The organism is Salinicola halophilus, from assembly GCF_003206155.1.
Lineage (GTDB): Bacteria > Pseudomonadota > Gammaproteobacteria > Pseudomonadales > Halomonadaceae > Salinicola > Salinicola halophilus.
In genome coordinates, this window is sequence record NZ_PZJV01000005.1 from 1 (window position 1) to 57,671 (window position 57,671).

Here is a 57,671-nt window from a genome sequence, read left to right on the forward strand (position 1 = left end):
TTTTAAGGATCCTGGCGAAGATGTCAACGTCTTTCTTGTCGAATCTTGCCGGAGCGACTGAAGCGATAAGCCCGAATGCATCAGTGCCGATCCCTGTGAAGCTGGCGAGCATTGTGTCTGCTTCGCCGCCAAACGTCAACCGATTTCTTCAATCTAATCAACCGCTTGGCTTACTTCACGCTAACCGCGAAAACCTGTCTCGGCGTCAGCGGATGCGTACTTTACGGACCCACCGCCGACTTGGCAAGCCTTGATTCATAAAAAAGTGACGCGACGATGGCAGCCCCTTTCTACCACCCGCTTTTTACAAGGCCCAGATACGACAACGCCCGCGCAGTGGCGGGCGTCGTGGCGCATCAGCGAGTTTCAGGGTCAGTCCTGCCGAGAATCTGCTTCTCGATGCGTCGTTTCCTGATTTGATGCGTTCTGAGCGTGCGCGTGCTGACTCGTCGACTCCGATGTCGTCGACCGCTCGCGCTTGAGCTTTTGCGCTTTACGCAGACGCCCGAGGGCCAGAACGGGGCCGGAGACGACATAGCTTCCGAAGAGCATCAGCAGCATTACCGAAGGCTCGATCGAGATCAGCACAAAGAGCAGTACGATCGCCAGCAGGAAAACGAAGGGTACCGGCCCTTTGAAGTCGATCTCCTTGAAACTGTGGTAGCGCACGTTGCTTACCATCAGCACGCCGGCGGCGGCGACCAGAATGGTCATCAGGATCTTGAAGCCAATCGATTCGGCATCGAAGGTATGGAACACCCAGACCGCGCCCGCGACCACTGCCGCGGCCGAGGGGCTCGGCAGGCCCACGAACCACTTCTTATCGGTACTGCCGATCTGGACGTTGAAGCGAGCCAGACGCAGCGCAGCACCCGCGACGAAAATGAACGCCGCGATCCACCCGATCTTGCCGATGTCCTGAAGAATCCAGGTAAACGAGACCAACGCCGGCGCCATGCCAAAGGAGATCATGTCGGCGAGGCTATCGAACTCCTCTCCGAAGGCGCTCTGGGTATTGGTCAACCGTGCGACGCGACCGTCGAGGCCGTCCAGCACCATGGCAATGAAGATCGCGATGGCCGCCTTGGCGTAGTCGCCGTTGACGGCGGCAACGATGGAGTAGAAGCCAGCGAAGAGCGCCGACAGCGTGAACAGGTTGGGCAGCAGATAGATACCGCGACGGCGGATTCGTTTGCCATTCTCGACCGTTTCCTCGATGACTTCGTCCTCGTCATCGTAGAGCGGAGACGTCGCACCGATGGTAATGGTCTCGGGTTCCTGCTCGTGATGGCGATCTTCCTGAGTCATGGCATGAGTCCTTTGATAGCGGTTGCGCTCGAGCGTGTCGGTCGGGCCGCGTCCGGTCGAGTCGCATTCGGTGAAACCATTCTACAGCCTAGCGGCAATGACGATAGATGCCCTCACCCCGTCATTGCCTCCAACGACAACGGGGCGCGACTCGCGTCGCGCCCCGTCGGTTATCGGCCGAATGTCGCGCTCAGTTCTTGCTCTTGTCGACCAGCTGGTTGGCCGCGATCCAGGGCATCATACCGCGCAGCTTGGCACCCACCTGTTCGATGTCGTGCTCGGCGTTCAGGCGACGGCGTGCGGTCATCGACGGGTAGTTGGAGTTCCCTTCGCTGATGAACATCTTGGCGTATTCACCGGTCTGGATACGCTTGAGCGCATTGCGCATGGCGGCTCGCGACTGCTCGTTGATGACTTCGGTGCCGGTCACGTACTCGCCGTACTCCGCATTATTGGAGATCGAGTAGTTCATGTTGGCGATGCCGCCTTCGTACATCAGATCGACGATCAGCTTGAGCTCGTGCAGGCACTCGAAGTAGGCCATTTCCGGCGCGTAGCCCGCTTCGGTCAGCGTTTCGAAACCCGCTTTGACGAGTTCGACCGCGCCACCACAGAGGACCGCCTGCTCGCCGAAGAGGTCGGTCTCGGTCTCGTCCTGGAAGGTGGTCTCGATGATGCCGCTGCGTCCGCCGCCGATGGCCGCGGCATAGGAGAGGGCGATCTCCTTGGCCTGCCCCGAGGCGTTCTGATGCATCGCGATCAGGTCCGGGATGCCGCCGCCTTTGACGAACTCGGAGCGAACGGTGTGACCCGGCGCTTTCGGCGCGATCATGATGACGTCGAGATCCTGGCGCGGCTCGATCTGGTTGTAGTGGATGTTGAACCCGTGGGCGAAGGCCAGCGTCGCGCCCTCTTTGAGATTCGGCTCGATGTCACGCTCGTAGATCGCTTTCTGGTTCTCGTCCGGCGCCAGCACCATCACCACGTCAGCGGTTTTGCACGCGTCCGGCACGCTGGCAACGGCAAGGCCCGCCGCTTCGGCCTTGGCAGCAGACGAGGACCCGGCGCGCAGCGCCACGGTGACATCGACGCCGGACTCTTTCAGGTTGTTCGCATGGGCGTGGCCCTGGGAGCCGTAACCCACGATGGTGACTTTCTTGGCCTGGATGAGAGAGAGGTCGCAATCTTTGTCGTAATAGACGTGCATGAGGGGCTCCGAATTCGATACTGAGGGTGTCGTGTCGCGAGCCGTCGAATTGCGTCAGCGCTCGACGGCTGGCCATAGCGCCAAGGTATGCCAGGCGCATCGTTGCGTAAAACGCTATATTTGCAACGCAACATTTCACATAAAGCAATGACGACACCTCATGGATTACCGCCCGCTCACGTACTTTCTGGCACTGGCCGAGAACCTGCATTTCGGTCGCGCCAGCGACGCCTGCCACATCAGCCCTTCGACACTTTCCCGGTCAATCCGCCAGCTGGAGGAGAGTCTCGGCGTCACGCTGTTCGAGCGGGACAACCGCCACGTCGCCCTCACCCGCCAGGGGCAGCGCTTCCACACCTACGCCCGCGAGACCCTCGAGCAGTGGCAGTCGATGCAGCGCACACTGATGGAAGAGACTCGTGAACTCGTCGGCGAGATCAGCATCTACTGCTCGGTGACCGCCAGCTACAGCTTCCTCTACCAGCTGCTCAGCGAATTCCGCCAGCGCCACCCGCGGATCGAGATCAAGCTGCACACCGGCGACCCGGCCGATGCCATCGCTCGGGTGCAGAGCGAGAACGAGGACATCGCCATCACCGCGCGTCCGCGAAATCTGCCCGATACGCTCGCCTTCAAGCCGCTGACGACGTCGCCGCTGGTCTTCATCGCGCCACGGGACGGCGGCGACTGGCTACCCAGCACGCCGCAGACGCCGACACCCGAACAGTGGCGCGGCGTACCGATGATCCTCTCCGAAGCCGGGCTGTCACGGGATCACGCCGACACCTGGTTCCGGGCACTGGGTATCAGCCCGACGATCTACGCCCAGGTCGCCGGGAACGAAGCGATCGTCAGCATGGTGGCGCTCGGCTTCGGCGTCGGTATCGTGCCGCGCATCGTGCTCGACAACAGCCCACTCAACGACCGCGTCAGCGTGCTGCCGGTGAAGCCGGAACTCCCCCACTACGACGTCGGTCTCTGCGTGCTCAAGCGACGCGTCAAGAGTGCGCTGATCGAGGCGCTCTGGACCCAGCTGCCGAGCTGAGCCGCCGATCCACGACGTTATCTCGACGGTGCGAGGGCGGGCCAGGAACGACGACGCCCGGCGCAATCGCTTGCGCCGGGCGTCGGCCGGGACAGGGCCGAAGCCCTGACGTTGTCGAAAAGCCCTGATATTTACAGAGAGAGCAGCTTGTCGCCGCGGGCGATGCCCGAGACACCGGTACGCGCCACTTCGAGAATACCGATCGGCGCCATCGCCTGGATGAAGGCGTCGAGCTTGCCGCCGTCACCGGTGATCTGCACCGTATAGACGCTCGGCGTGACGTCGACGACCTGCGCACGGAAGATGTCCGCGGTGCGCTTGACCTCGTCGCGCGCCGCCCCCAGCGCCTTGACCTTGACCAGCATCAGCTCGCGCTCGATGTGGTTGCCCTCGGTCAGATCGACGAGTTTGACCACGTCGATCAGCTTGTTGAGGTGTTTGGTGATCTGCTCGATCACCCGATCGTCCCCCACCGTGGTCACGGTCAGTCGCGAGAGCGACGGGTCTTCCGTCGGCGCGACGTTGAGCGTTTCGATGTTGAAGTTGCGCTGGGAAAAAAGCCCCACCACGCGGGAGAGCGCACCGGGTTCGTTCTCCAGCAGGATCGAGATGATATGACGCATCAGGTCCGCTCCGTCTTCGAAAGCAGCATGTCACGCATGGAGCCGAGCGGCACCTGCATCGGATAGACGTGTTCGAAGGGGTCGACATAGATGTCGAGGAACACGAGCTCGTTGGTGTCGGCGAAGGCGCGCTCGAGCGCCGGCGCCAGCTCTTCGTGAGTGCGTACCGTGATCGCCGTGAAGCCGTAGGCCTCGATCAGCTTGGCGAAATCCGGCAGCGACTCCATGTAGGAGTGGGCGTGGCGGGACTTGTAGTTCAGATCCTGCCACTGACGCACCATACCGAGCGACTGGTTGTTGAGGTTGACGATCTTCACGCCGACCTCGAACTGCTTACACGTCGAGAGCTCCTGCATCATCATCTGGAAGCTGCCCTCGCCGGTGAAGCAGACCACGTCGTCCTGCGGATAGCCCAGCTTCACGCCCATCGCCGCCGGAAAGCCGAAGCCCATGGTGCCAAGCCCCCCGGAGGTAATGAAGCGGTTGGGCTTGGCGAACTTGTAGTACTGCGCCGCAAACATCTGGTGCTGGCCCACGTCCGTGGTCACGAACGCTTCGCCGCGGGTGACGCGATGCACCGCCTCGACCACCTCCTGTGGCTTGAGCGCCTCGCCGGGCTTGGAAGGCTCGTAGAGCTTGCCCTCGCGCTCGGCGCGCCAGCCGGCGATGCTCTTCCACCAGTCGGCCAACGACTCGGCGCCCGCCGGTTCGCGCCCCTGCACCAGACTGATCATCTCATTGATGACGCTGCCCGCCGCGCCGACGATCGGCACGTCCGCCCGCACGGTCTTGGAGATCGAGCTGGGGTCGATGTCGACGTGGACGATCTTCGCCGTCGGGCAGAACTTCGAGGTGTTGTTGGTGACGCGGTCATCGAAGCGTGCGCCGATGGCGACGATCAGATCGGCGTGGTGCATCGCCATGTTGGCCTCGTAGCTGCCGTGCATGCCGAGCCAGCCGAGCGACTGCGCGTCGTTCTGGGGGTAGGCGCCGATCCCCATCAGCGTGGTGGTGATGGGAAAGCCGAGCCGCTGGACCAGATCGGTCAGCGCCTCGGACGCGCCGCCGGTGACGACACCACCGCCGGTGTAGAAGACCGGCCGACGCGCCTTGAGCATCAGGTCGACCGCTTTCTTGATCTGGCCGGTATGCCCGCGCGTGACCGGGTTGTAGGAGCGAATCTTGACCTTCTTCGGGTAGACGTACTCGTAGCGCTCGGTGGGCGCGGTCATGTCCTTGGGAATGTCGACCACCACCGGGCCCGGGCGGCCGGTCGCGGCGAGATAGAACGCCTTCTTCAGCACCTCGGGGATCTCGCTGGGGTGGCGGATCGAGAAGCTGTGCTTCACCACCGGACGGGTGACGCCGACGATGTCGGTCTCCTGAAAGGCGTCCTCACCGATCAGGTGGCTGGCCACCTGGCCGCAGAGCACCACCATGGGGATCGAATCCATGTAGGCGGTGGCGATGCCGGTGACCGCGTTGGTCGCCCCGGGGCCGGAGGTGACAAGCACCACGCCGGGCTTGCCGGAAGCGCGGGCGTAGCCGTCGGCGGCGTGGGTCGCGGCCTGTTCGTGACGAACGAGAATGTGCTGGACGCTGTCCTGGCGAAAGAGGGCGTCGTAGATGTGCAGGGCCGCCCCGCCGGGATAGCCGTAGATGCGCTCGACGCCTTCGTCTTTCAGAAAGCGGGCGATCATGTCGGCGCCGGAAAGTAGTTCCACTGGTGAGTCTCCCCTGGAGGTTCGAGTGCCGCTTCGGCCTGCGTCGGCGCGAAGCTTGAACGCGGCGGTATGCCGCTGCCGACGTGGCGTCGACACCTGATGCCATGATCCTGGCCTGGGCCCGGGGTGGGGACCCGCACTCATAGGCCTCGGCGAACACGACGTTCGCACGATGCCTGACACGGCAGATCGCCGTATCGGGGTTGGCGGGAACAGGCGGTCGGCCCGTACCCCTCTTTCCTGAGAAAGATCTCCTTCGACAGGCGGGTAGAGGCCACTGGGGACCTACCCTTCACGCGGCGGCCGGGGATCGCCCAAAGTGCCGCGCCCGCAATCAGGAACCGCCTAGATTCTCCCAGCCTCGCGGGGCTGTCAACCGCCTCGACCCGCCGCGCCCGCGCCCCTGTCGTGCCTACCACCAAAGTCGACCACCGCATTTCGGCAGGCGCCCGCGACTGCTGCTGTACTGACGTTGACGAGCCGAGCGAGCCCCGAGGCGCTCGAGCCGTTCGCGGCAACCGACAATGACAATCAGGAGTGCCCGATGTCCCCCATTCTCAAATGGTCCGTCTTCGTCGCCCTGGCGGGGTTCCTCTTCGGCTTCGATACCGCGGTGATCTCCGGCGCCGACCGGCCGGTACAGGAACTCTGGGGGCTGAGCGATCTCCAGCACGGCCTTTTCATCATGTCGATGGCGCTCTGGGGCACCGTGCTGGGGGCGATCTTCGGCAGCTACCCCGCCGACCGCCTCGGCCGACGCGCCACGCTGCTGGTGATCGGCGTGCTCTATCTGGTGTCGGCGCTGGGTTCGGCGCTCGCCACCGACCCGTTCTGGTTCTCGTTCTTTCGTCTGATCGGCGGCTTCGGCGTCGGCATGTCGTCGGTGGCGGCCCCGGCCTACATTTCGGAGATCGCCCCCGCCGAGCGCCGCGGCAACCTGGTCGCGCTCTACCAGTTCAACGTGGTGTTCGGGATCTTCATGGCCTACGTATCGAATGCGATCTTCGGGAGTCTGCTGAGTGCCGACGCCTGGCGCTGGATGCTGGGCATCGAAGTCGTGCCTGCCCTCATCTATACCCTGGCCCTGGTCAAGGTCCCGGAGAGCCCCCGCTGGCTGATCCTCGCCCGAGGCGACACCCGTACCGCCTCACAGACGCTGCGCCAGATCGACCCGACCGGCGACATCGACGGCAAGATCGAAGAGATTCAGGCCGCCGACCGCGAAGATGCCAAGACCCAGTCGCGTTTCTTCGCACGTCGACTGCGGCTGCCGATCACGCTGGCGTTTCTGATCGCCTTCTTCAATCAGTTCACCGGCATCAACTTCGTGCTCTACTACGCCCCGCGGATTCTCGAATCCGCCGAGCTCGGCGCCAGCGCCGCGCTGCTCTCCACCGCCGGTATCGGGCTGATCATGGTGCTGTTCACCCTGCTCGGCATGGCGCTGATCGATCGGCTGGGCCGCCGCACGCTGCTGCTGATCGGCTCGGTCGGCTATATCGTCTCGCTGGCGATCATCTCCCACGCCTTCTTCACCGGGAACCTCGGCGGCACGCTAATCCCCTTGCAGTTGTGTCTGTTCGTCGCCGCCCACGGCATCAGTCAGGGCACGGTGATCTGGGTCTACATCTCGGAGATCTTCCCCAACCGCGAGCGGGCCCGCGGTCAGTCGCTCGGCAGTTTCACGCACTGGCTGTTCGCCGCGATCATCACGCTGGTCACGCCCTGGGTGCTCGGCGTCTTCAACGGCGGGCCGGTATTCGCCTTCTTCGCCTTCATGATGGTGCTTCAAGTGGTCTTCGTGCTGTTCTTCATGCCGGAGACGAAGGGCGTGTCGCTCGAGGCCATGCAGCGCAAGCTGAGTCCCGACTCTCAGCGCGAGTGACGGTGTCGAATCGGCGGCATAAAAAAACCCGCGGCGCCGGGCGCCGCGGGGAAGACGGTCAGGACGCGACCGTGGATGAGACCGCAAGGCCGCGCCCTGAGGGCGACCTTACTTGCTGAAGACCAGATGATCGTCCTCGGCGCGCACGTGGATGGTGTCGCCGGGCACGAACTCGCCGGCGAGCAGATCCTGCGCCAGCGGATTCTCGATCCGGCTCTGGATCGCCCGCTTGAGCGGTCGCGCCCCAAACACCGGGTCGAAGCCGACCACGGCGAGCTGCGCCATGGCGTCATCGCTGACCTCGAGCTTGAGATCGCGCTCCGCCAGTCGGGCCCGCAGCCGCTCGAGCTGGATACCGGCGATCGCCTGAATCTGCTCCTGCCCGAGGGCGTGGAAGACCACCACCTCGTCGATCCGGTTGATCAGTTCGGGCCGGAAATGATCGCCCACCACCGTCATCACCGCGTCACGCATTGCGACATAGTCGGTCTCGTCTCCGCCCATGCGCTGAATGACGTCGGAGCCGAGGTTGGACGTCATCACGATCACGGTGTTGCGAAAGTCCACCGTGCGCCCCTGACCGTCGGTCAGTCGGCCGTCTTCCAGCACCTGCAGCAGGATGTTGAAGACGTCCGGATGGGCCTTTTCGACCTCGTCGAGCAGCAGCACGGAATAGGGTTTGCGGCGTACCGCCTCGGTCAGATAGCCGCCTTCCTCGTAGCCGACGTAGCCCGGAGGCGCCCCGATCAGCCGCGCCACGGAGTGCTTCTCCATGAACTCGGACATGTCGATGCGCACCATCGCTTCTTCGGTGTCGAACAAAAAGTTCGCCAGCGACTTGCACAGTTCGGTCTTGCCGACGCCGGTCGGGCCGAGGAACAGGAACGAACCGTTGGGCCGATGGGGGTCGGAGAGCCCGGCGCGGGAGCGACGCACCGCGTTGGCCACGGCGTTGACCGCCTCGTGCTGGCCGATCACTCGCTCGTGCAGGGCGTCCTCCATCCGCAGGAGCTTGTCGCGCTCGCCCTCGAGCATCTTGGCCACCGGAATGCCGGTCCAGCGGGAGACCACCTCGGCGATCTCCTCCTCGGTGACGTTGGAGCGCAGCAGCTGGTGCGGCATTGCCGTCTCGTCCCCTTCACCGGCCTCGCTGCTCTCGGCGATCTGGCGCTCGAGCTTGGGGATCACGCCGTACTGCAGCTCCGACATCCGTCCGAGATCGCCCTGGCGCCGAGCCGCGTCGAGATCGATCCGCGCCTGCTCGAGCTCGGCCTTGTACTGCGCCGCGCCCTGAATGCTCGCCTTCTCCGCTTTCCACACCTCCTCGAGGTCGGCGTACTCGCGGCCGAGCTCGTCGATCAGCGCCTCGAGGTTGTCGAGGCGCTTGCGCGAGGCGTCGTCGGTCTCCTTCTTCAGCGCCTCCCGCTCCATCTTGAGCTGGATCAGGCGGCGGTCGAGGCGGTCCATCTCCTCGGGCTTGGAGTCGAGCTCCATGCGAATGCGCGACGCCGCTTCGTCGATCAGATCGATCGCCTTGTCCGGCAGCTGGCGGTCAGTGATGTAGCGGGTCGAGAGCTTGGCCGCGGCGATGATCGCCGAGTCGGTGATGTCGACGCCGTGATGCACCTCGTAGCGCTCCTTGAGGCCACGCAGGATGGCGATGGTGTCCTCCTCGGAGGGCTCGTCGACCAGCACCTTCTGGAAGCGGCGCTCGAGCGCCGCGTCTTTCTCGATGTACTGACGGTACTCGTTGAGCGTGGTCGCGCCGACGCAGTGCAGCTCGCCGCGGGCCAGCGCCGGCTTGAGCATGTTGCCCGCGTCCATCGCGCCATCCGCCTTGCCGGCGCCGACCATGGTGTGGAGCTCGTCGATGAAGAGAATGACCCGCCCCTCTTCCTTGGACAGCTCGTTGAGCACGGCCTTGAGCCGCTCCTCGAAGTCGCCGCGGAACTTTGCCCCGGCCAGCAGCGCGCCCATGTCCAGCGACAGCACGCGCTTGTCCTTGAGCCCTTCCGGCACCTCGCCATTGACGATGCGCTGCGCCAGCCCCTCGACGATGGCGGTCTTGCCCACCCCGGGTTCGCCGATCAGCACCGGATTGTTCTTGGTGCGCCGCTGCAGTACCTGGATGGTGCGACGAATCTCGTCGTCGCGGCCGATCACCGGGTCGAGCTTGCCGTCGGTCGCCCGCGCAGTGAGATCGAGGGTGTACTTCTCCAGCGCCTCGCGCTTCTCTTCGGCGTTGGCGTCGTCGACGTTGGCGCCGCCGCGCAGCTCACCGATCGCGCCGGCCAGCCGCTTGCGCTCCAGCCCCGCCTGCGTAAGCACCTTGGCGACACCGCCTTTCAGGTCGAGGGCGGCGAGCAGAATCAGCTCGATGGCGATGTACTGATCCCCGCGGCTCTGCGCCTCGCGGTCGGCGAGATTGAACAGCCGCCCGAGCTCCTGGCTCATGCCGACGTTGCCGTCGAACTGCCCGACTTCGGGCAGATTGTCGAGCTGGCTAGTCAGCCCCTCGCGCAGCCGGTGAACGTCACCGCCGGCCTTCTGCACCAGCCCCTTGAGGCCGCTGTCGCGCATCTCGAGCAGCGCCATCAGCAGGTGCGCGGGGGCGAGCTGGTTGTGCCCGCGCCCCACCGCCAGCGACTGCGCCTCGGCCAGGGCGTTCTGAAGCTTCGTGGTCATGCGATCCATACGCATACGTCTACCTCCCGGTGCCGCCGCAAGCGGCGGACAGCAATTTCATTAGTTGACACTGAAATGGTGGTATGTTGCGGCTTTTCAAGCTCGGACAATGAAAAAAACAGAACTAATCGAGGCTCGTCGCGAATTCCATTCATAGAGGTGCGTCGACGACTCCCCGTCGCTGAGAACGGCCCACCGCCGCGGCGCTCAGCGACGCCTGACGCGACGAGCGTCAAGCCGCCATGGGGACGAGACGAGGCGGCCTAGCGGACGGGGCGCCTGGAGGTCGAAACAGGAGATTCATCACAGCGCCAGCGGACCTGGCGCTGTGATGCCAAGGACGAGCCGCGCGCTCAGCGCAGCCAGATCACGCTGGCCATGTGGCCGGTGCGACCGTTGTCACGGCGGTAGGAGTAGAAGCGTTTGTCATCGCAGGCGGTGCAGAAGTGTCCGCCGCCGATCGAACTGATGCCGAGGCGCTCCAGGCGAAGCCGCGCCAGCTTGTAGATGTCGCCCATGTAGTGGCCCAGCCGATAGGGGCTAGGCTCGAAGGCGCTCTTGGCCTCGGGCTGGAAGGCGGCGAACGCCTCGAGCACCTCCGGGCCGACTTCGAACTGGGCGTTGGAGATCGCCGGGCCGAACCAGGCGAGAATGTCGTCGGGCTCGACGCCGAGGGCCGCCACGGTCGCTTCCAGCACGCCACCGGCGAGACCCCGCCAGCCGGCGTGGGCGACGCCGACCCGCGTGCCGGCGCGGTCGCAGAAGAATACTGGCAGACAGTCGGCGGTGAGCACCACGCAGGCGTGGCCGCGATCGAAAGCCACCGCCGCGTCCGCTTCCGGCGGTGTCTCGAGCTCTTGCTTGCCGTAGTGTCGGATCACTCGCGCGCCGTGAACCTGCTTGAGCCACGCCAGCGGGCGATCATCGCCCACCGCCTCGCCGATCAGCTCGCGACAGCGGGCCACGCTGGCCGGATCGTCGCCCTTGAAGCCCTTGGGGTTGAACGCGGCGAAGTCGCCGCGACTCGGCCCCGTCTCCCGGGTGGTGACGAAGGCGCCCACCGTGCTCGGCGCCACCCAGTCGGGCACGATCAGCGTCGGCGCGTCGGCGGCGAGCGGCGTTGGCGCAGGCGTGGCGTCGGGATGGGTGTCGGCCGGCATATCGGAACTCATGAGGCCGCCTTGTCGTCGTCGCGCAGCGCATCCAGCAGCAGGTAGAGGTCGTCCGGCAGCGGCGCCTCGCACTCCACGGGCTTACCGGTCACCGGATGATCGAAGCGCAGCTTGTGGGCATGCAGAGCCTGACGCGGAAACTCGCGCAGCGCCGTCTTGAGCGTTTCGCCGGCGCCTGCCGGCAGTTTCAGCCGCCCGCCGTAGACGGGATCGCCGATCAGCGGATAGCGCGCGTGCGCCATGTGCACGCGAATCTGGTGCGTCCGTCCGGTCTCTAGCCGGCAGCGAACGTGAGTGTGGGCGCGAAAGCGCTCCTTCACCCGGTAGTGAGTCACCGCCGGCTTGCCGGAGGCGTTCACTGCCTGACGCTGACGGTCCTTGGGATGGCGCCCGATCGGTGCATCCACCGTGCCGCCGGCGGTCATCGCGCCGACGACCACCGCATCGTACTCCCGGGAGACGGTACGCGCCTGGAGCTGGTCGACCAGCGCCGTCTGCGCCTCCAGCGTGCGCGCGATCATCATCAGCCCGGTGGTCTCCTTGTCGAGACGGTGGACGATGCCCGCCCGGGGGATGCCGGCAAGCGCCGGATAGTGATACAGCAGCGCATTGAGCAGCGTGCCGTCGGGGTTGCCCGCCGCCGGATGCACCACCAGGCCGGCGGGCTTGTCGATCACCAGTACGTCATCGTCCTCGAAGACGACGGAGAGTGGAATCGCCTGTGGCGCCCAGCGCGTCTCTTCGGCGAGCTGGGTGTCGAGCGCGAGCCGCTCGCCGCCGTTGATCCTGTCCTTCGGGCGTGCCGGCTGACCGTCGAGGGTGAGTTCGCCCTGCTGAATCCAGCTTTTCAGACGCTCTCGCGAAAATTCGGGGAACATTTCGGCGGCGGCCTGGTCGAGACGTCGTCCAGCCAGATGATCGGGTATGCGCTCGTCACGCTGTAGGATGTCGGCCATACGTGGAGATGGATTCCGTGTCGCCGGTGCAGAAAGAGACGGGAAGACTGAACGCGCCTGCGCGCCACTCGGGCCCGCGTAGGCATACGCGCAGTGTTTCCTTTATAGTGGATCGGATTCGGCGGATTCTAGCACGCCCGCCCAAGATTGGTTGATACGAGGATGACGATGCGATTTTCAGCGCGATTCCCCGCACTGGGCGCCCTGCTGCTCACGGGTGCCCTGCTTGCCGGTTGCGCCAGCAACGAACCCGCGCCCGATTTGCAGGAGCAAGAGCTCTACCAGCAGGCGCAGAGCTCACTCGACGCGGGGCGGTACACGACAGCGGTTTCGCAGCTGGAAACGCTCGATACCCGTTTCCCGTTCGGCCGCTACGCCGAGCAGGCGCAGCTCGAGCTGATCTACGCCTACTATCGTACGGAGAACTGGGAGCAGACTCGCGCCGCGGCGAGCCGCTTCATCCGCCTGCACCCGGATCACCCGCAGGTCGACTACGCCTACTATCTGCGCGGTCTCGGGGCTTACCAGGCCGGTCGTTTCAGTCTTGAGAGCCTGGAGCTAATCGACATCTCCAAGCGGGATCTCGGCGCCTCGCGGGACGCCTACGTCGACTTCGGCGAGCTGGTACGTCGCTACCCCGATAGCGCCTATGCCCCCGATGCGCGTCAGCGGATCATCTACCTGCGCAACGTCATCGCGCGTCACGAGCTGCAGGTCGCCGACTTCTACCTGCGCAAGGGGGCCTACGTCGCCGCCGTGCAGCGTGGCCGCTGGGTGATCGAGCACTATCCCAAGTCCACCGCGACGCGGGACGCGCTGGCCACCATGGTCGAGGGCTATCTGGGCCTGAACATGCGCGACCGCGCTCAGGACGTACTCGAGACGCTGATCGACAACGACCCGGAGAACGACCGGCTCGACGGCGACACCTTCGTGCCCAAGCACGTCAGGGTGGACCCGCCGCTCACCGCGCAGGGCTGAGCGGCGACGAGCGACGAGCTTAAAATCGAAAGCGCCGCTTGCTGACAAGGCAAGCGGCGCTTTTCGTTGGCGCCAAAGCAGAAGAAACGCTAGCTCCCCGGCTGCCAGCCGTTGACGATGGGGTAGCGCCGGTCGCGGCCGAACCCTCTGAGCGTCACCCGCACGCCTACCGGGGCCTGGCGTCGCTTGTACTCGTTGCGATCCACCAGTTTGACCACGCGGTAGACGTCCTCGGCCTCGAAGCCGGCGGCCACGATCGCTTCGGCGCTCATGTCACCTTCGATGTAGCGCTCGAGGATGCCGTCGAGCACGTCGTAGCCCGGCAGCGAGTCGCTGTCCTGCTGGTCCGGGGCAAGCTCCGCCGACGGGGGCCGCGTGATGACGCGCTCGGGAATCGCCGGCGCCTGCGTGTTGCGCCACCGCGCCAGTCGATAGACCCACGTCTTGTAGACGTCCTTGAGCGCGTTGTAGCCACCGACCATGTCGCCATAGAGCGTGGCGTAGCCCACCGCCATTTCGCTCTTGTTGCCGGTGGTCTGAACCATCAGCCCCTTCTTGTTGGAGATCGCCATCAGCAGCACGCCGCGCACGCGAGACTGCAGGTTCTCCTCGGTGGTATCGGCGTCCAGGCCGTCGAAGCTTTCGGCGAGCGTCGCGCTGAAGGCCTCGACCATCGGCGCGATCGGCATCACTTCATAGCCCACGCCGAGCATGCGCGCCTGCTCGGCGGCATCGTCTCGAGAGATCTCGGCGGTGTAGTGATAGGGCATCATCACGGCGTGGACGCGGTCCGGGCCCAGCGCATCGACGGCGATCGCCAGCGACAGTGCCGAGTCGATCCCCCCGGAAAGCCCCATCACCACGCCCTGGAAACCGCTCTTGTTGACGTAGGCCCGAAGCCCGGTCACCAGCGCACAGTAGAGATTCTCTTCGCTGTCGAGCAGCGGCTCGCGCTCGCCGGGCTCGGGCTGCCAGCGATCGCCGTGGCGGGTGAAGCTTACCGGCATCAATCCGACTTCCCAGAACGGCGCTCGTACCGCGACCTCGCCGTCGGCCTGCAGGACCAACGAGCCGCCGTCGAAGACCAGCTCGTCCTGACCGCCGATGGCGTTGACGTAGACGAGCGGGCGGCCCGCTTCACGGGCACGCTCGGCGAAGAGCCGCTCGCGCTCGGCGGGCTTGTCGAGATGAAACGGCGAGGCGTTGAGCGTGACCAGAATCTCCGCGCCCGCCGCCGTGGTCTGGCGGACCGGCTCGCCGTGCCATAGGTCCTCGCAGACCAGGATGCCGAGACGCGCCCCGCGATGCTCGATCACCAGCGGCGCGTCGCCCGGCTCGAAGTAACGATCCTCATCGAATACCTGATAGTTGGGCAGGGCCTGCTTGGCGTACTCGCCCAGCCACGCCCCGCCGAGCAGTGCGCCGGCGAGATTGCGCCGCTTACCATCGCGCATGCCGGGATAGCCGATGAGCACCAGCGTCTCGGGGGCGAACTTGGCGATCTTCTCGGCCATCTGCGTCAGCGCTTGCTGGAGTCGCGACTCCATCGCGCTTCGCAGCAGCAGATCCTCCGGCGGGTAGCCGGTCAGGAAGAGCTCGCTGAAGACGACCACGTCGGCACCGTGCTCGAGCCGCGCCTCGCGTACCGCCTCGGTGGCCGCCGCGGCATTGCCGGCGATATCGCCGACCAGCGGGTCGAGCTGCGCCATTACCAGAGTCAGGTCTTGCATGGGACGATTCGTCTCCCGGCTGAAGATCGTTGTGGGTCTCGAAAGCGCCCATTTTCGCGCAAGGGCCCGGGTGTGGCAAAACGGCGAGCGCCTAGTTCGGCGCCAGCCCCGCCAGCGCCCGCTGATAGGGCGCGGGATCGACGATGGGCTTGCAGCCGATGAGCTGATCGACGAGTAGCCGGGTCGCGGCCGGCGCCAGCACGAGACCGTTACGGTAGTGCCCGGCGTTGACGTGCAGCCCCTCGAGACCCGGCACCGCACCGATCATCGGCACGCCGTCGGGCGACCCCGGGCGCAGGCCGGCCCAATGGTGCTCCACCTCGCACTCGGCGAGCCGAGGGACGATCGACACGGCGCTTGCGTGCAGCGAGTCGCGCGCCTCGTAGGTCGTGCGCTTGTCGAAACCGACCTCCTCGAGGGTCGAGCCCGCCAGCACCCGACCGTCACCCCGCGGGATCACGTAGCGACCGTCCTTGAGAATCACCCGCTCGACGAGCCCCGGCGGCGCCTTGAACAAAATCATCTGGCCGCGCACCGGACGTACCGCCAGCGTCACGCCGACGCTTGCCAGCAGCGTCTGGGACCACGCCCCGGCGCAGACTACCGTCTGCCCCGCCTTGACGGCCCCGCCGGCAGTCGCGACACCGACGACGCGCTCGCCCTCGCGCAGAAGCCCGTTTACCTCCTGGCCCTCGAGACACTCGACGCCAGGCATCGTCGCGAGGCGCGCCCGAAGGGCTTTGGCCAGCCGCGGGTTGCGGATACTGCCGAGCGTCGGCATCCACAGCGCACTGTCGAAGCCCGGGGCGGCGTTCGGCGCCTTGGCGTAGAGCGTGACCGCATCGATCCGCGACAGCGGCTTGGCCACCTCCCGCGCCCAGGCGAGCGCGGCGTCGACGTCGTCCACCCGCAGGTAGAGCAGCCCCTTCTGACGATACTCGGGGTCGATACCGGTCTCTTCGAGCAGGCGGCCGGCGAGCTCGGGGTAGCGGCCTTCCGACCATCTGGATAGCGCCGAGACTGCTCGACCGTAGCGCCAGGGATAGAGCGGCGAGACAATGCCGCCCCCGGCCCAGGAGGCTTCGCGACCGCACTCGCCGCGTTCGATGAGTGTCACCGAATGGCCGGCGTCGCCGAGCTGCAGCGCCGTCATCATCCCGATCACGCCGCCACCCACGATCAAGAAATCCCGCATACCGTCGATATCCGTGCAAAAGGACGAGTCTATCACTCGTCCGTGAGCCGGACTTCGACATGCCTCGTGCCAGTGGCGCCTTCTCTACGTCTCCCCTGCCGCCCTCGCCTTCACGGGTCAGCCGCACGCGCGAACGCGGCTTTACGCTGATGGAGCTGATGGTAGTGGTCGTCATCCTCGGCATCCTCGCCAGCTGGGCCGCGCCGGGACTGGCCAATCTCTCCGCCAGGATGGAGCTGGATGGCGAAGTGCAACGGATATGGCAGCAGCTGCGACGCGCGCGCCTGGAAGCCGCGCAGCAGGGACGACCGACCTGGCTCTGCCCCAGCGTCGACGGTACGACGTGCGATGCCAGCGAGGGCTGGAGCGGAACGCTATTGCTCTTCATCGATGACGACGCCAGCACCACCCTGGACGCCGACGAGCGACTCATCGGCGTCAGTCAGCCAACCAGCCGGCGCGTGGCGATCGACCCCGGCAGTCTCGCTGACGGTATCGGCTACACCCCGCTGGGGTTCACCCAGGGTCGACGTGCCGGGAGCATCGTCATCGCCAATCCGGCGCTCGGCACGCATGCCAAGAAGATCGTGGTGCACCACGCCCGCCTGCGCATCGCCGATGTCGCTAGCGACAGTACCGACGGTCCATCGCAGGACGAGTAGTCGCCGCCCCCGCCGCGGGTAACGCCGAAGAGCCGCCCGCGAGCGTCGCTACGACGACCGGCCTCAATCACAGGCGCCGGGTGCGGGGGTACGTCTGCCTTCGCTGTCGAGGCTGAGAACATGACACGCTGGCGCGCCGCGGCCGGCTTTCACGCGTTCGGCTTCCAGCCGATAGCGCTGTCCGTCGTCGGTGATGGTCAGGGCGATTTCATAGATGGGCGTGCCGCTGGGGGGAGACTGATCCGGCGACAAGCCGCGCTCGGAGGGAGACACGCTTTCCCCTGTGTCGTCACCGTAGCGGTAGGTCTGCGAGTAGCGACGTTCGAGCGCCAGCGCCATCGACTGCAGCGTCGCCTGGGCATCCCGCGTCTGAGCGCGCTCGACATAGCCGATATAGCTGGGTATGGCGATCGCGGCCAGGATGCCGATGATCGCCACGGCAATCATCAGTTCGATCAGGGTGAAACCTCGATGGCGGCGGAAAACCATATCTACTCCAGAACGCGCCAGGACACGCGGCCCAGACGAATGCGATTGAGCGGCATCTCGACGATCGTCACGAAGTCGCCTTGGGTGTTGACGCTGACCTTGCGCTCCTGCTGACCGTCGTCGCTGACGATAACCTCCGGCGTGAACAGCGCGCCTTCGGTCGCGACGCCGATCGGCACGTAGCGCTGATCGAATCCGTCCGGGGTATAACGATCTTCACCGTCGACACGACCATCGTCGTTGACGTCGAGCACCGGCGACTCGAACGCCGCGCCGTACCAGGCGTTGAGTTCGAAGAGAAAGCCCGAGTCCTCGGCGCCACACATGCCGTGCCCGGGGATCAGCGAAGAGAACAGAATGCGATTGCCGCGAACCGAGGGGCTGTCCACGACGCGCTCGGCGCCTTCGAAATCGAGAAACCAGCCGTCGACGGGGTAGCGTTGCGTATCCACGCTTTCCAGATAGCGAATCGTCACGCTGTCCGTTTCGCGGGCGAGCGGACCGCTCGACAGAATTCGCGCATCGAGGTCGGTGCGGGTCAGAGGATCGCGTCGCGCCACGCCAGCGCGATAGTCGCGAATCGCGTAGAAGCTGTCGGCCGTGCGACGGCTCTGCGACGTCGGAAGCCCGGCCCCCTCCTGCGCGCCGGAGCCGAAAAAGAGCATGAACCCGCCGTCGGGATGTCGACCCACCTCCAGCGTCGAGGTGAGCACCTGACGCTGGCCGTTGCGCTCGGCGGTGAACAACCGCTGCATGCCCGCCGCCCAGCTGGCGCTGTCACTCGCCGAGAGATCGAAGCGCCAGACATTGCCCTGCAGGTCGGCGCCATAGGCCAGATCGATGCGGCCGTTGTTGTCGCGATCGATGAGCGACACCGTACTCATGCCGTTGTCACCCGCGTTCATCGCCCCGCTCGGCGTCAGGCGCTCGACATCGCTGATCCGCCAGGCGCCGTTCGCCCCTTGCCCGGCGTCCACGTAGAGCACGTAGAGACTCGCCTTGCCGGCAGCGTTGAAAGGCCCGTTGCCGAACACCACGGCGTAGCGGTCGTTCTCGAGCCGGACGACGCTCGGTCGGTTGTAGACGTGGCCGAGCTGAGAGTCGCCGCCGAAACGGGCGACGTCGTCGGCGACGCCATACTCCCACAGCGCGATAGCGTCGGCGTTGCGCTGGGAAAAATCGGCGGGCTCGGTGACATCGAGCGCGAAGACACCGGGGGCGCCCGAGCCCAACCCGCTGACCAACAGTGACAACCACTCGCCGGTCCCGTTGTCTCCACGACGGGCGTCGAGCACGGTCGGACTGCCGTCGACGTAGTAGCGATGCCTCTCATCGTCGTCGCCGAGCTCGGCGAGCGCAGGCAGGATGAGCCCGGGGACGTAGGCGAGTTTCTCGACGCCGGTCTCGGCATCGAAGCCATGAAGCATGCCGTCGTTACCGCCGACGTAGAGCATGGCGCGCCGATCTCTTCGATTCACGCGGTAGTCGGCGTAGCTGGTGTCACCGGCATCGGGCACGTGATAGGTGTTCGGCACGCTCACCAGATAGGGCCGAGACCCGATGAAATCGCCCAGCTTCGCGGCATCCGTACCGTTGACCCAGAGCCGGTCGCGTCGATTGCCGCCGTTGCGACGCTCCTGGCGAGTGTCGCCGCGCAGATAGTCCGCCCGGGCGGGGAGATCACCGAACGCCTCCCCGTAGGCGGCCTGCAGCGCATCGGACGTGAACGCCATGCCCGATCTTTCGGTACTCTGCGTGATGATGGTCCGCGCCGAAGGGGCAGGCAGCCGATCCCGGGCGCTCCAGATCGACTCGCGCCCGCCGCTGTCATCGAGGCGCGAGGCGCGGACGTCGCCGGACCAGCTGTACTGATTGTTGTAGACGGTCTGAAAGACGAAATCCTCGACTTCGCCTTCGTAGCCCACTTCGATGCCGGCGCCGCTGCGGTTGGTATTATTGAGTACCTGCGTGAGCAGCTCGCGCAGCGATTCGGCGAGTTCGCCGATACGATCGACCTCGAAATAGGCGCTTGGCGACCCGCTCGTGGTGCGGCCGTCGTTGCCGTACTTGGCGGCGTAGTAGAGCGGCGTCTCGAGTTCGCGACCGGTGCTGCCCGAGACACGATAGGTGGCGGTACTGCTGCGGGCGCTATAGCACCCGCTATCGTTGCCGCAAATGGAGTTCGGGTAGGTAAAGCCATTGATACCGGAGTGCGCGTTGAAGCCGTCGCTCTGCTCGACCACGATATCGTTGGACTTGGCTCCTGCGCCGAAGCGGCCGCTGGTTCCGCTCAGAATGTAGCCAAGCCCCAGTTGCAGCGATGCCGAGGCGCGGGTTACGTCGGTAGTAACGGCGAGGCGCTGATCCTTGAGCTCATAAGAGAGCGCGACCTCGACGTCGAGATCGTGATCGCCGCCGAATTCCGAATCCTCCCAGTCGATCATGAACGCGCCGCTCGATCCGTCCGGCGCCTGATCGATGACCTCGAAATCGACGATGGCGCACTTGCCTTCGGCCCCTTTTGACGTATTCGCGCAGGCAGGAATCAGCGAGACATGACGGTCGCCGCCGATCGGGATCTCGATGATGGGTATATTGGAAGCCAGCTGGACCGCGTAGGTATCGATCGGGCGCCCCTGCTCCCCTTTGGGGCCGCGAATCAGCGACTGATTCTGCGCCAGCCGAGAGAGGCCGGCGACGTGGTAGGTTCCCTCGAGCCCGGGCGCCATCGGACAGAGCCCTTGGGCGTCCGCCAGGCTTGAGAGAGACTTGGCGGTGCAGAACTTGTCCTCCGCGCTGAACCTGCTTGTCGACGTCTGCCCAATGAAATAGTCGCCAGGCACGCCTTCGGCGCTACCAATCGCCGTGGTCGCCGCACTGATCGCCGAGGCAGTGAGCGCGGTAGACGAAGACGCTCCCAGATCGTCGCCATCGAAAGAGATCTCGCTGGCGTTGACCACCAGCAGCGAGTGCGGCGCGCACCACTTGTCACCGATGTCGTTACGCCACTCAGGCGAGGTCAGCCCCGGAATGAACTCCTGCTCGACGCGGCCGGTGCCCACGGAGAAGCGTGAGGTGGGCGATGTCTCGCCAGTGATGTAGCGCAATGTCTCGAGCGCGATCTCGGCGAGCGGATTGCCCCAGTTGGAACAGCTGCCATTGTTGAACGAGGACTTCCCCCAAGGGCAGTTATCGCCACTGGTCGCGTTGTAGTTACCGTCCAGGTAGCTGTAACGCGCGATCTTGAGCGCATCGAGGTTGCTGACGATACCGGCGTAGTCGGACGCGAAGACGCCGCTGGCGGCATCGAACTCGTTGCCGAAATTCTCGAAATTCGCGCGTAGCACGCCGCCACGCTTGTTGTTCTGATAAGAACCGCTGAAGAGCCCGAACTCGACGTCGTCGGCGTAGTCGTGCAGCAGCCCCACGGGCTTTGGGTGATTCGACCCCGGATAGGCCTGACAGCCCTGGCGATTCTCGGCACAGACCTCGACCCGCGCCTTGTACTCGGCGGTACTACTGCCTCCATCTCGTTCCGGATAGTCACCCCAGCCGACGTTGCGACCCTCATAGCGCCAGGGGCACTGCCATCGCTCGGTACTCGCCCAAAGGGGCCAGCCTTCTGCCTTGTTACGGCTCGCGACTCGGATCAACGGCGGATCCGTGACGTCGCCGGAGTAGTCAGACACCACCGGGTGGTAAGTGGTGTTGCAGAAGGTAATGGACTGCTTGCCGTTGAATGGGGTGTTTCGGTTGATGACGTTCGAGTCGGAGAGAATCTTGCTGAAGCTGTGCGAGTCCATCGGCAGGAAAGCACGTTCGAGCAGCGTGGTGTCGCTTGGCGTATCGCGATAGCGCTTGCCGCCATAGAGCGCCTTTCGGATGACGTCGATGCGCGTCATCGTTGCCCAGTTGAGCAGGTTGCCGCTCCAGGACTTGTTGCCCTTACAGCTGTGATCCTTGGCATCCGCATCGCCCACGCGTTTGAAGGCGCCGCCGGCCAACCCCGGGTCGTACTGATAGCAGCCGAAGCCGTCGAAATAGCCGTAGTACTCGATACTGTCTTTGTAGGTGGCGTCGATGAGGCCGTCGCCATCGAGATCCGACCAGTCGGTGTACGCCTTGTAGAACCACTGATGATCGTTGGAGAGCGCCAGCATGCTGCGAGGCGACGCCTCGGCCTGGGCGCTCTGGGGCGCGTAGTAGGCCACGTCGTCAGCGGCCTGGGCGGCCACCGCCCATAGCAGCCCGACTGCTGCACAATGACTCACTACCCGCCGGATCGATCTAGAAGACATAGCGCGCCTCGAGCCGCTGTCTGGCCTGGCCGGCCGGGCCGTAGCCGATGGCGAAGACGCGAAAGAAGTAGCGCGGGTTGGCGCTCTCGCTCGCCTGGCCCTTGACGACCGGCTCGGTATCGAAGTAGCCGTCGATCAGCGCCGGGGCGATGCAGCCCACCAGATACCGCGGCGGGGGAGCGAGTTCGCTGCCCTCGACGCTATAGAGCGATAGATCGACAGCTCGACCCTGCTGTTCCAGTCGACGCCAGCGGTCGTCGTCTTCGAGCCCCGCTTGCGTGGTGATGGGGTAGACGGCGTCGCCACCGCTGCAGAAAAGCGTCAGATCGGCCGTCTCCGAAATTCGACGCTCGGCGTCCTTGAGCGCCGCCTCGGCGGCCTGGAAAGCCATCTGGTGGGCCAGCTCGTTGCTGGCGAGACGCTGCTGAAGACGCGCGGTTTCACTGGCGCCGAGCGTGAGCAGCGAAATGAGCGCCACGAGCACCAGCGTCACCAGAAGCGCCGCGCCCCTCTGCTGGGAAGGCCCAATCATCGTGACCGCTCCGGCAGATTGCGCAGCGTCGTGGTGATTTCCGCCAGCGCCCGCGCCCTGCCATCGTCGAACCCGAGCGTCTTCTCACCCCAGTCGAACTGCTGTTCGAACCGCTCTCCGCTGCCCTCGTGGGAGGCAAGGATGGCGGTAAGCCGAATCGCCCTGACCGAGCGCCAGTCGACATCGGCGGGGGCTTTCCACCTGTCGTCCTGATCGAAAAACGACCACCGCACGGCGTCGACATCGTTGAGCAGAGGCAGCGAATTATTGGGGTCGCGTCCGGCGAAATAGACCTTGCATCGCAGCGTATCGCCGTCGAGATAGAGTCGCGTCATGGCGATGGCGTTCGCGCCACCCTCCTCACCGGAGAACACTGTCCCATCGCAGTGATTCGACGGCTGGTCCGCCAGCGCCGGGGCCCGATAGCGAACCCAGACATCGTCACCGGTCGAGGCCACGAGCTGCGCTTTTTCGAAGCTCGGCACTCGAGCGTCTTCACTCTCGAAGGTGGGAAAGGCGACGTCGAAATCCGACCAGTCATCGCTGTAGCCGGCCAGCCAGAGCTGATGCTGGACGAGATTGAGCGCGAACCGCCGAGCGTCCTGCGCCTCGCCGTTGGCCATCGACGACTGGTAGCTCTGACGGCTCGCGATCAGGTATTGCGTGACCATGAGCACCAGCATCAGACCGATCACCATGGAGACCATGAGCTCGACGAGGCTCATGCCGGCTTGACGACTGGCGGGCGCGTAGTCAGAGCCCAAGCCGCTAAACGTCATAGCACCGTCTCGAGATGGATACAGCCGTTCGGGGTCTCGTCCACACGTCGGATCTGACGGCAGTCCGGTGACGCCATGGAGGCCGCCCGCCGCCAGCCGATCGATAGCGAGACTTGCGTCAGACGACCGCCGATCGAGTCGGACGCGAAATCGACGGCCGCGTTGGGCAATCGCGTGGCGAGCGTGGACTGCCATGCCCGAATGCGCTCGCAGAGGGCCTGGGTGGTCGCGCTACAGCCGCCGAGCGTATCGCCGCCGATCGTCAGATCGTCGATGCCCTCGGGGGCGAGGCGCAGCTGCTCGAAAAGATCGCCCCCCAGGGTGACGGCCATCGAGCGCGCGCGCGCGTCGATCTCGTCGCGCTGGGCGAGAAGCTGAAGGCTGGCAACGCCAAGCAGCGCGATCGCGAGCACCAGCAGCGCGATCAGCGACTCGACGAGCGTTACGCCGCGCTGAGACGTGCCGCCCCTGGGATTGAGCGGAACGTCGAGAATCCTGCTGGGGGCTATCGACTGTTGAACGATCACCGGTCCCTCGACGCTCGAGAGAACCGCCTGCCGGGAAGCGAGGCGGCCGAAAGGGTAACAACCACCGAACCCCGGGTGGTTACATTTAATTACCCTGTATCGGCCGGGAAGGAAGGGAGTTTAGCGCTGGATCACGCTTCGCTGACGATGACCTGCTCGCGCAGTTCCCGCGGCATGGAGAAAGTGATGGTCTCGGGGCGGCCGTCGAGCTCCTCGGGGGCGGCGGCGCCGAGCGACTCAAGCTTGGCGATGACGCCCTTGACCAGCACCTCCGGGGCGCTGGCGCCGGCGGTGATGCCGATGCGCTGGATACCTTCGAGCCAGCCGGCTTCGATCTGCTCGGCGTCGTCGATGAGGTAGGCCGGCGTGCCCATGCGCTCGGAGAGCTCGCGCAGCCGATTGGAGTTGGAGCTGTTGACGCTACCCACGACCAGCACCATGTCCGAGGTGTCGGCGAGCTCCCGCACTGCGTCCTGGCGGTTCTGGGTGGCGTAGCAGATATCGTCCTTGCGCGGCCCCTGGATCTCGGGGAAGTGCTCGCGCAACGCATCGATCACCTTGGCGGTGTCGTCCATGGAGAGCGTGGTCTGGGTGACGAAGGCGAGTTTGGACGGATCGCGCACCTCGAGATTGGCGGCGTCTTCCTCGTCCTCGACGAGATAGATGGCACCGCCGTGGCGCGTGTCGTAGCGCCCCATGGTGCCCTCGACCTCGGGGTGTCCGGCGTGGCCGATCAGGATGCACTCCTGGCCGCGCTTGGCGTAGCGCAGGACTTCCATGTGGACCTTGGTCACCAGCGGGCAGGTGGCATCGAAGATCTTCAGCCCGCGCCGCTCGGCCTCCTCTTCCACCGCCTGGGAGACGCCGTGCGCGGAGAAGATCACCAGGACATCGTCCGGCACTTCGTCGAGCTCTTCGACGAAGATGGCGCCACGCTCGCGCAGGCTGTCGACGACGAAACGGTTGTGGACAACTTCATGGCGCACGTAGACCGGCGGCCCGAAGACATCGAGCGCGCGGTTGACGATGTCGATGGCACGATCGACGCCGGCGCAGAAACCGCGCGGGTTGGCCAGCTTGATTTGCAGAGGGGCGGACATAGGAACCTCGCGCTTGGCGCTGCTCAGTGTGTGGTTGCCGGGCGCACGTCGATGACCTCGACTTCGAAGGTCAGGGTACGCCCCGCCAGCGGATGATTGAAGTCCACATCGACGTAGCGCTCGTCGACGCTTGCGATCACGCCGGGCAGCTCGCCGCCGGCGGGGTCGGCGAACGACATCATCGTGCCGGGCTCGACCGTCTCTTCGAAGCTGTCCCGCGGCAGGCGCTGCACGTTCTGCGGATTGTGCTGACCGAAGGCGTGCTCCGGCGAAATCGCATAGCTGCCCTGCTCGCCGGCGGTGAGCCCCTTCATTGGCGCCTCGAAGCCCGGCGGCAGGTTGCCGTCGCCGACCTGGAACGTCGCCGGCGCCTTGCCCCGAGTGGAGTCGACGATCTCGCCGTCCTCCAGCTTGACGGTGAAGTGGAGCGTCACCTCCATGCCGTCGCCGACGCGATACGTCTCGTTCGTCTCGTCAGTGTTCATGACTGCTCCTCCTGCGCCGCGTGTCGCTTGTCGCGTCGCGACTCGAATAGTGACTGCAGAATCAGGCCGATGGCGCCCAGCGTGATGGCGGTGTCGGCCAGATTGAAGGCGGGGAAATAGTAGCCGCCCCAGTGAAACGATAGATAGTCGACCACGTAGCCGTGCGCGAGGCGATCGTAGAGATTGCCGATCGCCCCGCCGATCACCAGCGCCAGCGACACGGCGGTGAGCGTCTCGCCGCGCTTGAGCCGGGTTAGCCACACCGTCAGGCCGATGCTGGCACCGATGGCGACGATGGCGAAGAACCAGCGCTGCCAGCCGGCGTGCTCGGCGAGAAAGCTGAACGCCGCGCCGGTGTTGTGCAAGAGCGTCAGGTTGAAGACCGGCAGCACTTCCAGCGGTCGACCGTACTCCAGGTTGGCGCTCGCCAGCGCCTTCACGCCGAGATCGAGCACGATCACCGCCAGCGAGAGCAGCAGCCAGCGCAGCGGCCGGTGCATCGGTGCCGCGCCGCGAGCGGCGGTATCGACGTTGGCGTCAGGCAAAGCGGCGTACCTCGCCCGGGCCGTCCGGCAGGTTGGCGATGGAGCGCGCGGAGAGCGTCGGATGCTCGGCATCGGCCCCCACGTCCGGCCGCCGCTCCCAGCTGCGCTCGTCCTTCTCGTACGGGCTCAGCCGCACGGCGACCTTGAGGCCATCGAGCTCGGTCTGCTTGGCGTCGGTGCCTTCGACGAGCGGCGCGAGACGGGCCTCGGAGGTGATCAGCACGAAACGCAGCTCGTCCTCGAAGCGCGACAGCAGCGCGTGGAACTCGTCGTTGACGTAGAGGGTCACTTCGCTGTCCAGCGCGCCCTTGATGACGCCCTCGTTGCGCGCGGCCTCGAGCGCTGAGTTGACCGCGTGTTTCACGTCGATCACCGCGTCCCAGAACTCGCGGTTCATCTCGGCATCCGCCGGTAGGGTCGAAAGCCCCTCGTAGTAGGTCTCGAGCAGCACGCTCTCGCCGCGTTCGCCGGGGACGTTCTCGAAGATCTCCTCGGCGGTGAACGAGAGGATCGGCGCGATCCAGCGGGAGAGCGCCTCGACGATGTGGTAGAGCGCCGTCTGGCAGCTGCGCCGCGCCAGCGAGTCCGCCTGCGTGGTGTACTGACGATCCTTGATGATATCGAGATAGAACCCGCCCATGTCGCGGGCGCAGAAGTCGTGCACCTGCTGGTAGACATCGCGGAAGCGGTAGTCGGCGTAGGCCTGCTCGATGCGCGACTGCAGCACCGCGGCGCGATCCACCGCCCAGCGGTCCAGCGCCAGCATGTCGTCGAAGGCGACGCTGTGGCTCGCCGGGTCGAAGCCGGTAAGGTTGCCGAGCAAGAAGCGCGAGGTGTTGCGGATACGCCGGTAGACGTCGGCGGTGCGCTTGAGGATCTCGTCCGACACCGCCATCTCGCCGGAGTAGTCGGTGGAAGCGACCCAGAGGCGCAGGATGTCGGCACCGAGCTTGTCCATCACCTGCTGCGGCGCGACCACGTTGCCGAGCGACTTGGACATCTTGCGGCCCTTCTCGTCGACGGTGAAACCGTGCGTCAGCAGCGCCTTGTAGGGCGGATGGCCGTCGATGGCGCTGCCGGTGAGCAGCGACGAGTGGAACCAGCCGCGGTGCTGATCCGAGCCCTCGAGGTAGAGATCCGCGCGGGGGCCGATGTCGTGGCCGAGCGAGTGCGAGCCGCGCAGCACGTGCCAGTGGGTGGTGCCGGAGTCGAACCAGACGTCGAGCGTGTCGGACACCTTCTCGTAGTCGGCGGCCTCGTCGCCCAGCAGCTCGCTCGCCTCGAGATCGAACCAGGCGTCGATGCCGCGCTGCTCGACGCGCTCGGCGACGGCTTCCATCAGCTCGGTGGTACGCGGATGCAGCTCGCCGCTCGCCCGATGCAGGAAGAACGGAATCGGTACGCCCCAGTTGCGCTGACGCGAGATGCACCAGTCCGGGCGGTTGGCGATCATCGAGTGCAGCCGCGCCTTGCCCCAGGCGGGGATGAAGTCGGTCGCCTCGATACCGGCAAGCGCCGTTTCACGCAGCGTGCGCCCGTCCTCACCCTCACGATCCATGCCCACGAACCACTGCGCGGTGGCGCGATAGATGACCGGCGACTTGTGCCGCCAGCAGTGCATGTAGCTGTGGTGGATCCGCTCATGGCCGAGCAGCGCATTCGCCTCACCGAGGGCGGTGACGATCTGCGGGTTGGCCTTCCAGATCATCTGCCCGCCGAAGAGCGCCAGATCATCGGCGTAGACGCCGTTGCTCTGCACCGGGTTGAGGATCTCGTCGAAGCTCATGCCGTAGGCGCGGCAGGTGACGAAGTCGTCCTCGCCGTAGGCCGGCGCCGAGTGGACGATGCCGGTGCCCGCGCCGAGCTCGACGTAGTCGGCGAGATAGACCGGCGAGCGCCGATCGAAACCGGCGTCGCTCGCGGCGAGCGGATGACGAAACGCCAGCCGCTCGAGAGCGGTGCCCGGGGCGGTGGCGACGACGGTCCCGCTCAGCTCGAAGCGCTCGAGGCAGCTCTCGACCAGCTCTTCGGCGAGCAGCAGCAGGCGCTCGCCGGTATCGACCAGCGCGTAGGTGAACTCCGGGTGGACGTTGAGCGCCTGGTTGGCGGGAATCGTCCAGGGTGTGGTGGTCCAGATCACCGCGGCGGCGGGTTTGGCCAGCGTCTCGAGACCGAAGGCTGCGGCGAGTCCGGCATCGTCCGCACTGGGAAAGGCGACGTCGATGGCATCGGACTGCTTGTCCTGATACTCGACCTCGGCTTCCGCCAGCGCCGAACCGCAGTCGAAACACCAGTTGACCGGCTTCAACCCCTTGAAGACGAAGCCGCCCTTGACCATTGCCGCCAGCGCACGGATTTCGCCGGCTTCGTTGGCGAAGTTCATGGTCAGATAGGGGTGGTCCCAGTCGCCCTGGACGCCGAGCCGCACGAAGCCTCCCTTCTGCACCTCGACCTGGGCGCCGGCGTACTCGCGGCAGAGCGCCCGCGCTTCGCCCGCCGGCAGGTGCTTGCCGTGGGTCGTCTCGACCTTGTGCTCGATCGGCAGGCCGTGACAGTCCCAGCCCGGTACGTAGGGCGCATCGAAGCCGGCGAGATTCTTGGACTTGACGATGAAGTCCTTGAGCAACTTGTTGACCGCATGGCCGATGTGAATGCTGCCGTTGGCATAGGGCGGGCCATCGTGGAGCACGAACCGCTCGCGCCCAGCGCGGGTCTCGCGCAGCTTGGCGTAGAGGTTCATGTCGTTCCACTGCGCGATTCGCCCCGGCTCCCGCGCGGGCAGATTGCCGCGCATGGGAAAGTCGGTCGAAGGCAGATTCAGCGTGTGCTTGTAGTCGCTCATGATGTTGTCGATTCGCTCAAGGCTATTTTGATCGGTCCGCTCAGGGCTGTGTTCGTCGGTTCGCTCGAGACCGCGGTCATTCGCTCGGCGCCGAACCCGGATAAGCAATGTCATGGGGGAGCGGCGCCGAGGCGAGCGGGAAGCGCGCCATCGGGAAGCTCGCTAGCCGCGGCTTCTGCGCGGCGGCTTCGTTCGGCTCTGCCGTCGGATCGCTCGCCGAGGCATCGGCCGCCGCGAAGTAGCGCCGGGCGTCGTCGAGGTCGCGATGAATCTGCTCGACGAGGGCGTCGAAGGCGTCGAACTTCACCTCGCCGCGCAGCCGCGCGCAGGGCACCACCGTCAGCGACTCGCCGTAGAGCTCGGCGCGGCGGTCGAGCAGATGCACCTCCAGCAGCGCCCGCTCGGCACCCACGGTGGGGCGCCAGCCGATGTTGGCCACGCTCGCCACCCATTCGCCATTGGGCAGGCGGGTGGCGCAGGCGAAGACGCCGCGCATCGCCAGCGGCCAGCGCGGCAGCGGCACGTTCGCCGTCGGCACGCCAATGGTGCGGCCGAGCTGCTGGTCGCGCACCACCCGGCCGCGATAGGCGTAGGGTCGGCCCAGCATGCGGGCCGCCTGATGGAAGTTGCCGCTCGCCAGCAGCGTGCGCACCCGCGTACTGGAGACGCGTTCGTCGTCCAGCAAGAACGTGCGGGTATGCTCCACGGCAAAGCCACGCTCGCGCCCCACCGCCTGCAGCAGTGCGAAGTCGCCGGCGCGGTCGCAGCCAAAGCGGAAGTCGTCGCCGACGACCAGATGACGCACTCGCAGCCCGTCGATCAGCACGCGCTGGACGAACTCATTGGCGGTGAGACTGCGCAGGGCATCGTTGAACGGCAGGCAGAGCACGCGATCGGCGCCGAAGGCATCGAGCAGCTCGACCTTGTCACGCAGCCGGGTCAGCCGGGGCGGTGCCTGCTCGCCGGCGAAGAACTCTCGCGGCTGCGGCTCGAAGATGACCACCGTCAGCGGCAGGTCGGCCGCGCGAGAAAGCGCCTTGAGCTGCTCGAGAATCGCCTGATGCCCGAGGTGGACGCCGTCGAAATTGCCGATGGTCGCCACGCAGCCGCCGTGTTCCGGCGTCGTACCGTTCAGGTTGTGCAGGCCTCGGATCAGTTCCATACCGACTCGCCGTTTGTCAGGGTCCACAGTATAACCAAGGCACTCTTCCCTATCAGCCGCCGAAGTCAGTCGATCCCCGCGGCATCAGCCGCGCAGCCTGAAGTGTCGCAGACGCACGCCGCTCACCGCGAGCCAGACGAAGTAGAGCGCCGCGCCGCCGACGACCAGCGCCAGCAGCACACCGACGCGCATCAAGGCCCCCCACGCGAGCCACTGATGCCACTCGGGGCAGAGCCACCAGAGCCCGGCCCCCATCAGCGCACAGCCGCCGAGCACCTGGATCGCGTAGCGCCCCCAGCCCGGCTGGAACTGCAGCACGCCCTCACGACGCAGCCCGGCCGCCAGCAGGCCGGCGTTGAGAAACGCCGACAGCGCCGTCGCCAGCGCCAGCCCGGCGTGCGCCAGCGGCACGATCAGTGCCAGGTTCATCACCATGTTGGCAACCATGGCGATGATGCCGATCTTCACCGGGGTCTTGGTGTCCTGACGGGCGAAAAAGCCCGGTGCCAGCACCTTGATCAGCATGAACGCCAGCAGGCCGAGCGCGTAGGCGCGCAGACTGCGTGCCGCCATCACCACGTCGTGGTCGGTCATCGCACCGTAGTGGAACAGGCTCACCAGCAGCGGCTCGGCGAGCAGCATCAGCGCCAGCGCCGCCGGTAGCCCGATCAGCAGCACCATGCGCAGCGCCCAGTCGAGCATTTTCCCGAAGTGCTCGCGGGACTGCTCGGCGTGGCGCTTGGAGAGCGCCGGCAGAATCACGGTGGCAATGGCGATGCCGAAGACCCCGAGCGGCAGCTCCACCAGCCGATCCGAGTAGTAGAGCCAGGAGACGCTGCCCGAGACCAGAAAGGAGGCGAGCACAGTATCCAGCAGCAGATTGATCTGCGACACCGACACCCCGAAGAGCGCCGGCGTCATCAAGCGCAGGATTCGCCGCACGCCCGGGTGCCTGAAGTTGGGCCAGGGGCGCGGGGCGAGCCCGAGCCGCACCAGAAACGGCAGCTGAAATACCAGCTGCGCCGCGCCGGCGATCAGCACGCCCCAGGCGAGCCCCAGCGCCGGGTCGCTCATCTGTGGCGTGAGCCAGAGCGCCGCGCCGATCAGGCTGATGTTGAGCAGCACTGGCGTGAACGCTGGAATCGCGAAGCGCTCCCAGGTGTTAAGAACGCTGCCGGCGAAGGCGGTCAGCGAGATCAGCAATAGATAGGGAAAGGTGAGCCGGAGCATCTCGGCGGTCAGTGCAAGCTTTCCGGGGTCAGACTGAAACCCCGGCGCGAAGAGCCACACCAGCCACGGCGCGGCGGCAATCGCGGCGGCAGTGATCAGCGCCAGCACCACCGCAAGACTGCCGGAGACGGCGTCGAGCAGCTCACGCACCTCGGCGCGGGTGCGGTTCGTGGCGTATTCCGAGAGCACCGGCACGAAGGCCTGATTGAACGCGCCCTCGGCGAAGAGCCGACGCATGAAGTTGGGAATCTTGAAGGCCACGAAGAACGCATCCGCGCCGCTGCCCGCGCCGAGCAGCGCGGCGATCACCACGTCCCGCGCCAGCCCCAGCACCCGGGAAAACAGCGTCATCGTGCTGACCACCATGCCGGAGCGCAGCAGGCCACCGCGGCTCACCGGTGTGGCGGAGCCACCGGTGGCCGCTTCGGCCACCGCCTCGGACTCTTTCTGAGGGACATCGTTGCTCATGATCTCTCTTCGCTCGCCTGCCTCGCCCGTCTCTCTACGCCTCTCGTGCCATCAGCATTTCGCGCTTTCCGCCACGTTTCGCAACGCGGACGGCATCGGTGCCAATCGCGGCCACTCGTCCCGCGGAAGCGACCGGCCGGGCGCCTCGCGCTTCGTTGCACGGGGCGATTCGAGAAAGACGGATACAAAAAAACCGGCCGAAGCCGGTTTTCTCATCGAACGCGTCCGGCTCAGGCAGCCAGCGCCTTGATGCGCTTGTTCAGACGGCTCTTGATGCGGGCCGCTTTGCGCTTGGAGAGCGCGTCCTTGTCGGCGATGCGGTCGATGACCGGCTGCGCGGCCTTGAACTCGCTATTGGCCTGAGCCTGATCGCCGGACTGGATCGCCTTGATCACGCGCTTGATGTAAGTGCGGACCATGGAACGCTGACTTGCGTTGTGAACGCGACGCTCTTCCGCCTGACGTGCGCGCTTACGCGCCTGCTTGGTATTCGCCACCGTCGACTCCTTGGAGATGTTGACAGTCAATTCTGTAAGTTAAACCACCCGACCGCTCATGATGGCTGCCGGGCGCTCTGAATGATGAGGCCGAATCTTCCGATCGCACCCGAAAACGCAACGAATTCAGGTCACGACGACCGTTGCCTGCGGGACAGATCACCCCGGGCAGAACAGTCTTTCACGGGCCGTGTCTGAGAGGATGCGGGATTCTATCACAGCCGTTCGCGCCAAAACCAGTAGCGCCGGCCCCAACGGCCTGGCTCAGAGCACCACCAGGTTGTCGCGATGGATCAGCTCCGGGGCTTCGACGTAACCGAGAATGTCGGTGATGCGATGGCTCGGCTGGCCGACGAGGCGTTCGGCGTCGCGGCTGTCGTAATTGACCAGCCCCTTGGCGACACGCGTGCCCTGCTCGTCGACGCAGAGCACCATGTCGCCGCGCTTGAATTCGCCCTGAACGCCGCGCACGCCGACCGGCAGCAGACTCGACCCCTGCGAGCGCAGCACTTCGACGGCGCCGGCATCGAGCGTGAGCGTGCCGCGCACCTGAAGCTGCCCGGCGAGCCAGCGCTTGCGCGCCGCCATCGGCGCGTGGTCGGGGTGCAGCAGCGTGCCTAACGTTTCGCCATCGATCAGCCGCGTCAGCACGTCCGCCTGGCGCCCGCTGGCGATGGTCGTGGACGCCCCGGAGCGGGCCGCCAGCCGCGCCGCCCGCAGCTTGGTCGCCATGCCGCCGCGGCCGAGCGAACCGCCGCCGCCCGCCACGGCATCGAGCGTCGGGTCATCGGCGCGAGCCTGCGCGATCAAGCGAGCCTCGGGGTTGGTTCGCGGGTCGGCGTCGAAGAGTCCTTCCTGATCGGTGAGGATCAGCAGCGCATCCGCTTCGAGCAGGTTGGCGACCAGCGCGCCGAGGGTGTCGTTGTCGCCGAAGCGGATCTCGTCGGTGACGACGGTGTCATTTTCATTGATCACCGGCACCACGCCCAGCGAGACCAGCGTGCGTAGCGCCGAACGCGCGTTGAGATAGCGCTTGCGGTTGGAGAGATCGTCGTGGGTCAGCAGCACCTGGGCGCTACGCAGTTCATGACGGGCAAAGTGAGTCTCGTAGCACTGGGAGAGCCCGCTCTGCCCCACGGCGGCGGCGGCCTGAAGCTCGTGCACCGCGCTCGGCCGCGTCTGCCAACCTAGCCTGACCATGCCTTCGGCGATCGAGCCCGATGACACGAGCACGACTTCGATACCGCGCTGACGCAGTACCGCCATCTGATCCACCCAAGACCCGATCGCCGCCTCGTCGAGCCCGCGTCCGTCGTTGGTCAGCAGCGCACTGCCGATCTTGACCACGACGCGCTTCGCCCGCGTCAGCCCCTCTCTCTCCCACGCCGCTTCCACCGTCATGACGCCCTCTTCGCTCGACCGCCCGCTTCGTTCAACCGCCCGCTTCGCTCAACCGCTCGCTTCGCTCGATCGACTCGCACCACCGCTCATGCCGTTCACGGCTAGCGGGTGTACTCGACCTCCACGTCGTGATCGTCGTCGTCATCGTCGACATCGTCCTCGGTCGCTTCGCCGCGTTTGATCCGCAGCCGCGCCTGATGGGCCTCGACGCGAGCGACGGACTCCGCCTCCATCCGTTCGCGCATCTCGCGCTCGTACTCGGCGACCGCCTCGTCGTCGTGCTCGAGCTGGCGCCGCTCGGTCAGCCAGCGATGGGCCGACTGGCTCAGCGTATCGGTACCGTCACCGGAAATTGCCGAAATGCGGAAGACCGGGCCCTGCCAGTCGAGTCGCTCGAGAATGTCGGCCACCCGCGCTTCCCGCTCGGCTTCGGGGATCAGGTCGAGCTTGTTGATCACCAGCCAGCGCGGCAGCTCGGCGAGCGTCTCCGAGAACCCTTCGAGCTCGCCGGCGATGGATTCGACCGCCGCGACCGGGTCGGAGTCGTCGAAGGGCGCGGCGTCGACCACGTGAAGCAGCAGCCGTGTACGCGTCAGGTGCTTGAGAAAACGAAGCCCCAGGCCGGCGCCGTCGGAGGCACCTTCGATCAGCCCCGGCACGTCGGCCATCACGAAGTGCTCATGGGTGCCCAGCTTCACCACTCCAAGGTTCGGCACCAGCGTGGTGAAGGGGTAGTTGGCGACCTTGGGCTTGGCCGCGGAGACGGCGCGAATCAGCGTCGATTTACCGGCATTGGGCATCCCCAGCAGGCCGACGTCGGCCATCACCTTCATCTCCAGTCGCAGTCGGCGACGCTCGCCGTCGGTACCGGTCGTGGTACGACGCGGCGCGCGGTTGGTGGAGGACTTGAAGTGAATGTTGCCGAGCCCGCGACGGCCGCCCTGAGCCACCAGCACGACCTGCCCTTCCGCGGTGACGTCGGCGATCACCTCGAGAGTGTCCTCGTCGATGACGGTGGTGCCTACCGGCACCTTGACGTGAAGATCCTCGCCCATCCGGCCGCTCATCTGGCGGCCCTGACCGGGCTGGCCGTTCGGCGCCTTGTAGAAGCGCTGGAACTTGAAGTCGATCAGCGTGTTCAGCGACTCGTCGCCGATCAGATAGACGCTGCCCCCGTGGCCGCCGTCGCCGCCATCCGGGCCACCCCGTGGCACGAACTTCTCGCGCCGGAAGCTCAGGCAGCCATTGCCGCCCCGGCCGGCTTCGACGGTAATCGATGTTTCATCGACGAACTGCATGTCACTCTCCCGGCGGCGGCTGGCCGCTCGTGTCAGACCTGGCGATAAGTCGCGCTGGCGCGAGTCTCGAGGCGACCGCTGCACTCGGCTCGGCCACGGGGCGATCGCCACGCGTTACGATCGACCTTCTGGATACGAAAAAGCCCCGCCTGAGCGGGGCTTTTTCAAGCACTGTTCGTAAGGTCTCAGGCGGAGACTACGCTCACGAACTTGCGGTTCTTCGGACCTTTCTGCTCGAACTTGATGACGCCGTCATTCAGTGCGAACAGGGTGTGGTCCTTGCCGATGCCAACGCCAGCGCCGGCGTGGAACTTGGTGCCACGCTGACGCACGATGATGTTGCCAGCGATCGCCTTCTGTCCACCGAACAGCTTGACACCTAGGCGTTTGGACTCGGAATCGCGACCATTACGAGTACTACCGGCGGCCTTCTTGTGAGCCATGGTGAAACCCTCTCTGTCTGGGGAATGTTCCGCTTACGCGGAGATTCCGGTGATCTTGACTTCAGTGAACCACTGACGGTGGCCCTGACGCTTCATGGAGTGCTTGCGGCGACGGAACTTGATGATGTGAACCTTTTCGCCACGGCCGTGAGATACGATCTCAGCGGACACTTTCGCACCGTCCAGCAGCGGCGCGCCGAGCTTGACGTCGTCGCCGTCGGCAACCATCAGAACCTGGTCGAATTCCAGGGTCTCGCCGGTTGCGATCTCGAGCTTCTCGAGCTTGAGAGTCTGGCCTTCCTGAACGCGGTACTGCTTACCGCCACTCTTGATTACAGCGTACATAACCGTCTCCGGGAGCTCATCGGGGTTGGTGCTCTTCGTCGACCTGCGGCGAGTGGTGCCCCTTTTGGCAACCATCTGACAGGGAGCGTGACGAGCTGGGTCGCGGATTATAGCGATAGATACAGGACAAGACAAGCCGTGCCCGGGCGCGGCTTGACGCACTTTCGGGCGCCACCTAGCATAGCTTTTTCGGACCGCCCCGCGCGCTTTCGGATCGATTCGCGCCTTTGATGTCCTTGATATCGGGTGCCCTTGGTATCGGGTGCCCTTGATATCCTCAGTGCTCCTAGCGGCCCCGGCCGGTGTCGAGCCGCCCACCCGATTCTGTGACAAGCCGACCATGCAATCCAACGCTGCATCTCTTCATGCATCGGTGGCTGAAGACTTCGCCGCCGTCAATCGCACGATCCTCGATCAACTGGCGTCGCGAATCCCTCTGGTCGAAACCATCGGACAGTACATCATCGAGAGCGGCGGCAAGCGTCTGCGACCGCTGCTGGTGCTGCTGGCGGCCCGGGCGCTCGGCTATCCCGACGAGACGAACCCGTCAGGCGACAAGCATATTCGGCTCGCCACGCTGATCGAGTTCATGCATACCTCGACGCTTTTGCACGACGATGTCGTCGACGAGTCGAGTCGGCGTCGCGGCAAGGCCACCGCCAACGACACCTGGGGCAATGCGCCCTCGGTACTGGTGGGAGACTTCCTCTATTCCCGCTCGTTCCAGATGATGGTCGAGGTCGGCTCGATGCGGATCATGGAGGTGCTCTCCGGCGCCACTTGCCTCATCGCCGAGGGCGAAGTCCAGCAGCTGACCAACATCGGCAACGCGGACATCGAGGAGTCGGACTACTTCGACACCATCCAGGGCAAGACGGCGATGCTGTTCGAGGCGGCCTCGCACAGCGGCGCCATTCTGGCCGGCGCGAGCGCCGAGCAGGAGGAAGCGCTCAAGCTCTACGGTCGCTACCTCGGCATGGCGTTCCAGCTCATCGACGATCTGCTCGACTACCAGGGCGACGCCACCGCGATGGGCAAGAACGTCGGTGACGACCTCGCCGAGGGCAAGCCGACGCTGCCGCTGATCCATGCGATGCGCCACGGCACGGCGGCGCAGGCCACGCTGATTCGCCAGGCGATCGCCGCCGGCGGTCTCGACAATCTCGACGAGGTGCTGGCCGTGGTGCGCGAAACCGGTGCACTCGAGTACACCCAGCGACGCGCCGAAGAGATGGCCGAGCTCGCCCGCGCCCAGCTCGAGACCCTCGCACCGAGCGCCTACCGCGACAGCATGGAGAGCCTGACGCGGGCCGCCGTCGATCGCCGCGTCTGATGACGAAACGGTCGTGGAAATCGCACTTGCGCGTACCGATTTCATCCGTATAATGCACCCCCGTCGAGTCACTGAGACCGACGAATCGGAATATAGCTCAGCTTGGTAGAGCGCTGCCTTCGGGAGGCAGAGGTCGTAGGTTCGAATCCTGCTATTCCGACCACCGAATCGATGAAAACGCTCGTCTGGATCCGTCCAGGCGGGCGTTTTTTTTGGCCGATACCTCGTCGATCGATCCACGCATTGTCGAGCATGCCACCTCTGGCCCCCCGAAAGACCAATGGGCCGATCGTCGCTCGCACACTAAAGTTCAAGAAATAACGGGCTCGAGAGGTTGCCACCGCAACGATTGCCCCCGGTGGCACTGGATTTGGCACGCCTTGCTAACGACGGGCATCCGACGAGGCGATGGCACTATACCGAGGTCGCATTGCCCCAGGCTCGAGGCCACCCCCGACTGTAGGCCACCGCCGAGCCCGAGCCGGATACAGGGAGAAAACGCATGTCGACTTCGTCTCGTTTCACGCCCGGGGATCGTTCGTACCGCGCCAATCGGTGCCGGTTATTGCGCCCGGCGCCGCTGCTAGGGTCGCGGTCTTCCGCGCTCTGGCTTCTGAGGCTCTCGCTCTGGGGTCTCTCACTTGTGGGCCTCTCACTCTTGGGGCTGGGGCTTTCGATCGCCGCCGTGGCACAGCCGACGAGCGATACGACGTCTCCCGAGCAGCCGGCACCCTGGCCGACCGCGGACGTCGAGCAGGCTCAGCGGCAGTGTCGTGCCAACCTCACCGCCACCGGCATCGAGGGCCCTAAGGTCGACCGCTACTGTGGCTGCGTGTCGGAATCGCTCCAGGCACGTTTCACCCCCGAAGAGGTGGATCGCATGCAGCGCGAACACGATCCGAGCGATGACGACGCGCCTCGCCCACCCAAGCTCGCCACCGCGCTCAATCAGTGCTCCGCGGTGCTCGAATCCCAGTAGAAACGACGCCTGCATCCAGGGCTCTACGCCTTGCGTAGATTCTGCTCGAGTCCCGGATGCCGCGTTGCCGCCCCCGTTGCCGTTCCCGTTGCCGCACCGGCGTTCGCAGCTGACTGCCCGCCGGTCTACGCTGAGCCGGATACGCCCGACGCGCGATTGGCCGAGAAGCGCCCCCTGCCAGCAACGTCGACTCGACGACAGAAAGCGAGAGAGTCGCGGCTCGTACGGGCGCATCCGCCGGCTGCTTATGTTGGATGGTCGGGCATATCGGGGGGCAAGCGCGGGCACTTTTCCGCCGGAGCCTAGGCTAGGTACCAGACGCTTGGTACGCTTCGTGTCAGCCTCGCCAAAGCGACGGCGCGAACGAGACCCGCAAAACGCGAAGAAACCGACAAGCCAAGGATGGATCGCTCGACGCCACCGGCGCCGAAGCCGTCGATGCGTACCGCTACATGGCGCTACCAGGAAGTGATCATGACCGCTTCAATTCAAGACCCCATCGCCGCGCCGGAGGAGGAGCTTGCATCGCTCAAGCAGATGCTGCAGCGCCGTCTCGACCAGCTGATTCCCGCCGGCGGCGAGCGTGATCTCGTCAGTGCCGCGATGCGCGACGGTGCGCTGGCGCCGGGCAAGCGAATTCGTCCGCTACTGCTGATTCTCACCGCGCGCGATCTGGGCTGCGACGACGATCATCCGGGCCTTCTCGATCTCGCCTGCGCCGTCGAGATGGTGCACGCCGCCTCATTGATGCTCGACGACATTCCCTGCATGGACGACGCCCAGCTACGACGCGGGCGACCCACCGTACATCGCCAGTTCGGCGAACACGTCGCCATCCTCGCCGCGGTAGCGCTGCTGAGCAACGCCTTCGGCGTGGTCGCCGCCGCCGAGGGCGTGGCCAGCGATTCGCGCAACGATGCCGTCGCCGAACTCTCTGCCGCGGTCGGCATGCAGGGTCTGGTCCAGGGTCAGTTTCTCGATCTCAACGAGGGCGAGGCGACGCGCAACGAAGACGACATCGCCAACACCAACGAGCTGAAGACCAGCATGCTCTTCAGCGCCACCCTGCAGATCGCCGCCATCGCCGCGGAGGCCTCGCCGATGGTGCGTCAGCGTCTGCGCCACGTCGCCAAGGATCTGGGGCAGGCATTCCAGCTGCTCGACGATCTTGCCGACGGCCAGACCGGCACCGGCAAGGACATCGATCAGGATCTCGGCAAGTCCACCCTCGTGGCGACGCTCGGCGTCGAGGCGGTGCACCGCCGACTGCGTGAGCACCTGGAGAGTGCCGACGACCACTTTCAGCGCGCCTGCGGTCAGCGCGGGGCAACGCAGCGCTTCATGCACGCCTGGTTCGACCAGCAGCTGGCGAAATTCCACTAGGGAGACGATCCGCCGTCACGTCGTTCGCCGAGTGACCCGACGCGAATCCCGTTACCCGAACCTCGTCGAGGAGACGTCATGAGCGGCGACCTCTTGCAGCGCAAGAACGACCACCTGGACATCGTGCTCGACCCCAGACGAGCAGTCAGCGCCGTATCATCGGGTTTCGAGCGCTTCCGCTTTGCCCACTGCGCCCTGCCCGAGCTCGATCTGGACACCATCGATCTTTCCACCACGCTCTTCGGCCGCGAACTCGCCGCCCCGCTGCTGATCAGCTCGATGACCGGCGGCGCCGAGCGCGCCCTGACCATCAACCGCCACCTCGCCGAGGCCGCCCAGCGCCTGGGTCTTGCCATGGGCGTGGGGTCGCAGCGTATCGCCCTCGAAAGCGCCGCGAACGTGGGTCTCGACCGCACCCTTCGCGAGATCGCGCCGGACGTACCGCTGCTGGCCAACCTGGGCGCCGCCCAGATCCATGGCGAACGCGGCCTCGACTATGCCCGGCGCGCGGTGGCGATGATCGACGCCGATGCGCTGATCGTGCATCTCAATCCGCTACAGGAGGCGCTCCAGCACGGCGGCGATCGCGACTGGCGCGGCACCCTGGAGGCGATCGCCGCCGTCGTCGTGGCGCTCCCGGTACCGGTGGTGATCAAGGAGGTCGGGGCGGGGCTCTCGGTCGACGTCGCCCGCCGGCTGGCCGACGTCGGGGTCGGTATGCTCGACGTCGCCGGCGCCGGCGGCACCTCCTGGGCTGCGGTCGAGGGCGAGCGTTCGCCGGACCCGCATCGGCGTGCAGTGGCGATGGCCTTCGCCGACTGGGGCATCCCCACCGCCGCGGCCGTTCGCGACGTGCGAGAGGCGCTGCCCGAGATGCCGCTGATCGCGTCCGGCGGCATCAAGGACGGTATCGACGTGGCCAAGGCGCTGGCGCTCGGCGCCGACCTGGTCGGCCAGGCCGCGGCGACGCTCACGGGGGCGACGACGTCCAGCGACGCGGTGGTCGAACACTTCCAGGTCGTCATCGACCAGCTCCGCGTCGCCTGTTTCTGTACCGGCAGCGCCGATCTCGCCGCGCTGCGCCATGCGCCCCTGATTCCGCGGGAGGGCGGCGCTTGAGCCACTACGCCGTCGTCGCCCCCGCGCTCTACAGCCACTTTCACGCGCTGCAGGCGCTCGCGGGGGCGCTGATCGCCCGCGGCCACCGGGTCACCTTCGTGCATCAGATCGATGCGCGCACGCTCATCACGGACGCCCGCGTGGAGTTCGAGCCGGTGGGCGGCGACACCCACCCCGCCGGCGCCCTCTCTCGCACCCATCGCCTGGCCGCCAGCCCCTCGGGGCTGTCGATTCGACGACTGATCGCCGACATGGCCGCCACCACCGACATGCTCTGCCGCGCACTGCCCGCCGCACTGGCGCGGCTCGACGTCGACGGCGTCATCGCCGATCAGATGGAGGCCGCGGGCGGGCTGGTCGCCGAAGGGCTGAACCTTCCCTTCGTCTCCGTCGCCTGCGCCCTGCCGGTGGAGCGCGAACCGGGACTGCCGTTGCCGGTGATGCCGTTTCGCTATGCAACCGATGAGCGCGCGCTGAAGAGGTACGCCGCCAGCGAGACGGTCTACGACCGCCTGATGCGCCCTCACGCTCGCGTCATCGCCGCCCACGCCGAGGCGTTCGGGCTCGCGCCGCGTCACGCGCTGCACGAGTGTCTCTCGCCGCTGGCCCGCCTCAGTCAGACGCCGGCCGCGCTGGACTTTCCCCGCCGCGACTGGCCTCCCCACGCCCACGCCGTGGGTCCGCTCAGGGCCGCAGATCGCGATCGGCCGACGTCCACCGAGCCCGCGTGGCCGCTCGACCCGGCGCGGCCGCTGGTCTTCGCCTCGCTGGGTACGCTCCAGGGCCATCGCTACCGGCTGTTCGCCCGAATCGCCAAGGCCTGCCGGCGGCTGGACGTGGCGTTGGTGATCGCTCACTGCGGAGGTCTCACGCCCGAGCAGGCGACGCGTCTCGAAAGACTGGGGGCGACCTTCGTCACCGACTTCGCCGATCAGCGCGCCACCCTCGCCCAGGCCGATGCCGTGGTCACCCACGGCGGGCTCAACACCGTCATCGACGCCATCGCTGCCGACACGCCGATACTCGTCATCCCGCTGGCTTTCGATCAGCCCGGCGTGGCCGCTCGGGTGGCGTATCATGGCATCGGCGAGCGGCTATCGCGTTTCGCCAGCCACCGGCGCATCGCTCGCACGCTGGCTACGCTGCTCGACGCGCCCGCCTGTCTCGACGTGTCCAACGGCCGTCAACGCATGGCCGCTCTTCGCCATTCGCTCGAGGACGCCGGTGGTGCAGCGTACGCCGCGACGCTCGTCGAGCGTGCCATCGCTACCGGCAGGCCACAGACGAACGACACCCCGCGACCCGAGGAGGCGACCATGACCCCAGCGCGCGTACCGTCTCGCCCCGCCGCTGACAGGACGAATGTGGCAGCGGAGCCCGCGCCATGAGCCAGCGCCGGGACCTGATTCTGGTCGGCGGCGGGCTCGCCAACGGGCTGATCGCCTGGCGCCTCAAGCAGCGCCATCCCGACCTCAGCGTGGTGATGCTCGAAGCCGGCGAGCGCGCCGGCGGCAATCACACCTGGTCGTTCCACGAAAGCGATCTCGACGCCGCACAGCTCGAGCGCATCGATGCCCTAGTGGCCCACCGCTGGCCCGGCTACGACGTGCGTTTCCCGGAGCGCACGCGCACGCTGCCCGGCGGCTATCTGAGCATCACCGCCGAGCGCTTCGCCGCCGCCCTCGAGGCTGCCCTCGGTGACGACCTGCGCACGCGGACCGGCGTTGCCGAGGTCGCCCCGGATCACGTCATGCTGGCGAGCGGCGAGCGTCTCGACGCCGCGGCGGTGATCGACGGCCGCGGCTATCGACCGTCCGCGCACCTCACCGTCGGCTTTCAGGCGTTCGTCGGCCAGCAGTGGCGTCTCGACGCTCCCCACGGACTCGAGCGGCCCATCCTGATGGACGCCACCGTCGATCAGCAGGGCGGCTACCGCTTCGTCTATAGCCTGCCGCTCTCGCCGACGGAGCTTCTGATCGAGGATACCCACTACGTCGACGACGCCGGCCTCGACGCCGACCGCGCCCGTGACAACATCCGACGCTACGCCGCCGACCAGGGGTGGGAACTCGCCACGCTCGTGCGGGAAGAGCGCGGGAGCCTGCCGATCACCCTGGCGGGAAACTTCGATGCCTTCTGGGCGCCGCTTTCCGGCCAGCCGACGAGCGGGCTGCGCGCCGGCCTCTTTCACGCCACCACCGGCTACTCGCTGCCCGCGGCGCTGACGCTGGCCGATCGCATCAGCGAGCGGATGCCGCTGGCCGCTCCCGATCTCGCCGCGCTGATCCAGCGCTTCGCCGCCGACCAGTGGCGCGAGCAGGGTTTCTTTCGCATGCTCAACCGCATGCTGTTTCTCGCCGGTCGCCCCGATGAGCGCTTTCGCGTCATGCAGCGCTTCTACGGGCTCGAAACCGGGCTGATCGAACGCTTCTACGCCGGCCACCCGCGGCTTGCCGACAAGGCCCGCGTGCTCATCGGCAAGCCGCCGGTTCCGGTGGGGGAAGCGGTGCAGGCAGTGCTCAAACGCTCGCCGCGGCTCAAAGACTTTCAATGCAAGACCGACCTCCAATGACGCGCTCAAGGGCCTATTGATGAAACGAACGATCGTTATCGGCGCCGGCTTCGGCGGCCTGGCGCTGGCCATCCGGCTGCAAGCGGCAGGTATCCCGACGCGGCTGCTGGAGAGCCGCGACAAGCCCGGCGGGCGCGCCTACGTCTACGAGGACGATGGCTTCATCTTCGACGCCGGACCCACGGTGATCACCGACCCGAGCGCGCTGGAGGCGCTGTTCACCGTCGCCGGCAAACGGCTGGCGGACTACGTCGAGCTGATGCCGGTCACCCCCTTCTACCGGCTTTGCTGGGAGAACGGCGTGGTCTTCGACTACGTCAACGATCAGGCGGCGCTGGAAGCCCAGATCGACAAGCTCAACCCGGCGGACGTGGCGGGCTATCGACGCTTTCTCGCGTATTCCAAGGAAGTCTTCGAAGAAGGTTATCTCAAGCTCGGCGCCAAACCCTTCCTGTCGTTTCGCGACATGCTCAAGGCGGCGCCGCAGCTGACCCGGCTCAAGGCGTGGCGCAGCGTCTACAGCATGGTGTCGAGCTTCGTCGAGGACGAGCACCTGCGTCAGGCGTTCTCGTTCCACTCGCTACTGGTGGGCGGCAACCCGTTCTCGACCTCGTCCATCTACACCCTGATCCACGCACTGGAGCGCGAGTGGGGCGTCTGGTTCCCCCGCGGCGGCACCGGCGCGCTGGTGGACGGCCTGGTCAAGCTCTTCACCGATATCGGCGGCGTGATCGAACTGAACGCCCCGGTCGAGCGCCTGGAGACCGAGGGCGATCGCATCACCGGGGTGACGCTCGGCGACGGTCGGCAAATCGAAGCCCGCGCGGTCGCCTCCAACGCCGACGTGGTGCATACCTACGCCAAGCTGCTCGGCCATCACCCTCGCGGGCAGAAGGCGAGCGCGAGCCTCAAGCGCAAGCGCATGAGCAACTCGCTGTTCGTGCTCTACTTCGGGCTCGATCACAACCACACCCAGCTCGCCCACCACACCGTCTGCTTCGGTGCGCGCTATCGCGAGCTGATCGACGAGATCTTCAACAAGGATGCGCTGGCGGAGGACTTCTCGCTCTATCTCCACGCGCCCTGCGTCACCGATCCCTCGCTCGCCCCGCCGGGCTGCGGCGCCTACTACGTGCTGGCCCCGGTACCGCACCTGGGCACGGCGGACCTCGACTGGGCGGTCGAGGGGCCGCGACTCCGCGAGCGCATCTTCGACTACCTGGAAGCGCACTACATGCCGGGGCTGCGCAGCCAGCTGGTGACCCACCGTCACATCACGCCGTTCGATTTTCGCGACACGCTCAACGCCTATCAGGGCTCGGCGTTCTCGGTGGAGCCGATCCTCACCCAGAGCGCCTGGTTCCGACCGCACAATCGCGATAGCCAGATCGACAATCTCTATCTGGTGGGGGCCGGCACCCATCCCGGCGCGGGGATCCCCGGCGTAATCGGCTCTGCCCAGGCCACGGCCGGGCTGATGATCGAGGACCTCGGGCAACGAGAGACGCCGGCATGAGCGAGGCGCTGCTCGACCACGCCACCCAGACCATGGCGGTGGGCTCGAAGAGCTTCGCTACCGCCGCCAAGCTCTTCGACCCCGCTACGCGGCGCAGCGCACTGATGCTCTACGCCTGGTGCCGTCACTGCGACGACGTGATCGACGGCCAGATGCTCGGCTTCGCAGCGGACGTGCCCGGCGATGACACGCCCGAGCCCTGGCGCGGCGACACGCCGGCGACGCGACTCGAGCGGCTACGCGAATCGACCCGGCTCGCCTATGCCGACGAGCCCATGACCGAGCCGGCCTTCGCCGCCTTCCAGGAGGTCGCCCGCACCCACGAGATTCCGCCGTCGCAGGCCTTCGACCATCTCGAGGGCTACGCCATGGACGTGCGCGAGGAGACCTACCCCCACCTGCCGGATACGCTGCGCTACTGCTATCACGTGGCAGGCGTCGTGGGGCTGATGATGGCGCGGGTAATGGGCGTGCGTGACGAGGCGGTGCTGGATCGCGCCTGCGATCTGGGGCTCGCCTTTCAGCTCACCAATATCGCCCGGGACATTCTCGACGATGCGCGCCTCGGCCGCTGCTATCTGCCGCTGGCGTGGCTCGCGGAGTTCGAGGTCCCGCTCGACGAGCTCGCCGAGGCGCGCCACCGTCCAGCGTTGGCGGCAATGGCCAAGCGGCTGGTGGCGGTCGCCGAGCCCTACTATGACTCGGCGAGAGAGGGGCTGCCGGCACTGCCGCTGCGCTCGGCGTGGGCGATCGCCACGGCGCGAGGTGTCTATCGACGGATCGGCGTGAAGGTCTCACGCGTTGGTGAGGACGCGCTGGAGCAGCGTCAGGGCACGAGCAAGGCGGAGAAGATCGGGCTCTTGATGCAGGGCGCGGGCGTGGCGCTCAGCGCCCGCGGGCGTCGACCGGGCCGACGTCGTGACGATCTGTGGCAGCGTCCGCGCTAGTCGACGGCGACTGGCGGCGGCGCAGCTCCTCGCGCAGTTTGTCCGTCGGCGGCGCGTAGAGAAAACCGAAGGAGAGCCCGCGCTCCTTCGTCTTCACCGCATGGTGGAGACGGTGAGCGAGGTAGAGCCGCTTGAGATAGCCGCGCCGCGGGATATAGCGAAACGGCCAGCGCTTGTGCACCAGGCCATCGTGAACGACGAAATAGAGCAGCCCGTAGGCGGTCATGCCGGCGCCGATCCACTGCAGCGGCCAGGCGCCGCCGGTACCCAGCGCGATCAGCACGATGGCAATGGCGGCGAAGACCACGGCGTAGAGATCGTTCAGCTCGAAGCGTTTCTGGTGCGGCTCGTGGTGCGAGCGGTGCCAGCGCCAGCCGAAGCCGTGCATGACGTAGCGATGGATCAGCGCCGCGGCGACTTCCATGCCCGCCACGGTGGCGATCAGAATCAGAGTGTTCAGCAGCATGGCGCGCTCCGGGTGAGCCTGGGTATCGTCCAGCTTAAAGCATATGCGGGCCGTTGCCATCGCCCGCGGCGCGTGGACGTAGCGCCGCGTAGAGTAGAGCAGAGAGGGCGTGGCTTTCATTGCAGCCCGAACTATAGTGAGGCCAAGCGAGCGCATCGTCGAGTGCTGCCCGCTTTGATCCCCGTTTTTCGAGGAGACGCCCGTGTCGTCATCGCCACCCGTCGCTCAGCGTCACCGAACCCGGCGCCGCCATCCCGGTCCGGTCCGCCTCTGGCACTGGCTGAATCTCTGGTTCCTGGTCGTCATGCTGATGAGCGGCCTGCAGATCTTCAACGCTCACCCGGCGCTCTACTGGGGCAGCGCCTCGAACTTCGACGCGCCCTGGCTCGAGATGTACGCCATTCGCGACAGCGAGGGCGACATCCGTGGCCAGACAGCGTTGGGGCCGTGGACGTTCGACACGACCGGCGTGCTCGGCTATTCGACGGCGGGCGAGCGGGAGACCGTGCGCGGTTTCCCCGACTGGTCGACGCTGCCGAGCTATCAGTTCCTCACCATGGGCCGGCTATGGCACTTCTTCTTCGCCTGGCTCTTCGCCGGCGCCGGCGCGCTGTTCGTGCTCTACGCCCTCTTCAGCGGCCACCTGAAACGCGATCTGTGGCTCAGCGGGCGCGAGTGGCGCGGCCTGGGTCGCGACCTGCGCGACCACCTGCGCTTTCGCTTTCACGCCCGCTCGGGCTACAACGGTCTGCAGAAGCTGAGCTATCTGGGCGTGCTGCTGGTGGCGCTGCCGCTGATGGTCGTCACCGGGCTCTGTATGTCGCCGACCTTCAACGCCGCCGCGCCGTGGCTGCTCGATCTCTTCGGCGGTCGCCAGAGCGCGCGCTCGATCCACTTTCTCGTCGCCACCGCCCTGGTGCTCTTCTTCGTGGTGCATATCGCCATGGTGCTGCTGAGCGGCCCGTGGCGTCAGGTTCGCGACATGATCACCGGCGGCCGGCGCGAGACGTCGGCCCCCGCTCAGCGGAGGCCCGACGATGAAAGGGCGTAGCGACGACAGCGTGGCGTATCCGACGCGGCGACGTTTTCTCAAGCGCGCGGCCCTCGGCGCGGCGACGCTGGGGCTCACCGGCTGTGACCGACTCTCCCAGAACGAGAGCGTCGTCGACACGCTGGACCTGGCCGAAAAGCTCAACCTGCGGGTGCAGCGGTTTCTGGCCGGCGCGCGCGGGCTGGCGCCGGAGTACCCGGCGTCGATGATCGACGCCACCTTTAGGCCCAACGGCTCTACCGATCCGCAGGCGTCGCGCTATCGCGAGCTGGCCGCGAACGACTTCGTCGACTGGCGACTCACCGTCGATGGGCTGGTGGAGACGCCGCTGTCGCTGTCGCTCGCCGAGCTTCGCGCGCTGCCGGCGAGAACCCAGATCACGCGTCACGACTGCGTCGAGGGCTGGAGCGCCATCGGCCAGTGGCGCGGGCCGGTGCTCGCCGATCTGCTCGACCGCGCCGGCGTGCGCGACGAGGCCCGCTACGTGGTCTTTCACTGCATGGATCAACTCGGCGGCGAGGATTTCTACTACGAAAGCCTGGATCTCGTCGAGGCGCGTCACCCGCAGACGATTCTCGCCTACTCGCTCAACGACGAGACGCTGCCCATCGCCAACGGCGCGCCGCTGCGCCTGCGCGCCGAGCGTCAGCTCGGTTACAAGATGGCCAAGTACCTCTCGGGCATCACACTGGTCACCGACTTCGATGACATTGGCGGCGGCAAGGGCGGATACTGGGAGGATCGGGGCTATACCTGGTACGCGGGCATCTGACCGACCGTTCGGCGGGCGCTCGATCGGTCGTTGCGATAGACTCCTCTCCTCCGCACCCAGCTCGATTTTCCATTGAATGTCGGGCTTTACGTTAACAGGAGACCTGTCATGTCACGCTCGTTCCGCCTCTCTCGCCCCCTTCGGTGCAGCGCACTTTTCCTCGTCGTCAGCTGCCTCGCCGCAGGAATCGCTCAGGCGAGAGCCAGCGACACCTCCAAGGGCCTGCGAGGCACCATTACCGAGGTGACCGATAGCGGCATGCAAGTCGAATCTCTTACCGACGGGCGTACCCGCCGCGTCATTTTCAATGACGACACCCTCTTTTTTGGCGCTTCCGAGGCCAGCCTGGATGCGATCGAAGACGGCGCCTACGTCAATACCGTCGCCCATAGCGCCAAGGATGACGAGCCCCAGACCGCCTCCGCAATGATCGTGTTTTCCGACGCGATCACCGAGAAGCCCTTTGGCTATTACGTCTGGGAGACCCCGCGCAGCGCGATGAGCGAGAGCGATGCCGGTGCTGACGGCGACACGCAGTGGACCATGACCAGCGGTACGGCCCTTCATCCGACTCGCGACGGCGGGACGCTGACCGTGACCGTCGACTATCAGGACGGCAGCAATAAGCTTCGCGTGCCCGATGACGTCACGACGGTCGAGATGAGCCCGGCCACACGCGCCGCGCTGAAACCTGGGGCCGCGGTCTTCGTCGGCGGCGACCTCCGTGAAGAGCCGATGACCGCCATGGGCACGTTCGTCAGCCTGGATGGCACCCCGCCGCCGATGTGACGACGAGCCGTTTGGAACCGCGCCAATACGTAGGCGGTCGATGGAGTCACGGCGAGGACAGTCAGATGAGTCCGATCTCGACCTTGGTCTCCCGGACGCTGGCTTGACTTCTCGCTGTGATGAACTGGACTCAGAGAGCTGCCCGATCTCTCAGTAGACTTCGGGGCTCACGTTCACAGGAGTTCACCATGCCACGATTCATGCCTCTGTCCCGCCAATTCCAGCGTACGGCTCTGGCGCTGGCCATCGGCTGCCTCACCGCCGGCATCGCCCAGGCACAGACCGACGACACGCCGCAGAATCTGCGCGGCACGATCACTGACGTCAGCGACGGCGGCTTCAGCGTCGAGTCCACCACCGACGGCAGTACCCACCGCGTCAGCTACGACGACGACACGCGTCTTGCCGGCGTCTCCGAGAGCAGCCTCGACGAGATCGAAGAGGGCACTTTCATCGGCACCGCCAACCGCCCCGGCGAGAACGGCGAAGCCTCGACCGCGCTGGAGATGGTGATCTTCCCCGACTCCATGCGCGGTACCGGCGAAGGCGACTACCCCTGGGATACGCCGCGTGGCGCGACGATCAACGAAGATAGCGGCAGCGATGACGCCGGCGGCGAAAAGCTCGGCGGTAGCGGCTCGGGCTCGACCATGACCAACGGCACCGTGACCTCGACCGGCGGCGATAGCGATACGAGCAGTGAGAAGCTCGGCGGCAGCAGCAGCGGATCGACCATGACCAACGGCACCGTCGACAGCGCCGAGAGCGAAGGCGACATGATGACGCTAACGGTGGACTACGGCGACGGCAGCAAGGAGATCCAGGTGCCGAGCGACGTGCCCACGGTCAAGGTGAGCCAGGCCACGGCAGACGATCTGGAAACCGGGGCGGCGGTCTTCGTCGCCGGCGACATGGCGCAGGACCCGATCCCCGCCAAGGTCGTCATCGTCGGTCTCGACGGCACCGTTCCGCCGATGTAACGACGTTTGCCGGCCGCCACGGCCGGCGCTCGACGGAAGCTCGACGCCGCCGGCATTCCCGGCGGCGTCATTCGTCGTAACGGTTGCGCAGGCGGCGATTCTGCCGATAACGGCGCAGTAGCGCGATCGTGGCGGCCGCGACCAGCATCAGCGCCAACGTCACGCCCTGCCAGGGACGCGCGGCGTCACCCAGCCAGGTCTCCAGTCCGATGATGCCAATGAACCCGACTGCCTGACTGGCTATCGCCGCCCGTCGTAGCGGATCGCTATGTGCTTTCGCCATGCCCCTCGCCCTCTCCCGATCGAGCGGGCAGTGTAGCGTCGAACGCCTACGCCTTCGAACCGAGGCGACGGCGCTTAAGGCAAACTTCGCTTTACGCTAGAATGCCCCGCCCAAGCGTCCCCGCAGCGACAACATCACCGAGGCACCATGAGCGACTATTTCCCCGGCCAGCGCTGGATCAGCGACGGCGAGACCGAGCTGGGACTAGGCACCATTCTCAGCGCCGACGCCCGCAGCGTGACCGTGCTCTTCACCGCCAGCCAGGAGACTCGTATCTACAGCGTGCGCGATGCGCCGCTGACCCGCGTGGTCTTCGCCGAGGGTGATCGCATCCTCTCCGCCGACGGCGTCGAACTCACGGTGGAGTCCACCGAGATCCAGGCGGGCTGCGTGATCTATCGCGGGCGGCGCGACGACGGCGAGACGACCTCGCTGAGCGAAGCCAAGCTCTCCGACAGCATGCGCTTTCACCAGGCGCAGGATCGGCTGCTCACCGGTCAGGTGGATCGCAACGACTGGTTCGAGCTGCGTTACCGCTCGCTGCACCATCATCAGCGCACCGCCAGAAGCCCGGCGCTCGGTCTCGCCGGGCCGCGCATCGACCTGCTGCCCCACCAGCTCTATATCGCCGACGAGGTGTCGCGGCGCCACGCCCCGCGGGTGCTGCTCGCCGACGAGGTCGGCCTCGGCAAGACCATCGAAGCGGGCCTGATCCTGCACCGACTGCTGCTCACCGGTCGCGCCAGCCGGGCGCTGATCCTGGTCCCCGCGAGTCTCACTCACCAATGGCTGATCGAGCTGCTGCGGCGCTTCTCACTGTCGGTGACGCTGCTCGACGAGACCCAGAGCGAGGCATGGGGCGACGACAATCCGTTCGACAGCGGCCAGTGCATTCTCGCAAGCCAGGAGTGGCTGTTCGCCAATCCGCGCCGTCAGAGCCAGGCCGAAGCCTGCCAGTGGGATCTGATGATCGTCGACGAAGCGCACCATCTCGACTGGTCCCCCGAGGGCGAAGGGCCCGGCTATGCCTGTGTCGAGCGGCTATCGCGGCTCGCCAAGGGCTTGCTGCTGCTCACCGCCACGCCGGAGCAGATGGGGCTGGAGAGCCATTTCGCCCGCCTGCGCCTGCTCGACCCCGACCGCTATCAGGATCTCGAACGCTTTCGCGAAGAGGAGGCGGGCTACACCGCCGTCGCCGAGGCGGTGGACGCACTGGAGAGGCTGCCGGGCGCCGAAGACGCAGGCGCCAGGGTCGCCGCGGTAATCGACGACGGCGACTCCCGCGCCCTGCTCGAGACGCTGGTGGATGCCGAGAGTGACGAGGCGCAGCGCGAAAGCGCTCGACGTCAGCTGCGCGACCAGCTGCTGGATCGCCACGGCACCGGCCGCGTGATGTTCCGCAACAGCCGTCGCCACGTCGGCGGTTTTCCCGAGCGCCACCTGCACGCTTCGACGCTCGCGCCGCCAGAGGCGTATGAGGAGCAGTTCGCCTCGCTGGCGCTGGAGGACGAAGCACTGCTCGGCGTGCTCGCCACGCAAGGCTTGAACAGCCGCGAGGCACGTCTCTACCCGGAGGCGGCCTACCGCGCGAGCGTCGACGCTGACCGGCAGCGGGAGACGCCCTGGTGGCGCATCGACTCGCGGGTCGACTGGTTGATCGAACAGCTCGAGACGCGCACCGGCGACAAGCTATTGGTGATCGCTCACTTTCGCCAGACGGCGCTGGATTTGGCCGAGGCGCTGCGGGTTCGCGCCGGCATTCATGCCCCGGTATTTCACGAGGGGATGAACCTGGTCGAGCGCGACCGCGCCGCCGCCGCCTTCGCCGACGACGAGGGCGGCACCCAGCTGCTGATCTGCTCGGAGATCGGCTCCGAGGGGCGCAATTTCCAGTTCTGTCATCATCTGGTGATGTTCGATCTGCCCTGGCACCCGGATCTGCTCGAGCAGCGCATCGGGCGTCTGGACCGAATCGGTCAGCTCCATCCCATCGACATTCACGTGCCGGTGATCGAGGAGAGTCCGACGGCGGCGCTGCTGCGCTGGTACCGCGACGGTCTGGACGCCTTCGACGCGCCGCACGCGGCCGGCGGCGACGTGCTGGCGGCGTTCGGCGACGCGCTGCTGGAGAGCCTCGACGACGCCGCCGGCCTCGACGACCTGATCGATGAGACCCGCACTTTCAACGACGCTCGACTCGCCGAGCGCGACGCCGGTCGCAACCGGCTGCTGGAGTGGAACGCCTGTCGCCACGAGCGCGCCGACGCCGTCGTCCGGGAGGTGGTCGAACAGGACAACGATCCCGCCCTGCCCCGCTACGTGGATCAGGCGCTGGATATCTTCGGCGTCGAGAGCCGCGAACTCGGCAACGGTCTGACGCATCTCGCGCCGGGCTCGCACATGCTCGACAGCCTCCCGGGCCTCAATCAGGGCGACGAGGGCTTCACTGCCACCTACTCGCGGGCGCGGGCGCTGGCAAGGGACGACGTGCAGCGCCTGTCGTGGGAGCACCCGCTGGTGTCGGCGATCCTCGAACGCGTGCTGGAGTCGAGCCTCGGCAACACGGCGCTGGCCCTGCTCAAGCATCCGAGCATTCCCGGCGGACGGCTGATGGTGGAGCTGGTCTACAGAACCCACTGCCCGGCGCCCAAGGCGCTGCAGCTGTCGCGCTTTCTGCCGGACACCGGCATTCGGGTGCTGCTCGACGAGAGCGGCGCCAATCTCTCCGACAAGGTCGGGTTCAGCGGGCTGTCGCGCAACCTGCAGCGGGTGAAAAAGGGCGTGGCTCGGGAGCTGCTGAAATCGCGTCACGACCAGCTGAGAGGACTGCTTCGCAGCGGCGAGCAGGAGGCGATGCGTGAACTGCCGACGCTGGTCGAGCAGGCCCAGCAGCGCATGCGTGACACGCTCGACGTGGAGCTTGCGCGGCTGGAAGCGCTGTCGCGGCACAACGACGTGGTGCGAGAGGACGAGCTCACCGCGCTGCGTGAAGAGCGCCAGGCGCTCGACAACGTCATCGAGAGCGCGTCACTGCGTCTGGACGCGGTCCGCGTGATCGTGACGGTGGACAACGAACAGCGCTAGCGTGGTCGCACCACGCCACTTGCCGTCACTTGTCGAAAATCGCCGCGAGCGCATCGTCCAGGGTGGGGTAGCGGAAGTCGAAACCGGCATCTTCCAGGCGCTTGGGGCGCATGCAGGCGCCGGTCAGCAGCAGCCGTGACATCTCCCCCAGCGCGGCCTTGAGCAGCGGTGCCGGCACGAAGAATGGCGTCGGCCGATGCAGGTGACGCCCCAGGGCGCGAGTGAACCCGGCATTGGTCACGGGATTGGGGGCGCCTGCGTTGAAGGCGCCTTCAAGATCGTCACGGGTGAGGAGAAACTCGATGATGCGGACGAGGTCCTCGCGGTGGATCCACGGCATGTACTGGCGGCCGTTACCGATCTTGCCGCCCACGCCCAGCTTGAAGGCGGGCGTCATCTTGGCAAGGGTGCCGCCGCCTTCGTCGAGGACCAGTCCAATCCGCAGGCAGGCGACACGGGTACCGAACGCTTCGGCCTTGTGCGCCTCGTGCTCCCACATGTCACAGAGCCGGTGCGCGAACTCGTCGTGAGGCGGCGTCTGCTCGGTGACCTCGCGGTCGCCCTGATCGCCGTAGTACCCCATCGCCGAACCGGAGACGAGCACGCCGGGGGCTTCCCCGGTCGCGGCCAGTTGCTCGCAGAGCGAGACGACGTCTCGGGTGGCATGGCGACGCGACTCGATCAGCCGCGCCTTCTGGGAGTCGCTCCAGCGCCGATCCGCAATCGGTTCGCCGGCGAGGTTGACGATCGCGTCGGGCTTTTCATCGACGAAGGCGGCGGCACTTTCGCGAACGCTGACGCTACTGCCCAGTCTCTTGCCGGCGCTGGCGGGATCGCGGGATACCACCATGACTTGGTGACCGTCGGCGAGGGCGCGTTCGACCAGTCGACTGCCGACGAAGCCGGTTCCCCCCGTGATGAGTAAGCGCATGATTCATACCCTCGGTTATACGCACATTGTACAATGTGAAACAACATAGCAGGTGCGGCTGATAGCGTCGTGGAACGGCGACATACGCTGGCGGTTTCGAGGCGTCAGTCGCGCGCATCCTGAAGCTGAGAACGCCATGTCCCACCTTGTCGGGAAGCTGTTCGCCGTGGCGTCGGCGATCTCGCCCCAAGTCACGTCTCGCCGCGACGCGATGCCGAAAGATCGGCACGGCCGGCTTCGATGAAAGGCGGTGCGCTCGACCGGCAACCGCATCGACGAGCTACCGACCCACGTCATCGATTACCGCGGGATCGAGCCTCGCGACGTCAGGCTGTAGCTGCGGAATTCGGGCGGCCAGCCCCGCTGCCGTCCATGCGCCGTTGGCGGCACCGTGGCCCGAATCGGCAGTCGATCATCGGCAGGCATCGGGGAATGGCACGCCGAATCAAACCTCGTATTACATACGAGTTGTACAGATATATTGAAATGTACAACCTTATCGGCCATCCTTGCGGTATGGAAAGTCGACACCGGCAATCGAGGCCGACACCTATCATGCCCGCGATCTCGCCTCGATCGAAAAGTGACGGCCGTTCAATTGCAGGGCAGAATCGATATTTTGACTCAATATTTCGCCCTCATGACCGTTATCCGGATGAAGACACTGTTCCACTCCTTTAAACCACCGATTCCACGAGTCGGCGCACGCATAGACCTCGCAGGAGGACTTGCATGACTCAGAACGCTATGGATTCCACTGCCGCTCCGCTCTATCCCATTCGCGAAGTTTCTCGCCTTACGGGCGTCAATTCCGTCACCCTACGCGCCTGGGAACGCCGCTACGGACTGATTCGTCCCCAGCGAACGCCCAAGGGCCATCGCCTCTATGCGCGTGACGATATCGAGCGTGTCGAGCGTATTCTTCAGTGGCTCAACCGCGGCGTTCCTGTCAGTCAGGTACGCGAGCTGCTCGATCAGCCGGAGAGCGTGGAGACACCGGCGCCTCAGATGGGCGACTGGGTGAGCCAGCGTCAGCATCTCATTCATGCCGTCGACACACTGGATCTGGGCCGACTCGAGACGCTTTTCAACCAGAGTCTTGCGCTTTACCCGGTAGGGCTCTGCGTCACCGAGCTATGGCAGCCGACCATCGAGCAGCTGGAAGAGCGCTGGGGAGATCAGTTCGGGGCGTCGCTACAGCGCCGGATGCTGGAAACCTTCCTGCGTACTCGGATCGGCACCCGGATCTATCACGCCAATCAGCTCAGCAATGCCGAAGAGATTCTGGTCGCCAAGCTGCCGGAAGATCCCAGTGGGTTCTGGGCGCTGTTGACCGGGCTGGCCGCCTCGGGAGCGGGCTACCGCGTCCAATTGATCGACGGCGAACTCCCCTTCAGCGAATTTCCAATGGCGGTCGACCGTCTCGGCGTCAAGGCGCTGCTGCTCGCCAGCGGTCAGGCGGAGCGCGGCGACGTCATCCGCCGGCAGCTGCCGCGACTGGCCGAACAGGCTGGCGTTCCGGTGTGTCTCGCAGGCCCGGTGGCCCGAATCCGCGCCAGCGACTTCGAGAATACCGACGTCGACGTGCTCGGTGAGGACATGAACCAGGCGCTGAGCCGTTTGCGCTCGCTGATCGACAAGAACGCTCGCTGAGCGAATCGTCGACCCGCTGCTGGACCCTTTCGCTGACTTGCCGTCAGCCTGCCCCGCGATCATGGATGGTCAGGGGCATTTGTCGTTAATGGCTACAAGGATGTGCGCATGTCCCAGCTTCAACTCGTCTGGTTTCGCAACGATCTGCGAACGCTCGACAACACCGCACTCACCGCTGCCGCCCAGAAAGGCCCCGTCGTCGGGGTCTTTCTCGCGACGCGGCGTCAATGGCGCGATCACGGTCACGGTGCCGGAAAGATAACGTTCATTCACCAGGGCGTCAGCGAACTCGCCAAGGCGCTGGATGCACTGAACATCCCGCTACTCTATCGGGATATCGACGATTTCGACGCGGCGCCGAAGGCGCTGATCGATATCGCCCAGGAGCACGACGTCCACACGCTGCACTTCAACCGTGAGTACGTTCTCAACGAGCGGCGACGCGATGAAGCGGTCACGGAACGTTTCCAGCAGGCCGGCATCGCCGTTCACGACTATACCGATCTGATCGCATTCGAACCGGGCGACCTGCTGACCGGCAAGGACGAGTACTACAAGGTGTTCACGCCGTTCTCCAAGGCCTGGCATCAGAACGTGACCGCCGAGCAGTTGCTGCTCAGAGAGACGCCGAACCGGCAGCAGAAACCTGACGTGAAAGGCGATGAAATTCCCTCGCTGCCCAAGAAGGATCGGTCATCGGTCGTCGATGGCGAATACTGGCCTGCCGGCGAGGAAGCGGCCGCCGACCGTCTGGAGCGGTTCCTGCAGGAGCGTGGCAAGCGTTACGAAGAGAATCGCAACTACCCGGCGATTGCCGGCACCAGCGAACTCTCGGCCTATCTCTCGACGGGCATGATCTCCTTTCGTCAGTGCTGCCAGGCGGTCATGGCGAACAACGGCGGTCACCTGGCGGATGGCGATGCGGGATTGACGAGCTGGATCAACGAACTGGTATGGCGTGAGTTCTATCAGCATATCGCCTTCGGATTTCCCCGCGTCGTCGTCGGACGCCCGTTCCAGCTCGAGACCGAGAACCTGAAGTGGCACCAGAACGACGAAGCCTTCGATGCCTGGTGTCAGGGAAAGACCGGCTACCCACTGGTCGACGCCGCAATGCGACAGCTGGTCGCGACGGGCTGGATGCACAACCGCCTGCGGATGGTGACGGCGATGTTCCTGTCCAAGCATCTGCTGATCGACTGGCGGCGGGGTGAATCGTTCTTTCTCGACCATCTGGTCGACGGTGATTTCGCCTCCAACAATGGCGGGTGGCAGTGGGCCGCCTCGACCGGAACCGATGCCTCGCCTTACTTTCGTATCTTCAACCCCACCACCCAGTCACAGCGCTTCGACGCGGACGGCGAGTTCATTGCGACATGGGCGCCGGAACTCGCCGATCTACCCGCCAAGTCGCGTCACAAGCCGAGCGACGACGAGCGGCGTGCGACCGGCTACCCGGAAGCGATCGTCGATCACAAGCGGGCCCGCGAGCGAGCGCTCGAGGCGTTCAAGAATCTCGCCTGACGGATCGTCGATGAAAAGTCGGCGCCTTGCGCCCGGCTGGCGCAATGACCGCGAGGAACGAGGCGCCGACGTGACGGGCAGAGGCGGCATCAGGCGCTGACATGCGTGGCACGCTTGAGCAACCGCGCTTCGACGCTGGCCACGGGTTGCGGCCGCGCATAGAGATAGCCCTGCACATGGCGACAGCCGCGGGCCAGCAGAAAGTCACGCTGCTCCGTCGTTTCGACTCCCTCGGCGATCACATCGAGATTCAGGCCCTGCGCCATCGCGAGGACCGCCGAAGTGATGGCGGCATCGGCATGATCGTGGGGAAGCGCGCGAATGAACTCGCGATCGAGCTTCAGCTTGTCCACCGGCAGGCGCTTGAGATAGGCCATCGACGAGTAGCCGGTTCCAAAGTCGTCGATGGCGATCTGAAGCCCCTCACGTCGCAGTGATTCGAGTCGCGGCGAAACGTCCCCGGCGCGCTCGTCGAGCAGTACCGACTCGGTCAGTTCGAGGCCGAGCAGCGTCGCCGGCACTCGATACTGATTGAGCGTCGCCAGCAGACGTGACTCCAGGTCGCCCTGGATCAGCTGCAGCGCCGAGATATTGACCCAGACCGGCAGCATCGTGATACCGAGCGCGCGCCATGTGGCGATCTGCGCGATGACGCGATCGAGTACCCAGTTACCG

48 protein-coding genes and 1 tRNA gene (1 of these 49 running past the window's edge) are annotated in these 57,671 nt (G+C 65.9%); 20 read left to right on the forward strand and 29 right to left on the reverse strand.

Annotated features, from left to right (window positions below):
* Positions 1–372: 372 nt before the first annotated feature.
* Both pssA and ilvC read right to left on the reverse strand, forming a co-directional pair.
* A complete protein-coding gene (gene pssA, locus DOM33_RS11370) occupies positions 373–1,308 on the reverse strand; it encodes a CDP-diacylglycerol--serine O-phosphatidyltransferase (protein ID WP_110669093.1) in 936 nt (311 codons plus the stop codon).
* A gap of 190 nt (positions 1,309–1,498) precedes the next feature.
* A complete protein-coding gene (gene ilvC, locus DOM33_RS11375; protein ID WP_110669095.1) occupies positions 1,499–2,515 on the reverse strand; it encodes a ketol-acid reductoisomerase in 1,017 nt (338 codons plus the stop codon).
* 160 nt (positions 2,516–2,675) lie between these two features.
* On the opposite strand from ilvC, the gene ilvY reads away from it, so the two are divergent.
* Positions 2,676–3,560, forward strand: a complete 885-nt coding sequence (gene ilvY, locus DOM33_RS11380; protein ID WP_110669097.1) for an HTH-type transcriptional activator IlvY — start codon at positions 2,676–2,678, stop codon at positions 3,558–3,560.
* A 131-nt stretch (positions 3,561–3,691) separates the two neighbouring features.
* Here the strand turns inward: ilvY and ilvN are convergent, their stop codons facing one another.
* Together ilvN and DOM33_RS11390 are read right to left on the reverse strand one after the other, a co-directional pair.
* Entirely contained in the window at positions 3,692–4,183 is a 492-nt protein-coding gene (gene ilvN / locus DOM33_RS11385; RefSeq protein ID WP_110669099.1) for an acetolactate synthase small subunit, read from the reverse strand.
* Complete coding sequence (locus tag DOM33_RS11390; RefSeq protein ID WP_110669101.1) at positions 4,183–5,907, reverse strand: acetolactate synthase 3 large subunit; 1,725 nt, start codon at positions 5,905–5,907, stop codon at positions 4,183–4,185. Before DOM33_RS11390 ends, ilvN begins: the two co-directional genes overlap by 1 nt.
* A 544-nt stretch (positions 5,908–6,451) precedes the next feature.
* Here DOM33_RS11390 and DOM33_RS11395 point away from each other — a divergent pair.
* On the forward strand, positions 6,452–7,792 hold the full coding sequence (locus DOM33_RS11395; RefSeq protein ID WP_110669103.1) for a sugar porter family MFS transporter: 1,341 nt from the start codon (positions 6,452–6,454) through the stop codon (positions 7,790–7,792).
* 108 nt (positions 7,793–7,900) lie between these two features.
* Here the strand turns inward: DOM33_RS11395 and clpB are convergent, their stop codons facing one another.
* The 3 genes from clpB to rluD all read right to left on the reverse strand — a co-directional run bounded on the left by clpB (position 7,901) and on the right by rluD (position 12,605).
* Entirely contained in the window at positions 7,901–10,492 is a 2,592-nt protein-coding gene (gene clpB, locus DOM33_RS11400) for an ATP-dependent chaperone ClpB (protein ID WP_110669105.1), read from the reverse strand.
* A gap of 338 nt (positions 10,493–10,830) precedes the next feature.
* Complete coding sequence (gene pgeF / locus DOM33_RS11405) at positions 10,831–11,637, reverse strand: peptidoglycan editing factor PgeF (RefSeq protein ID WP_110669107.1); 807 nt, start codon at positions 11,635–11,637, stop codon at positions 10,831–10,833.
* An 8-nt stretch (positions 11,638–11,645) separates the two neighbouring features.
* Positions 11,646–12,605 carry a 23S rRNA pseudouridine(1911/1915/1917) synthase RluD gene (gene rluD, locus DOM33_RS11410; protein ID WP_110669108.1) on the reverse strand — a complete coding sequence of 320 codons (960 nt, stop codon included), beginning with the start codon at positions 12,603–12,605 and terminating at the stop codon, positions 11,646–11,648.
* Positions 12,606–12,773: 168 nt separating this feature from the next.
* Between rluD and DOM33_RS11415 the strand changes: the two genes are divergently transcribed.
* Positions 12,774–13,586 (forward strand): outer membrane protein assembly factor BamD, encoded by an 813-nt coding sequence (locus tag DOM33_RS11415; protein WP_110669109.1) that lies wholly within the window; start codon positions 12,774–12,776, stop codon positions 13,584–13,586.
* Between the two features lie 89 nt (positions 13,587–13,675).
* Here DOM33_RS11415 and DOM33_RS11420 read toward each other — a convergent pair whose 3' ends face one another.
* Both DOM33_RS11420 and thiO read right to left on the reverse strand, forming a co-directional pair.
* A complete protein-coding gene (locus tag DOM33_RS11420; RefSeq protein WP_110669112.1) occupies positions 13,676–15,316 on the reverse strand; it encodes an NAD+ synthase in 1,641 nt (546 codons plus the stop codon).
* 91 nt (positions 15,317–15,407) lie between these two features.
* On the reverse strand, positions 15,408–16,511 hold the full coding sequence (thiO, locus tag DOM33_RS11425) for a glycine oxidase ThiO (protein ID WP_110669114.1): 1,104 nt from the start codon (positions 16,509–16,511) through the stop codon (positions 15,408–15,410).
* 59 nt (positions 16,512–16,570) lie between these two features.
* On the opposite strand from thiO, the gene DOM33_RS11430 reads away from it, so the two are divergent.
* Positions 16,571–17,173, forward strand: a complete 603-nt coding sequence (locus tag DOM33_RS11430; RefSeq protein WP_110669116.1) for a GspH/FimT family pseudopilin — start codon at positions 16,571–16,573, stop codon at positions 17,171–17,173.
* Between the two features lie 63 nt (positions 17,174–17,236).
* Here DOM33_RS11430 and DOM33_RS16380 read toward each other — a convergent pair whose 3' ends face one another.
* The 16 genes from DOM33_RS16380 to rplU form a co-directional block, all read right to left on the reverse strand.
* Complete coding sequence (locus tag DOM33_RS16380; RefSeq protein ID WP_110669118.1) at positions 17,237–17,662, reverse strand: type IV pilin protein; 426 nt, start codon at positions 17,660–17,662, stop codon at positions 17,237–17,239.
* Between the two features lie 2 nt (positions 17,663–17,664).
* A complete protein-coding gene (locus DOM33_RS11440) occupies positions 17,665–21,960 on the reverse strand; it encodes a pilus assembly protein (RefSeq protein WP_162617961.1) in 4,296 nt (1,431 codons plus the stop codon).
* Entirely contained in the window at positions 21,950–22,492 is a 543-nt protein-coding gene (locus DOM33_RS11445; RefSeq protein WP_110669122.1) for a pilus assembly PilX family protein, read from the reverse strand. Before DOM33_RS11445 ends, DOM33_RS11440 begins: the two co-directional genes overlap by 11 nt.
* Positions 22,489–23,271 carry a prepilin-type N-terminal cleavage/methylation domain-containing protein gene (locus DOM33_RS11450; RefSeq protein WP_420820189.1) on the reverse strand — a complete coding sequence of 261 codons (783 nt, stop codon included), beginning with the start codon at positions 23,269–23,271 and terminating at the stop codon, positions 22,489–22,491. The genes DOM33_RS11445 and DOM33_RS11450 overlap by 4 nt, the downstream gene beginning before the upstream one ends.
* Positions 23,268–23,798, reverse strand: a complete 531-nt coding sequence (locus tag DOM33_RS11455) for a prepilin-type N-terminal cleavage/methylation domain-containing protein (protein WP_239495349.1) — start codon at positions 23,796–23,798, stop codon at positions 23,268–23,270. Before DOM33_RS11455 ends, DOM33_RS11450 begins: the two co-directional genes overlap by 4 nt.
* A gap of 131 nt (positions 23,799–23,929) precedes the next feature.
* Complete coding sequence (ispH, locus tag DOM33_RS11460) at positions 23,930–24,898, reverse strand: 4-hydroxy-3-methylbut-2-enyl diphosphate reductase (protein WP_110669126.1); 969 nt, start codon at positions 24,896–24,898, stop codon at positions 23,930–23,932.
* Positions 24,899–24,921: 23 nt separating this feature from the next.
* Positions 24,922–25,383 carry an FKBP-type peptidyl-prolyl cis-trans isomerase gene (gene fkpB, locus DOM33_RS11465; protein ID WP_110669128.1) on the reverse strand — a complete coding sequence of 154 codons (462 nt, stop codon included), beginning with the start codon at positions 25,381–25,383 and terminating at the stop codon, positions 24,922–24,924.
* Positions 25,380–25,883 (reverse strand): signal peptidase II, encoded by a 504-nt coding sequence (gene lspA, locus DOM33_RS11470; protein WP_239495352.1) that lies wholly within the window; start codon positions 25,881–25,883, stop codon positions 25,380–25,382. Before lspA ends, fkpB begins: the two co-directional genes overlap by 4 nt.
* A gap of 37 nt (positions 25,884–25,920) precedes the next feature.
* A complete protein-coding gene (ileS, locus tag DOM33_RS11475; protein WP_110669132.1) occupies positions 25,921–28,770 on the reverse strand; it encodes an isoleucine--tRNA ligase in 2,850 nt (949 codons plus the stop codon).
* 76 nt (positions 28,771–28,846) lie between these two features.
* Complete coding sequence (ribF, locus tag DOM33_RS11480; RefSeq protein WP_110669134.1) at positions 28,847–29,932, reverse strand: bifunctional riboflavin kinase/FAD synthetase; 1,086 nt, start codon at positions 29,930–29,932, stop codon at positions 28,847–28,849.
* An 84-nt stretch (positions 29,933–30,016) separates the two neighbouring features.
* On the reverse strand, positions 30,017–31,528 hold the full coding sequence (gene murJ, locus DOM33_RS11485; protein WP_239495353.1) for a murein biosynthesis integral membrane protein MurJ: 1,512 nt from the start codon (positions 31,526–31,528) through the stop codon (positions 30,017–30,019).
* Positions 31,529–31,860: 332 nt separating this feature from the next.
* Positions 31,861–32,127: a 30S ribosomal protein S20 gene (rpsT, locus tag DOM33_RS11490; RefSeq protein ID WP_110669138.1), complete on the reverse strand. Its 267-nt coding sequence runs from the start codon at positions 32,125–32,127 to the stop codon at positions 31,861–31,863.
* Positions 32,128–32,391: 264 nt separating this feature from the next.
* The gene (gene proB, locus DOM33_RS11495) at positions 32,392–33,528 is read right to left on the reverse strand and encodes a glutamate 5-kinase (RefSeq protein ID WP_110669140.1); all 1,137 of its coding nucleotides are present in this window, start codon (positions 33,526–33,528) and stop codon (positions 32,392–32,394) included.
* Positions 33,529–33,629: 101 nt separating this feature from the next.
* The gene (gene cgtA, locus DOM33_RS11500) at positions 33,630–34,826 is read right to left on the reverse strand and encodes an Obg family GTPase CgtA (protein WP_110669141.1); all 1,197 of its coding nucleotides are present in this window, start codon (positions 34,824–34,826) and stop codon (positions 33,630–33,632) included.
* Positions 34,827–35,011: 185 nt separating this feature from the next.
* A complete protein-coding gene (rpmA, locus tag DOM33_RS11505; RefSeq protein WP_110669143.1) occupies positions 35,012–35,269 on the reverse strand; it encodes a 50S ribosomal protein L27 in 258 nt (85 codons plus the stop codon).
* 33 nt (positions 35,270–35,302) lie between these two features.
* Positions 35,303–35,614 (reverse strand): 50S ribosomal protein L21, encoded by a 312-nt coding sequence (gene rplU / locus DOM33_RS11510; RefSeq protein WP_110669144.1) that lies wholly within the window; start codon positions 35,612–35,614, stop codon positions 35,303–35,305.
* A 340-nt stretch (positions 35,615–35,954) separates the two neighbouring features.
* Here rplU and ispB point away from each other — a divergent pair, with 340 nt between their 5' ends.
* From ispB to crtB, 9 genes are all read left to right on the forward strand, one after another.
* Positions 35,955–36,947, forward strand: a complete 993-nt coding sequence (gene ispB, locus DOM33_RS11515) for an octaprenyl diphosphate synthase (protein WP_110669146.1) — start codon at positions 35,955–35,957, stop codon at positions 36,945–36,947.
* A gap of 86 nt (positions 36,948–37,033) precedes the next feature.
* Positions 37,034–37,110 (forward strand) — tRNA-Pro (locus DOM33_RS11520).
* A gap of 522 nt (positions 37,111–37,632) precedes the next feature.
* Positions 37,633–37,926 carry a hypothetical protein gene (locus DOM33_RS11525; RefSeq protein WP_162617963.1) on the forward strand — a complete coding sequence of 98 codons (294 nt, stop codon included), beginning with the start codon at positions 37,633–37,635 and terminating at the stop codon, positions 37,924–37,926.
* A 474-nt stretch (positions 37,927–38,400) separates the two neighbouring features.
* Complete coding sequence (locus DOM33_RS11530) at positions 38,401–39,309, forward strand: polyprenyl synthetase family protein (protein WP_110669258.1); 909 nt, start codon at positions 38,401–38,403, stop codon at positions 39,307–39,309.
* A gap of 78 nt (positions 39,310–39,387) precedes the next feature.
* Positions 39,388–40,428: a type 2 isopentenyl-diphosphate Delta-isomerase gene (gene fni, locus DOM33_RS11535; RefSeq protein ID WP_110669149.1), complete on the forward strand. Its 1,041-nt coding sequence runs from the start codon at positions 39,388–39,390 to the stop codon at positions 40,426–40,428.
* Complete coding sequence (locus DOM33_RS11540; protein WP_110669151.1) at positions 40,425–41,816, forward strand: glycosyltransferase; 1,392 nt, start codon at positions 40,425–40,427, stop codon at positions 41,814–41,816. Before fni ends, DOM33_RS11540 begins: the two co-directional genes overlap by 4 nt.
* Positions 41,813–43,000, forward strand: a complete 1,188-nt coding sequence (gene crtY / locus DOM33_RS11545; RefSeq protein WP_110669153.1) for a lycopene beta-cyclase CrtY — start codon at positions 41,813–41,815, stop codon at positions 42,998–43,000. Before DOM33_RS11540 ends, crtY begins: the two co-directional genes overlap by 4 nt.
* Positions 43,001–43,019: 19 nt before the next feature.
* Positions 43,020–44,516, forward strand: coding sequence for a phytoene desaturase (locus tag DOM33_RS11550; protein ID WP_110669154.1), 1,497 nt, complete (start codon positions 43,020–43,022; stop codon positions 44,514–44,516).
* Positions 44,513–45,463, forward strand: coding sequence for a 15-cis-phytoene synthase CrtB (crtB, locus tag DOM33_RS11555; protein WP_110669156.1), 951 nt, complete (start codon positions 44,513–44,515; stop codon positions 45,461–45,463). Before DOM33_RS11550 ends, crtB begins: the two co-directional genes overlap by 4 nt.
* Here the strand turns inward: crtB and DOM33_RS11560 are convergent.
* Positions 45,402–45,929, reverse strand: coding sequence for a sterol desaturase family protein (locus DOM33_RS11560; protein WP_110669259.1), 528 nt, complete (start codon positions 45,927–45,929; stop codon positions 45,402–45,404). The genes crtB and DOM33_RS11560 overlap by 62 nt on opposite strands.
* Positions 45,930–46,131: 202 nt before the next feature.
* Between DOM33_RS11560 and DOM33_RS11565 the strand changes: the two genes are divergently transcribed.
* The 4 genes from DOM33_RS11565 to DOM33_RS11580 all read left to right on the forward strand — a co-directional run bounded on the left by DOM33_RS11565 (position 46,132) and on the right by DOM33_RS11580 (position 49,521).
* Positions 46,132–46,980, forward strand: a complete 849-nt coding sequence (locus tag DOM33_RS11565; protein ID WP_110669158.1) for a cytochrome b/b6 domain-containing protein — start codon at positions 46,132–46,134, stop codon at positions 46,978–46,980.
* Positions 46,967–47,752: a molybdopterin-binding protein gene (locus DOM33_RS11570; protein ID WP_110669160.1), complete on the forward strand. Its 786-nt coding sequence runs from the start codon at positions 46,967–46,969 to the stop codon at positions 47,750–47,752. Before DOM33_RS11565 ends, DOM33_RS11570 begins: the two co-directional genes overlap by 14 nt.
* Before the next feature lie 108 nt (positions 47,753–47,860).
* Entirely contained in the window at positions 47,861–48,541 is a 681-nt protein-coding gene (locus tag DOM33_RS11575; RefSeq protein WP_110669161.1) for a hypothetical protein, read from the forward strand.
* Positions 48,542–48,729: 188 nt separating this feature from the next.
* On the forward strand, positions 48,730–49,521 hold the full coding sequence (locus tag DOM33_RS11580) for a hypothetical protein (protein ID WP_204352674.1): 792 nt from the start codon (positions 48,730–48,732) through the stop codon (positions 49,519–49,521).
* 67 nt (positions 49,522–49,588) lie between these two features.
* Here the strand turns inward: DOM33_RS11580 and DOM33_RS11585 are convergent, their stop codons facing one another.
* Complete coding sequence (locus DOM33_RS11585; RefSeq protein ID WP_110669163.1) at positions 49,589–49,804, reverse strand: hypothetical protein; 216 nt, start codon at positions 49,802–49,804, stop codon at positions 49,589–49,591.
* Positions 49,805–49,951: 147 nt separating this feature from the next.
* Between DOM33_RS11585 and rapA the strand changes: the two genes are divergently transcribed.
* A complete protein-coding gene (rapA, locus tag DOM33_RS11590; RefSeq protein WP_110669165.1) occupies positions 49,952–52,888 on the forward strand; it encodes an RNA polymerase-associated protein RapA in 2,937 nt (978 codons plus the stop codon).
* 25 nt (positions 52,889–52,913) lie between these two features.
* Here the strand turns inward: rapA and DOM33_RS11595 are convergent, their stop codons facing one another.
* Positions 52,914–53,819: a TIGR01777 family oxidoreductase gene (locus tag DOM33_RS11595; protein WP_110669166.1), complete on the reverse strand. Its 906-nt coding sequence runs from the start codon at positions 53,817–53,819 to the stop codon at positions 52,914–52,916.
* 732 nt (positions 53,820–54,551) lie between these two features.
* On the opposite strand from DOM33_RS11595, the gene DOM33_RS11600 reads away from it, so the two are divergent.
* On the forward strand, positions 54,552–55,472 hold the full coding sequence (locus DOM33_RS11600) for a MerR family transcriptional regulator (RefSeq protein WP_110669168.1): 921 nt from the start codon (positions 54,552–54,554) through the stop codon (positions 55,470–55,472).
* Between the two features lie 108 nt (positions 55,473–55,580).
* A complete protein-coding gene (phrB, locus tag DOM33_RS11605; protein ID WP_110669169.1) occupies positions 55,581–56,996 on the forward strand; it encodes a deoxyribodipyrimidine photo-lyase in 1,416 nt (471 codons plus the stop codon).
* An 89-nt stretch (positions 56,997–57,085) separates the two neighbouring features.
* Here phrB and DOM33_RS11610 read toward each other — a convergent pair whose 3' ends face one another.
* Positions 57,086–57,671, reverse strand: the 3' portion of a protein-coding gene (locus DOM33_RS11610; protein ID WP_110669171.1) for a putative bifunctional diguanylate cyclase/phosphodiesterase. It continues 1,250 nt past the right edge of the window; only the last 586 of its 1,836 coding nucleotides appear in the window; its start codon lies beyond the right edge, outside the window; the stop codon is at positions 57,086–57,088.

What these genes read in the sequence shown, in the direction of transcription:
- fni (WP_110669149.1), top strand. Translation starts at nt 39,388, where the DNA reads ATGAGCGGCGACCTCTTGCAGCGCAAGAACGACCACCTGGACATCGTG.
- phrB (WP_110669169.1), top strand. Translation starts at nt 55,581, where the DNA reads ATGTCCCAGCTTCAACTCGTCTGGTTTCGCAACGATCTGCGAACGCTC.
- DOM33_RS11420 (WP_110669112.1), bottom strand. Translation starts at nt 15,316, where the DNA reads ATGCAAGACCTGACTCTGGTAATGGCGCAGCTCGACCCGCTGGTCGGC.
- ilvY (WP_110669097.1), top strand. Translation starts at nt 2,676, where the DNA reads ATGGATTACCGCCCGCTCACGTACTTTCTGGCACTGGCCGAGAACCTG.
- ilvC (WP_110669095.1), bottom strand. Translation starts at nt 2,515, where the DNA reads ATGCACGTCTATTACGACAAAGATTGCGACCTCTCTCTCATCCAGGCC.
- rluD (WP_110669108.1), bottom strand. Translation starts at nt 12,605, where the DNA reads ATGGCCGACATCCTACAGCGTGACGAGCGCATACCCGATCATCTGGCT.
- ispB (WP_110669146.1), top strand. Translation starts at nt 35,955, where the DNA reads ATGCAATCCAACGCTGCATCTCTTCATGCATCGGTGGCTGAAGACTTC.
- rapA (WP_110669165.1), top strand. Translation starts at nt 49,952, where the DNA reads ATGAGCGACTATTTCCCCGGCCAGCGCTGGATCAGCGACGGCGAGACC.
- proB (WP_110669140.1), bottom strand. Translation starts at nt 33,528, where the DNA reads ATGACGGTGGAAGCGGCGTGGGAGAGAGAGGGGCTGACGCGGGCGAAG.
- murJ (WP_239495353.1), bottom strand. Translation starts at nt 31,528, where the DNA reads ATGGTGGTCAGCACGATGACGCTGTTTTCCCGGGTGCTGGGGCTGGCG.
- ispH (WP_110669126.1), bottom strand. Translation starts at nt 24,898, where the DNA reads ATGTCCGCCCCTCTGCAAATCAAGCTGGCCAACCCGCGCGGTTTCTGC.
- ilvN (WP_110669099.1), bottom strand. Translation starts at nt 4,183, where the DNA reads ATGCGTCATATCATCTCGATCCTGCTGGAGAACGAACCCGGTGCGCTC.
- DOM33_RS11575 (WP_110669161.1), top strand. Translation starts at nt 47,861, where the DNA reads ATGTCACGCTCGTTCCGCCTCTCTCGCCCCCTTCGGTGCAGCGCACTT.
- DOM33_RS11600 (WP_110669168.1), top strand. Translation starts at nt 54,552, where the DNA reads ATGACTCAGAACGCTATGGATTCCACTGCCGCTCCGCTCTATCCCATT.
- crtY (WP_110669153.1), top strand. Translation starts at nt 41,813, where the DNA reads ATGAGCCAGCGCCGGGACCTGATTCTGGTCGGCGGCGGGCTCGCCAAC.
- lspA (WP_239495352.1), bottom strand. Translation starts at nt 25,883, where the DNA reads ATGCACCGGCCGCTGCGCTGGCTGCTGCTCTCGCTGGCGGTGATCGTG.
- DOM33_RS11585 (WP_110669163.1), bottom strand. Translation starts at nt 49,804, where the DNA reads ATGGCGAAAGCACATAGCGATCCGCTACGACGGGCGGCGATAGCCAGT.
- DOM33_RS11440 (WP_162617961.1), bottom strand. Translation starts at nt 21,960, where the DNA reads ATGTCTTCTAGATCGATCCGGCGGGTAGTGAGTCATTGTGCAGCAGTC.
- DOM33_RS11595 (WP_110669166.1), bottom strand. Translation starts at nt 53,819, where the DNA reads ATGCGCTTACTCATCACGGGGGGAACCGGCTTCGTCGGCAGTCGACTG.
- pgeF (WP_110669107.1), bottom strand. Translation starts at nt 11,637, where the DNA reads ATGCCGGCCGACACCCATCCCGACGCCACGCCTGCGCCAACGCCGCTC.
- DOM33_RS16380 (WP_110669118.1), bottom strand. Translation starts at nt 17,662, where the DNA reads ATGGTTTTCCGCCGCCATCGAGGTTTCACCCTGATCGAACTGATGATT.
- DOM33_RS11570 (WP_110669160.1), top strand. Translation starts at nt 46,967, where the DNA reads ATGAAAGGGCGTAGCGACGACAGCGTGGCGTATCCGACGCGGCGACGT.
- pssA (WP_110669093.1), bottom strand. Translation starts at nt 1,308, where the DNA reads ATGACTCAGGAAGATCGCCATCACGAGCAGGAACCCGAGACCATTACC.
- DOM33_RS11445 (WP_110669122.1), bottom strand. Translation starts at nt 22,492, where the DNA reads ATGATTGGGCCTTCCCAGCAGAGGGGCGCGGCGCTTCTGGTGACGCTG.
- DOM33_RS11530 (WP_110669258.1), top strand. Translation starts at nt 38,401, where the DNA reads ATGACCGCTTCAATTCAAGACCCCATCGCCGCGCCGGAGGAGGAGCTT.
- ileS (WP_110669132.1), bottom strand. Translation starts at nt 28,770, where the DNA reads ATGAGCGACTACAAGCACACGCTGAATCTGCCTTCGACCGACTTTCCC.
- rplU (WP_110669144.1), bottom strand. Translation starts at nt 35,614, where the DNA reads ATGTACGCTGTAATCAAGAGTGGCGGTAAGCAGTACCGCGTTCAGGAA.
- ribF (WP_110669134.1), bottom strand. Translation starts at nt 29,932, where the DNA reads ATGGAACTGATCCGAGGCCTGCACAACCTGAACGGTACGACGCCGGAA.
- DOM33_RS11450 (WP_420820189.1), bottom strand. Translation starts at nt 23,271, where the DNA reads ATGACGTTTAGCGGCTTGGGCTCTGACTACGCGCCCGCCAGTCGTCAA.
- DOM33_RS11550 (WP_110669154.1), top strand. Translation starts at nt 43,020, where the DNA reads ATGAAACGAACGATCGTTATCGGCGCCGGCTTCGGCGGCCTGGCGCTG.
- rpmA (WP_110669143.1), bottom strand. Translation starts at nt 35,269, where the DNA reads ATGGCTCACAAGAAGGCCGCCGGTAGTACTCGTAATGGTCGCGATTCC.
- DOM33_RS11415 (WP_110669109.1), top strand. Translation starts at nt 12,774, where the DNA reads ATGCGATTTTCAGCGCGATTCCCCGCACTGGGCGCCCTGCTGCTCACG.
- DOM33_RS11395 (WP_110669103.1), top strand. Translation starts at nt 6,452, where the DNA reads ATGTCCCCCATTCTCAAATGGTCCGTCTTCGTCGCCCTGGCGGGGTTC.
- DOM33_RS11580 (WP_204352674.1), top strand. Translation starts at nt 48,730, where the DNA reads ATGCCACGATTCATGCCTCTGTCCCGCCAATTCCAGCGTACGGCTCTG.
- crtB (WP_110669156.1), top strand. Translation starts at nt 44,513, where the DNA reads ATGAGCGAGGCGCTGCTCGACCACGCCACCCAGACCATGGCGGTGGGC.
- DOM33_RS11560 (WP_110669259.1), bottom strand. Translation starts at nt 45,929, where the DNA reads ATGCTGCTGAACACTCTGATTCTGATCGCCACCGTGGCGGGCATGGAA.
- clpB (WP_110669105.1), bottom strand. Translation starts at nt 10,492, where the DNA reads ATGCGTATGGATCGCATGACCACGAAGCTTCAGAACGCCCTGGCCGAG.
- DOM33_RS11430 (WP_110669116.1), top strand. Translation starts at nt 16,571, where the DNA reads ATGCCTCGTGCCAGTGGCGCCTTCTCTACGTCTCCCCTGCCGCCCTCG.
- fkpB (WP_110669128.1), bottom strand. Translation starts at nt 25,383, where the DNA reads ATGAACACTGACGAGACGAACGAGACGTATCGCGTCGGCGACGGCATG.
- thiO (WP_110669114.1), bottom strand. Translation starts at nt 16,511, where the DNA reads ATGCGGGATTTCTTGATCGTGGGTGGCGGCGTGATCGGGATGATGACG.
- cgtA (WP_110669141.1), bottom strand. Translation starts at nt 34,826, where the DNA reads ATGCAGTTCGTCGATGAAACATCGATTACCGTCGAAGCCGGCCGGGGC.